43 protein-coding genes and 1 tRNA gene are annotated in these 49,612 nt (G+C 66.7%); 15 read left to right on the top strand and 29 right to left on the bottom strand.

What is annotated here, in order from left to right:
- Positions 1-187: 187 nt before the first annotated feature.
- Complete coding sequence (locus tag ACWFRF_RS33310) at positions 188-1,828, top strand: peptide chain release factor 3 (RefSeq protein WP_378636033.1); 1,641 nt, start codon at positions 188-190, stop codon at positions 1,826-1,828.
- A 19-nt stretch (positions 1,829-1,847) separates the two neighbouring features.
- Here the strand turns inward: ACWFRF_RS33310 and ACWFRF_RS33305 are convergent, their stop codons facing one another.
- Positions 1,848-2,414 carry a nuclear transport factor 2 family protein gene (locus ACWFRF_RS33305; protein WP_452454083.1) on the bottom strand — a complete coding sequence of 189 codons (567 nt, stop codon included), beginning with the start codon at positions 2,412-2,414 and terminating at the stop codon, positions 1,848-1,850.
- 240 nt (positions 2,415-2,654) lie between these two features.
- Positions 2,655-3,527, bottom strand: a complete 873-nt coding sequence (locus ACWFRF_RS33300; protein ID WP_378993200.1) for an Abi-alpha family protein — start codon at positions 3,525-3,527, stop codon at positions 2,655-2,657.
- A gap of 405 nt (positions 3,528-3,932) precedes the next feature.
- Between ACWFRF_RS33300 and ACWFRF_RS33295 the strand changes: the two genes are divergently transcribed.
- Positions 3,933-5,147: a hypothetical protein gene (locus ACWFRF_RS33295; RefSeq protein WP_379312872.1), complete on the top strand. Its 1,215-nt coding sequence runs from the start codon at positions 3,933-3,935 to the stop codon at positions 5,145-5,147.
- Positions 5,138-6,040: an Abi-alpha family protein gene (locus ACWFRF_RS33290; RefSeq protein WP_379312871.1), complete on the top strand. Its 903-nt coding sequence runs from the start codon at positions 5,138-5,140 to the stop codon at positions 6,038-6,040. Before ACWFRF_RS33295 ends, ACWFRF_RS33290 begins: the two co-directional genes overlap by 10 nt.
- Positions 6,041-6,098: 58 nt before the next feature.
- Here the strand turns inward: ACWFRF_RS33290 and ACWFRF_RS33285 are convergent, their stop codons facing one another.
- The gene (locus ACWFRF_RS33285; protein WP_379312869.1) at positions 6,099-7,889 is read right to left on the bottom strand and encodes an ABC-F family ATP-binding cassette domain-containing protein; all 1,791 of its coding nucleotides are present in this window, start codon (positions 7,887-7,889) and stop codon (positions 6,099-6,101) included.
- A gap of 198 nt (positions 7,890-8,087) precedes the next feature.
- Entirely contained in the window at positions 8,088-9,023 is a 936-nt protein-coding gene (locus ACWFRF_RS33280) for a 4-(cytidine 5'-diphospho)-2-C-methyl-D-erythritol kinase (protein WP_378993204.1), read from the bottom strand.
- Positions 9,024-9,176: 153 nt separating this feature from the next.
- On the opposite strand from ACWFRF_RS33280, the gene ACWFRF_RS33275 reads away from it, so the two are divergent.
- The gene (locus ACWFRF_RS33275; protein ID WP_378993206.1) at positions 9,177-9,383 is read left to right on the top strand and encodes a heavy-metal-associated domain-containing protein; all 207 of its coding nucleotides are present in this window, start codon (positions 9,177-9,179) and stop codon (positions 9,381-9,383) included.
- A gap of 346 nt (positions 9,384-9,729) precedes the next feature.
- On the opposite strand, the gene rsmA is transcribed toward ACWFRF_RS33275, so the two are convergent.
- The 6 genes from rsmA to ACWFRF_RS33245 all read right to left on the bottom strand — a co-directional run bounded on the left by rsmA (position 9,730) and on the right by ACWFRF_RS33245 (position 17,528).
- Positions 9,730-10,614, bottom strand: coding sequence for a 16S rRNA (adenine(1518)-N(6)/adenine(1519)-N(6))-dimethyltransferase RsmA (rsmA, locus tag ACWFRF_RS33270; protein ID WP_378993208.1), 885 nt, complete (start codon positions 10,612-10,614; stop codon positions 9,730-9,732).
- Between the two features lie 34 nt (positions 10,615-10,648).
- Positions 10,649-11,806 (bottom strand): alpha/beta fold hydrolase, encoded by a 1,158-nt coding sequence (locus ACWFRF_RS33265; protein ID WP_452454078.1) that lies wholly within the window; start codon positions 11,804-11,806, stop codon positions 10,649-10,651.
- Between the two features lie 1,117 nt (positions 11,807-12,923).
- On the bottom strand, positions 12,924-13,409 hold the full coding sequence (locus tag ACWFRF_RS33260) for a hypothetical protein (RefSeq protein ID WP_452454076.1): 486 nt from the start codon (positions 13,407-13,409) through the stop codon (positions 12,924-12,926).
- Positions 13,406-14,638 (bottom strand): type VII secretion target, encoded by a 1,233-nt coding sequence (locus ACWFRF_RS33255; protein ID WP_452454074.1) that lies wholly within the window; start codon positions 14,636-14,638, stop codon positions 13,406-13,408. Before ACWFRF_RS33255 ends, ACWFRF_RS33260 begins: the two co-directional genes overlap by 4 nt.
- 735 nt (positions 14,639-15,373) lie before the next feature.
- Positions 15,374-16,501, bottom strand: coding sequence for a transglycosylase family protein (locus ACWFRF_RS33250; RefSeq protein WP_378993213.1), 1,128 nt, complete (start codon positions 16,499-16,501; stop codon positions 15,374-15,376).
- A 172-nt stretch (positions 16,502-16,673) separates the two neighbouring features.
- Positions 16,674-17,528, bottom strand: coding sequence for a TatD family hydrolase (locus tag ACWFRF_RS33245; protein WP_452454081.1), 855 nt, complete (start codon positions 17,526-17,528; stop codon positions 16,674-16,676).
- A gap of 1 nt (position 17,529) precedes the next feature.
- On the opposite strand from ACWFRF_RS33245, the gene metG reads away from it, so the two are divergent.
- Positions 17,530-19,098: a methionine--tRNA ligase gene (gene metG, locus ACWFRF_RS33240; RefSeq protein ID WP_452454072.1), complete on the top strand. Its 1,569-nt coding sequence runs from the start codon at positions 17,530-17,532 to the stop codon at positions 19,096-19,098.
- A gap of 62 nt (positions 19,099-19,160) precedes the next feature.
- Here the strand turns inward: metG and ACWFRF_RS33235 are convergent, their stop codons facing one another.
- A complete protein-coding gene (locus ACWFRF_RS33235) occupies positions 19,161-20,351 on the bottom strand; it encodes a DUF418 domain-containing protein (protein WP_452454070.1) in 1,191 nt (396 codons plus the stop codon).
- Positions 20,352-20,432: 81 nt separating this feature from the next.
- Between ACWFRF_RS33235 and ACWFRF_RS33230 the strand changes: the two genes are divergently transcribed.
- Positions 20,433-21,230 (top strand): TetR/AcrR family transcriptional regulator, encoded by a 798-nt coding sequence (locus ACWFRF_RS33230; RefSeq protein ID WP_387445895.1) that lies wholly within the window; start codon positions 20,433-20,435, stop codon positions 21,228-21,230.
- Positions 21,231-21,233: 3 nt separating this feature from the next.
- On the opposite strand, the gene ACWFRF_RS33225 is transcribed toward ACWFRF_RS33230, so the two are convergent.
- Positions 21,234-21,986: an isocitrate lyase/PEP mutase family protein gene (locus ACWFRF_RS33225; RefSeq protein ID WP_452454068.1), complete on the bottom strand. Its 753-nt coding sequence runs from the start codon at positions 21,984-21,986 to the stop codon at positions 21,234-21,236.
- A 33-nt stretch (positions 21,987-22,019) separates the two neighbouring features.
- On the bottom strand, positions 22,020-22,505 hold the full coding sequence (soxR, locus tag ACWFRF_RS33220; protein ID WP_101465780.1) for a redox-sensitive transcriptional activator SoxR: 486 nt from the start codon (positions 22,503-22,505) through the stop codon (positions 22,020-22,022).
- A 164-nt stretch (positions 22,506-22,669) separates the two neighbouring features.
- Between soxR and arcA the strand changes: the two genes are divergently transcribed.
- Positions 22,670-23,911, top strand: coding sequence for an arginine deiminase (gene arcA / locus ACWFRF_RS33215; protein ID WP_378663679.1), 1,242 nt, complete (start codon positions 22,670-22,672; stop codon positions 23,909-23,911).
- A 5-nt stretch (positions 23,912-23,916) separates the two neighbouring features.
- The gene (locus tag ACWFRF_RS33210; RefSeq protein ID WP_379312063.1) at positions 23,917-24,276 is read left to right on the top strand and encodes a GntR family transcriptional regulator; all 360 of its coding nucleotides are present in this window, start codon (positions 23,917-23,919) and stop codon (positions 24,274-24,276) included.
- Positions 24,277-24,347: 71 nt separating this feature from the next.
- On the opposite strand, the gene ACWFRF_RS33205 is transcribed toward ACWFRF_RS33210, so the two are convergent.
- Together ACWFRF_RS33205 and ACWFRF_RS33200 are read right to left on the bottom strand one after the other, a co-directional pair.
- Positions 24,348-24,578 carry a hypothetical protein gene (locus ACWFRF_RS33205; protein WP_379312057.1) on the bottom strand — a complete coding sequence of 77 codons (231 nt, stop codon included), beginning with the start codon at positions 24,576-24,578 and terminating at the stop codon, positions 24,348-24,350.
- 174 nt (positions 24,579-24,752) lie between these two features.
- On the bottom strand, positions 24,753-26,360 hold the full coding sequence (locus tag ACWFRF_RS33200; RefSeq protein WP_379312058.1) for a dolichyl-phosphate-mannose--protein mannosyltransferase: 1,608 nt from the start codon (positions 26,358-26,360) through the stop codon (positions 24,753-24,755).
- Between the two features lie 177 nt (positions 26,361-26,537).
- On the opposite strand from ACWFRF_RS33200, the gene rsmI reads away from it, so the two are divergent.
- Positions 26,538-27,407, top strand: a complete 870-nt coding sequence (gene rsmI, locus ACWFRF_RS33195; RefSeq protein ID WP_378993328.1) for a 16S rRNA (cytidine(1402)-2'-O)-methyltransferase — start codon at positions 26,538-26,540, stop codon at positions 27,405-27,407.
- Between the two features lie 23 nt (positions 27,408-27,430).
- On the opposite strand, the gene ACWFRF_RS33190 is transcribed toward rsmI, so the two are convergent.
- The 7 genes from ACWFRF_RS33190 to ACWFRF_RS33160 form a co-directional block, all read right to left on the bottom strand.
- Complete coding sequence (locus ACWFRF_RS33190) at positions 27,431-28,558, bottom strand: glycosyltransferase (RefSeq protein ID WP_378993229.1); 1,128 nt, start codon at positions 28,556-28,558, stop codon at positions 27,431-27,433.
- Positions 28,559-28,637: 79 nt separating this feature from the next.
- Positions 28,638-29,627 (bottom strand): GAF domain-containing protein, encoded by a 990-nt coding sequence (locus tag ACWFRF_RS33185; protein ID WP_452454065.1) that lies wholly within the window; start codon positions 29,625-29,627, stop codon positions 28,638-28,640.
- A 9-nt stretch (positions 29,628-29,636) separates the two neighbouring features.
- Positions 29,637-31,505, bottom strand: a complete 1,869-nt coding sequence (locus ACWFRF_RS33180) for a putative bifunctional diguanylate cyclase/phosphodiesterase (protein WP_452454064.1) — start codon at positions 31,503-31,505, stop codon at positions 29,637-29,639.
- Positions 31,506-31,528: 23 nt separating this feature from the next.
- On the bottom strand, positions 31,529-33,661 hold the full coding sequence (locus ACWFRF_RS33175; protein WP_452454062.1) for an Rv1355c family protein: 2,133 nt from the start codon (positions 33,659-33,661) through the stop codon (positions 31,529-31,531).
- Positions 33,658-34,374 carry a hypothetical protein gene (locus ACWFRF_RS33170; RefSeq protein WP_452454060.1) on the bottom strand — a complete coding sequence of 239 codons (717 nt, stop codon included), beginning with the start codon at positions 34,372-34,374 and terminating at the stop codon, positions 33,658-33,660. The genes ACWFRF_RS33175 and ACWFRF_RS33170 overlap by 4 nt, the downstream gene beginning before the upstream one ends.
- A gap of 205 nt (positions 34,375-34,579) precedes the next feature.
- A complete protein-coding gene (locus ACWFRF_RS33165) occupies positions 34,580-35,020 on the bottom strand; it encodes an AraC family transcriptional regulator (protein ID WP_378635974.1) in 441 nt (146 codons plus the stop codon).
- Entirely contained in the window at positions 35,017-35,460 is a 444-nt protein-coding gene (locus ACWFRF_RS33160) for a GyrI-like domain-containing protein (RefSeq protein ID WP_378993237.1), read from the bottom strand. The genes ACWFRF_RS33165 and ACWFRF_RS33160 overlap by 4 nt, the downstream gene beginning before the upstream one ends.
- Before the next feature lie 190 nt (positions 35,461-35,650).
- Between ACWFRF_RS33160 and ACWFRF_RS33155 the strand changes: the two genes are divergently transcribed.
- A complete protein-coding gene (locus ACWFRF_RS33155; RefSeq protein ID WP_452454058.1) occupies positions 35,651-37,900 on the top strand; it encodes a hypothetical protein in 2,250 nt (749 codons plus the stop codon).
- Positions 37,901-37,954: 54 nt separating this feature from the next.
- Here the strand turns inward: ACWFRF_RS33155 and ACWFRF_RS33150 are convergent, their stop codons facing one another.
- Positions 37,955-38,881, bottom strand: coding sequence for an alpha/beta hydrolase (locus ACWFRF_RS33150; RefSeq protein ID WP_449970366.1), 927 nt, complete (start codon positions 38,879-38,881; stop codon positions 37,955-37,957).
- A gap of 327 nt (positions 38,882-39,208) precedes the next feature.
- Between ACWFRF_RS33150 and ACWFRF_RS33145 the strand changes: the two genes are divergently transcribed.
- Positions 39,209-40,693, top strand: coding sequence for an MDR family MFS transporter (locus ACWFRF_RS33145; RefSeq protein WP_452454056.1), 1,485 nt, complete (start codon positions 39,209-39,211; stop codon positions 40,691-40,693).
- 69 nt (positions 40,694-40,762) lie between these two features.
- Here ACWFRF_RS33145 and ACWFRF_RS33140 read toward each other — a convergent pair whose 3' ends face one another.
- The 6 genes from ACWFRF_RS33140 to ACWFRF_RS33115 all read right to left on the bottom strand — a co-directional run bounded on the left by ACWFRF_RS33140 (position 40,763) and on the right by ACWFRF_RS33115 (position 47,059).
- On the bottom strand, positions 40,763-42,532 hold the full coding sequence (locus tag ACWFRF_RS33140) for a glycosyltransferase family 39 protein (RefSeq protein ID WP_452454054.1): 1,770 nt from the start codon (positions 42,530-42,532) through the stop codon (positions 40,763-40,765).
- Positions 42,533-42,852: 320 nt separating this feature from the next.
- Positions 42,853-42,925 (bottom strand) — tRNA-Ala (locus ACWFRF_RS33135).
- A 98-nt stretch (positions 42,926-43,023) separates the two neighbouring features.
- The gene (sepX, locus tag ACWFRF_RS33130; RefSeq protein WP_452454052.1) at positions 43,024-44,034 is read right to left on the bottom strand and encodes a divisome protein SepX/GlpR; all 1,011 of its coding nucleotides are present in this window, start codon (positions 44,032-44,034) and stop codon (positions 43,024-43,026) included.
- Positions 44,035-44,170: 136 nt separating this feature from the next.
- The gene (locus ACWFRF_RS33125) at positions 44,171-44,821 is read right to left on the bottom strand and encodes a GNAT family N-acetyltransferase (protein WP_358109313.1); all 651 of its coding nucleotides are present in this window, start codon (positions 44,819-44,821) and stop codon (positions 44,171-44,173) included.
- Between the two features lie 12 nt (positions 44,822-44,833).
- The gene (gene glp, locus ACWFRF_RS33120; protein ID WP_378993248.1) at positions 44,834-46,093 is read right to left on the bottom strand and encodes a molybdotransferase-like divisome protein Glp; all 1,260 of its coding nucleotides are present in this window, start codon (positions 46,091-46,093) and stop codon (positions 44,834-44,836) included.
- A 39-nt stretch (positions 46,094-46,132) separates the two neighbouring features.
- Complete coding sequence (locus ACWFRF_RS33115) at positions 46,133-47,059, bottom strand: UTP--glucose-1-phosphate uridylyltransferase (protein ID WP_378993251.1); 927 nt, start codon at positions 47,057-47,059, stop codon at positions 46,133-46,135.
- Between the two features lie 132 nt (positions 47,060-47,191).
- Between ACWFRF_RS33115 and ACWFRF_RS33110 the strand changes: the two genes are divergently transcribed.
- From ACWFRF_RS33110 to mscL, 4 genes are all read left to right on the top strand, one after another.
- Positions 47,192-47,809, top strand: a complete 618-nt coding sequence (locus tag ACWFRF_RS33110) for a 5-formyltetrahydrofolate cyclo-ligase (RefSeq protein WP_452454049.1) — start codon at positions 47,192-47,194, stop codon at positions 47,807-47,809.
- Between the two features lie 71 nt (positions 47,810-47,880).
- Positions 47,881-48,198 carry an FmdB family zinc ribbon protein gene (locus tag ACWFRF_RS33105; protein ID WP_378993253.1) on the top strand — a complete coding sequence of 106 codons (318 nt, stop codon included), beginning with the start codon at positions 47,881-47,883 and terminating at the stop codon, positions 48,196-48,198.
- A 90-nt stretch (positions 48,199-48,288) separates the two neighbouring features.
- Positions 48,289-48,957: an SAF domain-containing protein gene (locus ACWFRF_RS33100; protein ID WP_452454047.1), complete on the top strand. Its 669-nt coding sequence runs from the start codon at positions 48,289-48,291 to the stop codon at positions 48,955-48,957.
- A 148-nt stretch (positions 48,958-49,105) separates the two neighbouring features.
- Complete coding sequence (gene mscL / locus ACWFRF_RS33095; RefSeq protein ID WP_378993257.1) at positions 49,106-49,552, top strand: large conductance mechanosensitive channel protein MscL; 447 nt, start codon at positions 49,106-49,108, stop codon at positions 49,550-49,552.
- The last annotated feature ends 60 nt before the right edge of the window (positions 49,553-49,612 follow it).

Genomic DNA, 49,612 nt, shown 5'->3' with positions numbered 1-49,612 from the left:
GTACGCGACGAAGGAGCAAGCCCCGGTGGCTAACCGGCGACCCCCAGGGGCCGCGACTCGAGCGCGCCAGCGCTCCAAAAAACACAGCGTCAAACCTCCTGGGACTACCGAACAATTGATCCCCCCTGTGACCACCCCTTCAGCCCCTCGTACCCTGGAAAGGCTGCCCCCACCGAAAGGCTCCCCTTTGTCCGAGTCCGGAGAGAACGTCGCCCCCACCCCCCGCGGGTTACCCGCCGAGGTGGCCCGTCGGCGCACGTTCGCCGTGATCTCGCACCCCGACGCGGGTAAGTCGACGCTCACCGAAGCGCTGGCCCTGCACGCCAGGATGATCTCCGAGGCGGGCGCCATCCACGGCAAGGCCGGTCGCAAGTCGACGGTGTCGGACTGGATGGAAATGGAGAAGGCGCGCGGTATCTCGGTCAGTTCGACCGCGCTGCAGTTCAACTACCGCGCCGCCGGGTCCGATATCGACAATGTGATCAACCTCGTCGACACCCCCGGCCACTCCGATTTCTCCGAGGACACCTACCGGGTGCTCACCGCCGTCGACGCGGCGGTGATGCTGATCGACGCGGCCAAGGGCCTCGAGCCACAGACGCTCAAACTGTTCCAGGTGTGTCGCCACCGCGGCATCCCGGTGATCACCGTGATCAACAAGTGGGACCGGCCGGGTCAGGCCCCGCTCGAACTGCTCGACGAGATCAGCGAGCGGATCGGCCTCACCCCCACACCGCTGTTCCTGCCGGTCGGCATCGCGGGCGATTTCCGCGGCCTGCTGCGTCGCGGACCGGAAGGCGAGGCCGCCGAGTACATCCACTTCACCCGCACCGCCGGTGGCGCGACCATCGCACCCGAGGAGTACCTGACCGCCGACGAAGCCGAAGCCCGCGAGGGTGAGGCGTGGACGACCGCGGCCGAGGAGAGCGAACTGCTCTCGGCGACCGGGCAGGACCACGATCAGGAGATGTTCCTGGCGGGCCAGACCTCGCCGGTGATCTACGCCTCGGCCATGCTGAACTTCGGTGTGCGTCAACTGCTCGAGACGCTGGTGCAGCTCGCGCCCGCGCCCGGCTCACGCGAGGACGTGACGGGCAAGGAACGCACGACCGGTGACCCGTTCAGCGCGGTGGTGTTCAAGGTGCAAGCGGGCATGGACACCGCCCACCGCGACCGGTTGGCGTTCATGCGGATCGTCTCCGGCGAATTCGAGCGCGGCATGGTGGTGACCCACGCGCAGACCGGTCGCCCGTTCGCCACCAAATACGCGCTGACGGTCTTCGGCCGCGAGCGCACCACGGTCGACACGGCCTACCCCGGCGATGTGGTCGGCCTGGTCAACGCCACCGCGCTCGCGCCGGGTCACACGTTGTTCGTCGAGAAGAAGGTGGAGTACCCACCGATCCCGAGCTTCGCCCCCGAGCATTTCGCGACGCTGCGCGCGCAGAGCGCGGGCAAGTACAAGCAGTTCCGCAAGGCCATCGACCAGCTCGATTCCGAGGGCGTGGTGCAGGTGCTGCGCAACGACGCGCGCGGTGACGCCACCCCGGTGCTGGCCGCGGTCGGTCCGATGCAGTTCGAGGTGGTCACCGCACGGATGCAGGGCGAGTTCAACGTCGAGACCCAGCTGGATTTCCTGCCCTTCACGCTGGCACGGCGCACCGACGCGGAGTCGGCGCCCGAACTGGATCGCCAGCGCGGGGTCGAGGTGTTCACCCGCACCGACGGCGTGATCCTGGCGCTGTTCAGCGACAAGTGGCGGCTGCAGTACATCGAGAAGGAACACCCGAAACTCACGCTGGAACCGCTGGTCGCGACCGCGGACTGACGCTGTCTGGGCCGGAGGTTCAGGCAGCAGGCCCGGGATTGCGTTCCACCGAGGAGATGTGGTTCTCCTGGGCGATCATTCCCCAGCGGCTCGCGGTGAGCCGCAGGCTGGGCAGATCGCTGAGCGAGAGCACTACTTCGTAGGTGCGCTCGTACCCGGTGTGCGAGATGCGCCAGTGCCCGTCCTCGCAGCGCACATAGCTGTCGGTATAGAAGGCCGCGCCGCGCAGACACATGTTGTGTTCGGGAATGATCACCGTGTCGGCCAGGTACCAGGTGCCGGAGGCGGTGTCGCCGTCGACATCGATCTCGGGGTGGTCGCAGCGATGCTCGGTGATCACGTGCGGTCCGAGGGTGTTGCGCAGGAAGGCCAGGAAGGCCTCGCGCGACTCGAACTGCAGATACTCGCTATAGGTGGCCGTCGCCTCGGGGACCAGGGTATCGGCGAACTCGTCCCACGACTTGGTGTCCAGGCTGCGCAGATAGCGGTATTTCAGCCTGCCGATCGCGATGCGATCGTCAGGGTCGTCCGGCGGGCGCTCGATGGGTGTGGGCTGTTCGTCGTCGTCCGACGGCGCTGTCACCATCCATGCCTCCCCCGAGTCCGACCCGGCGACCAACGGCTCGTCCTCGCCGGGCAGCACCGGCGCAGGCCCTGCCCATGCGGCCGCGACAGGTTCGTCGACGTGCACGTTCGGTGATTCCGGGCCCTGCTCCATTTCTCCACGATCCCACCAGAAACGGCTCGCCGCCCGTTCTGTATCAGATCGCTATCACTGCCGAAACCGGAGTGTGACCTCCGGCGCCGGCCGGCCCGGCTGTCTGAGCTACCCGATGGTGAAGCAGGTGCGGCAGAAATCCTCGCCGAATTCCGACAGACGCAGGCTCTTGCGCACGATCTTGGGCGCGCGGCCCGCCTTCTTGAGCGCGTGTTCCACGACGGGCTGCACTTCCAGCACCATGTACCGGCTCAGCACCACCGGATCGTCGGAGGTGAGCGTGAGGCCGAGGCGGTTGAGATTGATCAGGTAGGACCGAGCGCGGTCCGGGTAGCGCACGCCCGCCTGTTCGGGGACCGAGGTGAGGTCGCCCTGCACCAGCTCCGAGCCGATGCCGAGCGGGCGGTTGGTGCGCACGTCGACCGAGGGTTGCGGACCGTTGAGGGCCATGAATCGCAGGATGCGGGCCTCGTCGGGAGCGACCTCGTCGAGGATGCGGTCGTAGGCCGGGTGCACGTCCTCGGTGAAGTACACGTCGGCCGAGCGGGCCAACAGCGCGTCGCCACGTCGCCGCAGGTCATCGGTAGTGGCCGAGCGCAGGTACGGGCCGACGGTGATGGCCTGCTGCGACGAACCGTTCGGCGTCGGCACATAGCTGACGATCTCGCGCACCGACCCCTCGGTGACGCCGAGTGCGCTGCGCGCGATGGAGCGCAGGGCATTGCCGGTGCGCTCGGCGATATCGGCGGAGGATTCGCCGTCCAGCGCCGCCTGCGCCAGCTCCTTGGTGACCTCGTAGGTGGTGCCGACAGCCCATTGGCTGCCGCGCACCGCGGTACCGGCGGCCAATCCGGCGGCGCGGAAGACGCCACGGATCAGCCGTGCTTCATTACTGATCTGTCGCTGCTCGACGTCCGAGCTGCGCTCGACGGCGCGGGTACCGGCACGGGCCAGGTCCTGTCCGGTCCTGTCGTCTGTCACGTCCTACTCCGAAGTCTCGCCATGTGAACAGTGCCACCACCTACCGCGCGTCCCCTCTGCACGGTATTTGTGGCCTGTCACGAAAGGTGGTGGTGGTCATTGTGTCCGACTCGCCAAGACGAGTACGTCATTCGGGACAGGTTCTGTGACTGATGTCTCAGACACTACCCTGTGGCCTGACACACGACGAATGGACCCAGTTCCTCATCTCACAGTAGGGTCACCTCGCCGCGGGGGTGATAAATTTTTGGTTCTCGGTGAGGCGGTGGTCACCGGGTATCGGCAGGAGGGCGTGTCGTGTTGGAGAGTGTGTTCGGGTTACACCCGACACTCCTGCTAGAAATTCTGACCATTCCTCTTTTCACAGGAATTATCGGTTACATAACCAACTGGTCCGGCATTCTCATGCTGTTCCAGCCGATCAAATTCCACGGATTCCGACTGCCCGGTCTGCGCGCGGTCTTCCCTTATCTACCCAAGCGGATCCAGGTATTGCCGCTGCTCAGCTATGACGGCCGGATCGGCTGGCAGGGCATCGTGCCCTCGCGTGCCGACAAGATGGCCAGCATCGCGGTCGACAAGGGCCTGTCCAAGCTGGGCAGCGTCGCCGACTTCTATCGCGAGCTCGACCCGGAGAAGCTGGCCGAACATCTGGCCGAGGTGGCCGACGCGCAGATCCGCGACATCGTCGAGGTGATCCTGCGTCGCGAACACCCGCAGCTCTGGTACAACCTGCCTGTTCAAGTCAGGGAGATGATCCATCAGCGGGTGCGTTCGCAACTGCCGGAGATCCTGCGCGACCTCACCATGGAACTCGGCGCCAATATCGATCAACTGCTCGATGTGAAGCAGATGGTGATCCGCTACTTCCAGGCCCGACCCCAATTGCTCAACCAGCTGTTCCAGGTACTCGGCGCCAAAGAGCTTCGGTTCATGCAGAACTTCGGCTTCTACTTCGGCGCACCCTGCGGCCTGCTGCTGGTGCTGGCACTGCACACCACCGGGCTCTCGGCGCTGGTCGTGCTGCCGGTCGGCGGGATCGTCATCGGCTGGGTGGTGAACTGGATCGGGATCAACATGATCTTCGCGCCCGCCACACCGAAGTGGTGGTGCCCGTGGCGGCAGGGTTTGCTGATCAAGCGCCAGCCCGAAATCACCGCGGGTTACGCGGCATTGGTGTCCACCGAGGTCGTCACGGTGGCCAACATCGGCGACGAACTGCTCAACGGACCGCGCTCGGACCGGACCCTGCAGATGCTCGAGGACACCCTGCGCCCGGCCGCCGACCGTGCGCTCGGGCCCGCGCGGCCCGCGGTGAAGTTCATGCTCGGCAGCCGCGAATACGACTCGCTGCAAACAACTCTCACCACGCAAGCCATGACGATCGCGCCCATGGCGTTCGCCGACCCCGCGTTCAATGCTCAGCAGAGCAGGCAGGTCAACGATTACATCGCCCGGCAAATGTCCGCACTTTCTCCCCATGACTTCGTGGACATGCTGCGCTCGGCGATCAAACAGGACGAATGGTTGCTTTTTGTCCATGGCGGCGCGCTGGGACTGCTCGCCGGATACGCTCACATCCTGGTCTTCGGAACAGGAGTAGCGACGACATGGATGTAGACGACGGGACCCCGTCCACCGACATGGTGCGACGATCGGTACCGCCGCTCGAGGTATCCCACGACAGGCGTGGCCTGCTGCCCGTCTCACCGGTGCGCACGGTTCGGGCTGCGACCGGGGTGGCGCGCGTCGCGCTGACCGCCGCCTCGGGAATGACGCTGTGGACCCTGGACACCGCGCTCGGGGTGACCGTCACGGTGTTGCGCGGCAGCATGGCGGGCAACCCGCCCAACGAGGTGCTCGCCGAAGCGGAAACCGAAGTGCGCGACCGGCTCCGGCACGCCCTCGGCCTGCCGACGGGCGCCGAACACCACCGCGAGGACGGCACGCCGACTCTGCGTGAGCAGGGCGCCGAACTGCTGCGGCTGTCCGCCAGCACCACCGCCGCACAGCCCGACACCCATCCGGCCTATCCCGGGATTCTCGCCGAGATCACGCCGGACGAGGCACGGATCCTGCGCTTCCTGCACGTCGACGGGCCGCAGCCCGCCATCGATGTGCGCACCGGGCGGCAGCGGGCGTTCGGTGGCGAGCGGTTGATCAGTGGACTGACGATGCTGGGCGACCACGCCGGCCTGCGGTTTCCGAACCGGGTGCCGCAGTACCTGCCCAACCTGCGCAGGCTCGGGCTCATCGAGTCCACCCGCGAACCCGTCGGCAACCCGCACCGCTACCAGGTCATCGAAGCCCAGGAGCAGGTGCGGGAGGCGTTGAAGCGCCCCGGTTTCGGTACGAAGGTGAGCTACCGCAGCATCCTGCTCACCGAATTCGGCGCCGACTTCGTTCAGACGTGTTTACCGGTCGTCATCAACGACGGTCGCGAAACCACTGGTCCGCCTCCCCGCGACTTCGGGCCGGACTCGAGTGCGCGGTCACGGAGCGTCGGCGGCTGACAGCAGGACTCCCGCCGAGTCAGCCCGTACCCCGGGAGTTACCCATGTGCGTGCGAGATCACTGGTCGGCGGCTTCTGCCAATTCCATCCAGCGCTCTTCTGCCGCTTCTTTTTCGGCGACGACTTCCTTCAGCTCGGCTCCCAGCTTGACCAGCTTGTCCGGGTCTGTCGCGGCGTCGGCGAGGGCGGCATGGAGTTTCTGTTCGCGCTCGTCGAGTTTGGCGATGCTGCGTTCGACCTTCGACAGTTCCTTGCGGGCGGCGCGGCGGTCGGACGAATCCGTCGAGGTGCCACCGGTCTTCGCGGTGAGCGGCTTGGCGTTGCCTGCCATGGTGGCGCGCTTGGCGAGGTAGGAATCGATGCCGCCGGGCAGGTTGGTGAGTTTGCCGTCGCCGAACAGGGCCCAGGTGGAGTCACAGATGCGCTCGACCAGGTAGCGGTCGTGACTGATCACCACCAGCGTGCCCGCCCAGTTGTCGAGCAGATCCTCGAGCTGCTGCAGGGTGTCGATGTCGAGGTCGTTGGTCGGCTCGTCGAGCAGCAGGACGTTCGGCTCGGCCATCAGGATGCGGGTGAGCTGCAGGCGACGGCGTTCACCACCGGAGAGGTCACCGACCGGGGTGCGCTGGCGGGCCGGGGTGAAACCGAGCCGTTCGGCGAGCTGACCGGCCGAGATCTCCTTGTCGCCGAGCATGATTCGCTGTGCGACCTGCTGCACGGCCTCCAGCACTCGCATATCGGTGGGCAGGTCGTCGAGTTCCTGCCGCAGCCAGCCGATCTGCACGGTCTGGCCCTGGATCCGCTTGCCCTTGGCGGGTTCGGTCTCCCCGGCCAGCGCGCGCAGCAGCGTGGTCTTGCCCGACCCGTTCACACCGACCAGGCCGACCCGCTCGCCCGGCGCGAGCCGCCAGGTGAGGTCGTCGACCAGCACCCGGCCGTCAGGGGTGGTGAGGGCGGCATCCTCGAGTTCGATCACCACGCGGCCCAGGCGCTTGCGGGCGAACGCGGCCAGCGAGACCGAGTCGCGCGGCGCGGGCACATCGGCGATCAGTGCCTCGGCGGCCTCGACGCGATAGCGCGGTTTGGAGGTGCGAGCCTTGGCGCCGCGCCGCAGCCAGGCCAGCTCCTTGCGGGCCAGGTTCTGTCTGCGCGACTCCGAGGCGTCGGCCTGACGTGCGCGTTCGGCGCGGGCGAAGATCCAGTCGCCGTAGCCGCCCTCGTAGACCTCCACCTTGCCGCCGACGACCTCCCAGGTGCGGTTGGCGACGGTGTCGAGGAACCAGCGATCGTGGGTCACGACGACGAGCGCGGTGCGCCGGGCGACCAGGTGTTCGGCCAGCCACTGCACACCCTCGATGTCGAGGTGGTTGGTCGGCTCGTCGAGGACCAGCAGGTCCAGGTCGCGCACCAGCGCCGCCGCCAGGGCGACGCGGCGGCGTTCGCCACCGGAGAGGTTCGTGACGAGGGTGTCCAGGCCCAGATCGGCGATGCCGATGCCTTCGAGGATCGAGCGCACGCGCGAGTCGGCGGCCCACTGGTGATCGGCGATGTCGGCGGTCGACAGGTCGTCGGACAGCCCGGCGAACACGATCGAACCGATGCTGGCGCCCTCGGGCAGCACGCCGCGCTGGGTGACCACGGCCATCCGCAGCCCGCCCACTCGGCTCACCCGGCCCTTGTCGGGCGGCTCCAGTCCGGTCAGGACCTCGAGTAGCGTGGTTTTACCGCCACCGTTGAGGCCCACCACCCCGATCCGTTCCCCCGCGTGAATTCCGAGGGAGACGTCATCCAGCAACGGCTTGACGCCGAAGCTCTTGGAGACCTGTTCCAGGTTGATCAGGTTGGGCATTGCCGCCTCTCCGCGACTTCAGGCCAGACATAGGTGCGGGGTTGCGGTGCGTCGGCGTCCGACGGGGGGATTGCTGGACCAGTTGGCCCGTTCCCGGTGAATTACCCATGTTCGTGCGAGATCTGTTGATTGCGATCATAGTGGACGCCGCCGGTCGCTCTGACCGGCACCGCGGCGGCCGGACTGAGCTGGTGGTCGTCAGCGTTTGGAGTGTGCCTCGGTGTCGAGCACGCGGGCGCCCTGAACAGGACCGGTGGCCGTGCGCACGCTGCGGCACACGCCCGCGCCTGCCAGCTCCGCGGCGACACCGATCGCGGCCTCCTCCGATTCGCAGAGGAACGCGCACGTGGGCCCCGACCCCGAGACCAGCCCGGCCAGGGCGCCCGCGCCGACGCCCGCGCGCAGCGTGCGGCGCAGTTCCGGTTTCAGGGAGAGTGCCGCGGCTTGGAGGTCGTTGCCGAGTAGCGGCGCGAGGGTGTGCGGGTCGCCGGCGGCCAGTGCCTGCATGAGTTGCTGGGGATCACCGAGGCGCGGCGGCTCCCCTTCGGCGCGTAGCCGGTCGAGTTCGCGAAAGACCGAGGGGGTGGACAGACCGTCCTTGGCCAGCGCGAGGACCCAGTGAAAGGTGTTGCGCGACAGCACCGGAAGCAGGCGTTCGCCGCGGCCGGTGCCCAGTGCGGTGCCGCCGTGCAGGGAGAACGGGACGTCGCTGCCGAGTTCGGCGGCGATCGTGGACAGTTCCTCACGGGTCAGGCCGAGGTCCCACAGCTCGTTCAGCCCGACCAGGGTCGCGGCCGCGTCGGCGCTGCCGCCCGCCATACCACCGGCCACCGGGATGCCTTTGGTGATCGCGATCTCGACCAGCGGGGCACGGCCCGCCAGATGCGCCAGGCGGACCGCGGCCTTCCAGACCAGGTTGGTGCGATCGGTGGGCACCTCGGCGGCGCCTTCGCCGCTCACCCGCACGGAGAGCGAGGCAGAGGGGGCCAGACGGAGGTCGTCGGCGAGGGACAATGCTTGGAACACGGTGGTCAGGTCGTGGTATCCGTCCGGGCGCAGATCAGCGACTCCGAGATGCAGGTTCACCTTCGACGGAGCTCGCACGACGACCGGGCTGGGCACAACTGACAGCACGATTCCCCAGCGTAATAGGTTCCACCGACTAGTACGCACGCCGAATGCCCGGCACTCGGCCGAGGGGTTGCGCCAGGTACCCTTGGGGGGTATGTTCGTTCGTGTCGGGGACATACCCCTGGACCGTATGTTGGAAGAGCGAAGGAGCCGGCCATGGCCACCACCACCTACACCGTCACGGGGATGACCTGCGGACACTGCGTGAGCTCGGTCAAGCAGGAGATCGGCAAGATCGATGGCGTCACCGGCGTGGAGGTCGACCTCGCCAGCGGCCTCGTTCGCGTCGACAGCTCGGGCGAACTGGCCGACGCCGATGTTGCCGCCGCGGTCGACGAAGCGGGCTACGCGCTGAGCGCCTGACTCCACCTGTGCTGGGCGAGCAGGCGCCGCGCGCGTCCAGCTCGCCCAGCATCGACCCGGTTCGCGACAACGCCCCCGTTCACCGTGGGTTCACCCACGTCAGGACGCGTCACGAATCATCCACAACGTCATCCACATCTTTCCCCCGACGTGGTGCGACACAAATTTCCGGGTTCCACCGGGAGCGCCACCCGCCGATCATGATCAACTCCGAGTGCCGCGAAAACCGGTTGTCCACAATTGCTTTCACAGGGGCACCACAACCCGCGCCGGTGAACGGCCGGTGTACTGCGGGTTCTCCTGCGGGAGCCCACGATTCGCCGCGCGGGCGTACCGCTCGCGCCGATCAGGTCGTCGCAGCCAACCGGACGAACGCCGACGTCTCCAGGGTCTCGCCCCGTGCCGTCGGATCGATCCCGGCGGCGACGAGCCGGCGCTCGGCCTCGGCAGGCGAGCCCGCCCACCCGGACAGCGCCGCCCGCAACGTCTTTCGCCGCTGCGCGAACGCCGCGTCGATCACCTCGAACACCCGCCTGCGATGCGCGTCGTCCATCGGCCACGGCGCTTCGGCGTATCGGTCGATCCGCACCAGACCCGATTCGACGCGCGGCACCGGCCAGAAGACCTGCGTCCCCACGTGACCGGCCCGCCGGACCTTTCCGAAGAAACCCGCCTTGACACTCGGCACCCCGTACACCCGGTTCCCCGGCTCGGCGGCAAGCCGGTCGGCCACTTCCGCCTGGACCATCACCAGCGACACCATGATGCTGGGCAACGTCGCGAGCAGGTGCAACAGCACCGGCACGGCCACGTTGTACGGCAGGTTCGCCACCAGCGCGGTCGGTACGGCGGGCAACTGCTCCGGACGCACCCGCAGCGCGTCTGCCTCGACCACGCGCAGACGCTCGACCAGGCCCGGCGCGCGATCGGCGACGGTTTCGGGCAGATAGTTCGCGAGCACGGGGTCGATTTCGACGGCGACCACCTGGTCGACCACGTCGAGCAGCGCCAAGGTCAGCGAGCCGAGACCCGGGCCGACCTCGAGCACGGTGTCACCCGCGCCGACACCCGCCGCGGACACGATGCGCCGCACGGTATTGCCGTCGTGCACGAAATTCTGTCCGAGCTGCTTGGTGGGTCGGACACCGAAACGCTCGGCCAGGGTCCGCACCTCGGCGGGACCGAGCAAGGCGGCACGGCTACCTCGAGCGGAATTCTCTGGTTCGGACACTGCTAGAACCTACCAACCTCGTTGATCGGGCAGCTCAGCGCTGTGTCGGGGCGGCGTTGGCGCGCGCGAGGAAACCGTCGATGGCGGCGAGCTGCTCGGGCGAGACCGAGCCGTGCTGGCCGTTGCCGAGGACCACCTGCTGGTCGACGCCGTTGGCCGCGAACTGGGCGACCAGCGCCGCGTGCAGCGGCGACGGCACGACCATGTCGGCGACGTTCATGGACAACAGGATCGGGGCATCGTAACCACTGGTCGGCAGCATCATGTAGGCCGCGAGCGGATCGCGCAGCGGAGCGAGCGGGCGGGCCAGCAGGTCGGCGGAGGTGACGCCCTTGGTCGACGCAAGGATCTCGTCCAGGCACTGGCTGCCCGCGGCGTCGACAATTTCCTTGCCGCGCGGAGTCAGGTAGGAGTCGATGTCGAGCGCGGGGTCAGTGGCGCGCAGACCGGCCAGGATGCTGACGATGAACGAGGTGGTGGCGCTGGAAAGCCCCGGCACCATCGGCGTCGTCGGGCTGACGAACGGCAGGATCTTCTCCACGTCCGAGGCTGGGTCGATCGCGGCGACACCACGGAAGTCGAGCTCAGGGGCGTACTCAGCCTGCACGTGCGCCGCGCTCAGCGCCGCGTGACCACCCTGTGAAACGCCGAGCACGCTCCAGGTGCGCGAGAGGTCGTGGTTGGCGGCGCGGGCAGCACGGACCAGATCGATCGTCGCAGTTGCCTCGCTGCGCACCTCGAGGTACGGGTGCGGGCCGGTGTCGAATCGGCCGAGGCCGAGGTAATCGGGCGCGACGACGGCGAAGCCCTGGTCGACGAACCGCTTCAGCAGCCGGTCCTCCCCCCCGCGCTGCTGTTGGAAGGGCGCGGTCTCCGGATCGGCCTGACCACCGCAACCCGGGCCGGAGCCCGAGGTGCCGTGGTCGTATGCCAGGATCGGCCAGCCGCCGACCGGTGCGTCACCTTCGGGCAGGAACATCGCGCCGCTGGCCGGGCGCTGGACGCCGGCCGAGTCGGTCATCCAGTACTCGACCGACGAGCCACGGTCGAGCCCGTGCCAGCCCGCGGGTTCGGCCTGCACCGAGATGAGCGAACCGGGGGGCGCTGCCATCGCCGGGGTGTACGCGGCTGAGGCGAAAGCGCTCGCGACCAGCGCGGCGACAACAGTGACCCGGATCGGGTTCTTCAGCACGGGTCGGCCTCTCTACCAGGCGATCAAGATCTTGGACGAGTGTACAGATCGAGTGGATATCCGAAGTCGACATCGCCCACCGCGAGCTGCGCCACCAGATCGGCGTGCAGCGGCGAGCACCGTACGGTCGGTGACATCGATAGGCAGCAGGATGGGCGCGTCGTAACGGAATTCCAGTTCCGGCGCGTAGCTCGCCTGCCCGTGCGGGTCCCGAGCGCGATTTGCTCCGGCCGACAGCACCACCACAGCAACCGCACGCCACCAGCCCGAAACCGAAGACGCCCCAACCGCCCGTCGAATTGTCAACAAGCCGAGACCACCGCACGAGCACAGCGAACTCGGGGAAACGAGAGCACGTTACCCCAGAACCCGAGGGCCCGCACAGTACGCCGCAACCACAAAACGGCCCGGCCAGGATATGACGCCCCGCCGCAGATCACTCTCGTCACGCTGCACTGACCGGTCGATGCCGACTCGCGACGGGTCGCGGGGTCGTCCTGCCAGCAACAGGGCGCACCAGACGCTTGACTACCCGTAGGATTTCGCCAATTTACCAATTATTCCGACAATCAATTCAATATTCCTCGCACAAACGTCGTCACCCGGTTTCGGGGGGGTTGCCTGGAGAGAAGAATCCGATGGGATAATCGTTACTCCTACCGATTTTGACACGGAAACGGCGGCCGCTACGGTGCACGAACTACCATTCCAGGGGTTGAGATCGGCGGGATAACCAAGTGTCGCGGCGAGCTCGTCGTCCCGTTGATTCGAATTTGGATTCAGCGGCTGCCCGATCCACCATCCAGCATCAAGAAAGCCGATACCGTCGGCACCCCATGTGCACGAACTGGCTACCACCGATCCGCCGTCTTCCTTCGAAATAACCTTCGAGGTCAGCTGATCACCGCCCGTCGCCTGAGACACTTCGGCTGCCGTAACGAAACCGCAGATACCCTCATTGTTGCCCGAGGTCGATTGCGACGAGGTGATGACTGGGTGCCCGTTGGAAGCTTCTGGGGCGGCGCTTCGACCGCCTGAACATCCGCTAGTCAGCAGTAGACAGGGGACGATAGACATCATCAATCCAACTCGCATAGACACTCGCATAGACATGCGGCTACTCAAACCAACTCACCTCTTCGGGGTACTCATCCTCGTCGTCTGGCCAGTCACTTGGTCCAACCACCCCGGGCGAGGGGCGAAATGATTCGGATCGGGCAGTAGAAGGGTCTGACGCCGAGTAGCCGTGACCTGGCGAATCTGGCACGTGCACTGGCTCCTCGGCGCACGGCGGAAATGTCCATTCGAAGGAAGCAGATCCTCTAATCGCAACCAGTTCGGGCGGCATCGGCCGCGCCCACTGCTCGATCTCTTCCCAATGTCGCCCATTCGATACTTGACGAGCACAGTCCTGCATCTCGCGCGATGCGTCCTGCGCATTTGCCAGTTGCTGCAAAAATGCAGCATCTACGACAAGCGGCGTGAGGATGTCATCCAATTCCAGATTGTCCAATTGAATGCGTGCAGTTGCGAGGTCCGCAGCAGCGGATAACGCCGAAGCCACGGCTTCCTCAATCTCAGGGTCCAGGTTGTGCTCTATCAATTTCCCTCCCAGGGATTCGCGCCGGTGCCTACATTGAACTTGCGGGTCTGATCCCCATCTTGGCTATCCGAATTTTCCCAAACCTGATTCAATTCGGTACTAATTACCGCAACCTTATGCGCGTCAACCAGGTCGTCGGTGAACGATGAGATCGTTTCATTCACCTGCCCCATCTCACTTTTCGGCTTATCCTTTGAAGATATCTTCTCAAGGAGATTCTTCGCCGATTTAATCAGGTCTCTAATTTTATCCAGAATTGGCTTAATCGTGTTCCATACTTGGAGGCAAATATTACCCAGAGAAACCAGCTGCCAGGTTGTACCCAAGACAGGAACCTTCTTCAATGCAATCTTCACTACGTTCTTGCCATCTGTGACATCGACCTCCTTCTCGAGCATGTCCTTGAGCTTCATGGCGATAGCTAAGCAGCCCTTGGTGACTTCCTCTGCAATAATCGTAAATACATGATCAACAGATCTACCGACTGGACCCCACCACTGAATCGAGCGAGATAGATCCTGTGCATAGTTTTCGAAAGCGATCGCCGCTTTACCATCCCAGAAATTTCCGAGCTGGAGTGCGCTCCATGAGACGTTCTTAGAAGATGCTTCCATAGCATTCCCATACGCTCGATACGCACCGCCGAGGCGACGAAATTCATTCCAATTGCCCTCAAGGGGTTCGAATAGCTGACCAAGTGGACTCCACTTGTCGTCAGTCGCAAGTCGGATTCCTTCATTGAAGTCACCCAGCCAGCCCGTCTTGTCCTCGATAGCCTTGACCAGGTTCTCTTCCAGTCCATCCGGAGGCGGCAATGTAATGCCTTCCGGCCCAGTGTAGCTGACCGGATTTGGATAATTTTCGGTGATCCCTTGTCCGGCGATCGACGAATCACTTTCACGGCCTGCGATGCTCATCGTATGACTGTTTAGTGCGGCATAATTTCGCTGATCCGTGTCGTGGTACATCCATGCAGCCCGGTTCAGGTTGATTGCCGTTCCCTCAGCTGCAGAAGAATAGTTCTTTGTCGACTGATTCGCCGAGTCACGCAGGTTGGTCACCGCCGGAACAATGGCGGCAATGATCTCCCCCATCATCTTGTTCGATGGAGTGCCGTGGTTGTTGATGTAGCCAGCGATGCTTGTCAGGTCAGTACCGATGTCGCGGTACACCCCCGAAATGCCAGCGATCTCGTCTGGATGTGCCCTCAACGCGTCGTTATCGCCCATAATAGGTACCTGTCAGTCGTTCGGCCGTTTGACCATTGTGGAGGTTGCGTAGTTCGGTACCGATCCATCGGGTGAATTCGGTTGCCAGTACCCCGGCGTCACCCGGTGCAATGCGAACGCGGTCGCTGGTTCGGTGTAGGAGGTGGCGAGCGTCGTCAGCGATGTCAAGCCACTCGATGAATCGGATCGGGCCGGAGCGACAGTGAAGGTTGCCGCGGAATATTGCGGCCGACCCCGATCCAATGCGAGGGTGGTCGAGCAGTCGCCTGTAACGCTCGCTTGGCGTGTTGCGGGCGACATCGACGAAGTAGCTGCTGCGGTCAGGTTCGAGATCGCGGGGGTGAATCTCTTCTCCCCGACGAAGTACACCCGATCACGGCGATCCCTAGCCCAAGTACGCCGAGACCGCAACCAAGTTTGCTCACTAACCGACCCATGCCATTCCTCCCCTCGGCCGGTGCAGTGTATCAGCAATGACAACCGCGATCAGCGTGCACGAGATGACCGCAAAGATCACCAAACCCGCAGCAACACATCACGAATGACCGATTACCGAGCATCAGGTCTCGCGTAACGTTGCTAGCGTCAGAGCAACAGTTCGAGGATCCAGCGGAGGACTCTGCCGATCGTTCGCAGGATCCTCACGCCGAGCGACGGCGTATCAGCAGGGCCCTTCTTCGAAAAATCTATCTTGGCCATCTCATTGGTTTCCGCTCAGAGTGTGGTCAACGTCGGTCAGCTGATTCCCAATCGCCCGGTGCACGCGGGCCAGGCGCCCCAGCCCTGACGTGCCCGCGTCACCTCGGCGATCGCGATCTGCTCTTCGCGGCTGGCCAGGTCGGCGCGCGGTGCGTACTTCAAGCCACCCTGGCGTTCCCAGGTGCTCTGATCGAACTGGATACCGCCGTAGTACCCGTTGCCGGTGTTGATCGCCCAGTTCCCCGTCGACTCACACTTGGCCAGCGCATCCCACACCGCACCGTCACGCACCGGCGGAACCTCGGTCCCCGGCTTGGCGCCCTTGCGGATCGTCTTGTTCTGCGCGGGCGTGATCACATTCGAATGCACCTGCACGCGTGAGGCTTCGACGCCGTTCACCATCTTCACCGCGAACGTCGCCTCGTGCAGACCGGGCATCCCCGGGTTCTCCACCACGGTGCGGCTCATGTTCATGGTCACGTCCTCGATCACCGTTTCGGTGGGATCGAGCGGCAGGGTCTCGGTGCGCTGTTCGGTGCGCTGCCGGGTGACGACGACCTGCATGCCCTCGGCGAGGGGGGTCGTGGCGGCGGGCTCGGTGAAGTCCTCGTCCTTCAACGGAACGCCCGCGGCCGTGAGGAATTCACCGATGGTCGCGGCGGCGAGGCGCACATCGACCGGGGCTGCGCCACCGTCGACCAGCGCGATGGTGCGCGGGGTATACACACTCAGCGCCGCACCCGCGAGGGGCAGTTTCTCGGTGCGCGAGGGCAACACGTGGGTGTCGGACGGGATCTGCATCGATGCCAGCGCGTCGCCCGCGGTGGTGCCGGTGGTCCACACCTTGCGCTCGACACCGTCGACGGTGACGGTGATCTCGCGGCCCCGGTTGAAGGTGATGGTGGCGCCGTCGCCGACTTTGGCGCTCGCGGCGGGGATCACCTCGTCGTGTTCGGCGATCTCGTAGCCCGCGTCGGCCAGGATGGCGCGCACGTCGCGCGACATCGTCGAGAGCTCGGTCCGTTCGCCGTCGATGACGATCGCGACCGTCTTGTGGTTCACGATGGCCAGCGAGGCGCCGACGAGAAGAATCAGCAGCATGGCCGCCACCGCTGCGAACAGCAGCGGTGAACGTGACGAGTTGATCCGCGCAAAAGCTGACATGATTACAGGACGATAACGACGCGGTGCGCGGTAGACAACACCAGGCCGCCCGAACAGCGGGATCGTAGATCACAATTCGATATAGACCGCGCTGGTAGATAACGATGTCAGCAGAGGAATGTGAGCCGACTCACGTTTAATGTCCAGCCCCCTGTCGATCCGGCGAAACGGACTACCGAATCCGATACAGCCTGCGCGCGTTGGCGGTGGTGATCTCGGCCAGCGTCTGCGGGTCCTGTTCCCGCACTTCGGCGAGCGCGCGGACGGTGTACGGCAGGCAGTACGACTCGTTCGGCGCACCGCGATACGGGTGCGGTGTCAGATACGGCGCATCGGTTTCCACCAGGACCTGGTCGTCGGGCACCAGCTTGGCGGCCTCGCGCAATTCGTGCGCGTTCTTGAAACTCACCGTGCCCGAGAAGCTCAGCACGTACCCCTCCGCCACGCACGCCTCGGCCATCGTGGCGTCCGAGGAGAAGCAGTGGAAGATCACCGTGTCCGGCGCACCCTCGTCGAGCAGCACCGTGAGCAGGTCGTGGTCGGCTTCGCGGTTGTGGATCATCAGCGGTTTGCGCACGCGTTTGGCCAGGTCGATGTGCCAGCGGAAACCCTCTATCTGGGTTTCGATGTCGGCGCAGCCGTCGAGCTTGCCCGGCCAGTAGTAGTCGAGGCCGGTCTCACCGACCGCGACCACGCGCGGGTCGGTGGCGAGGTGCTCGAGCTCGGCCTTCGCCGTGTCGTCGAGGGCGTTGGCCCGGGTGGGATGCAACGCGACAGCGGCGTACACCCGCGGATCCCAGTTCGCGGCCCGCACGGCCCACTGCGCGGCGGCGAGATCGTCGGCGACGGTCACCACGTGCCCGACACCGGCCGAGGCGGCCCGGTCGACGATGGCCGCGGTCGACGCGGCATCGGTTGCGCCACAGGCATCGAGGTGGGTATGCGCGTCGATCAGGGGCGCGAGCGGCGGCGGAACAGGCGGAGCCGGACGATTCGTGTTTGCCACCCGGATTAGAGTAGTGCCCATCATGAGTGCAGCCGAAGGCGCCGAGGCGCCCGCCTTCTACGTCACGACGGCCATCGCGTACCCCAACGGTGTGCCGCATATGGGCCACGCGTACGAGTACATCTCCACCGACGCGATCGCCCGCTTCAAGCGACTCGACGGTTACGACGTGTTCTTCATGACCGGCACCGACGAGCACGGTCAGAAGATGCAGCAGACCGCCGCCACCGAAGGCATCCCGGTGCAGGAGCTCGCGGCCCGCAATTCCGACGTCTTCGAGGCGATGGACAAGGCGCTCGACATCTCGTTCGACCGCTTCATCCGCACCACCGATGACGACCACATGGCCGCGAGCGTCGCCATCTGGGAACGGATGCTCGCCAATGGCGACATCTACCTCGACAACTACTCGGGTTGGTACTCGGTGCGCGACGAGGCCTTCTACAACGAGGACGAGACCACCCTCCTCGCCGACGGCACCCGCGAGTCCACCGAGACCAAGACCCCGGTCACCTGGTCCGAGGAGTCGAACTACTTCTTCAAGCTCTCGGAGTATCAGGACAAGCTCCTCGCCCTCTACGAGGAGCGGCCCGAATTCATCGCACCCTCGACGCGGCGCAACGAGATCGTCAGCTACGTCAAGTCCGGGCTGAAGGACCTGTCGATCTCCCGCACCACCTTCGACTGGGGTGTTCCGGTCCCCGGCGCGCCCGACCACGTGATGTACGTGTGGGTCGACGCGCTCACCAATTACTTGACCGGCGTGGGCTTTCCGAACACCGACTCCGCCGCGTTCGAGAAGTTCTGGCCCGCCAACCTGCACATCATCGGCAAGGACATCACCAAGTTCCACACGGTGTACTGGCCCGCGTTCCTGATGTCGGCCGGGATCGCACTCCCCGACCGGGTGTTCGTACACGGGTTCTTGTACAACAAGGGCGAGAAGATGTCGAAGTCGACGGGCAATGTCGTCGACCCGCTCTCGCTGGTGTCCACCTACGGCCTGGACCAGGTGCGGTTCTTCCTGCTGCGCGAGATCTCCTACGGCCAGGACGGCAGCTACAGCAACGACGCCATCGCGGGCCGCATCAACGCCGACCTGGCCAACGAGTTCGGCAACCTGGTCCAGCGCAGCCTGACCATGGTCAACAAGAACTGCGACGCCAAGTCCCCCACCCCCGGCGAGTTCACCGACGAAGACCGTGCGCTGCTCGACCGCGCGAACGGGCTGCTCGCCAAATGCCGCGCCGAGTTCGACGTCCAGCAGATGCACCTCGCCCTGGAAGCCATCTGGCTCACCCTCGGCGAAACCAATCGCTACTTCTCCGCCAATGCCCCCTGGGCACTGCGCAAGTCGGGCACCGAAGAAGACCTCGCCCGCATGGCGACGGTCCTCTACGTCACCCTCGAGGTGGTCCGCATCGTCGCCATCCTGGTCCAGCCGGTGATGCCCGGCTCCGCGGCCAAGATCCTGGACCTGCTCGCCCAGGAAGGCCGCACCTTCGCCGACATCGCCACTCCCCTGGTTCCCGGTCTCGACCTGCCCGCGCCGGAACCGATCTTTCCGCGCTACGTCGAGCCGAAGGAATAGTCGAACGAGCTGTGGCGCACGGCCTTTCGCCGTGCGCCACTTGTTCGCAACCGCCGGGTATCTCAACTCACCGTGGTCGGCAGCGTTCGCCAAGCCGGTCTGCGACCGATGGTCACCCATCGCAGGATCCATTCGGCGGGGCCGTAGCGGTGCCGGCGCAACCACAGCGCGCTCACCCAGAGTTGCGCCACGAAAACGAGTAGTGCCAGTCCCATCGTCGCCAACGGCGACAAGCTGCCGGCCGCACCGAATCCGACGCCGGTGAAGATCACCAGGCCGATCGCGGATTGCCCCAGGTAGTTGGTCAACGCGATCTGTCCCGCCGGCGCGAGCGCCGAGCGGATCCACGCGGTACGCGGACTGTGCATCAAGCGCAGCAACGTCGCGACGTAGGCGGCAGCGAGCAACGGTGCGGTGGCGACGCTGACGGCGACCGCGAGCGTGTGCCCGGTACCCCCGCCGAGCGTGTACACCGTGCTGCCCGCCAGTCCCACCGGAAAGCCGACCCACTGGATTCGCCGCAGGATCGGTTCGTCGCCGCGGACCCGCGCGAACAGTTGCCGGCGACCCGCGACCATGCCGAGCAGGAACATCGCCAGCGCGGTGGGGCCCTGCAGACTGACCGCCTGCAGGATCAGCAACACCAATCCGTCGAGGTGCTGGCCGATGATGTCGCCCCAGCCGCCCAGCATCGCCGAGGTGGCCTGTTCGGCGTTCGCGTGCGCCACCTCCGGCGCGGGCAAGAAGCTCGCGGTGTCGAGGAAAAGCCCGCTCAGCAGCAGGCTCGCCAGCACGACGCCGTACAACGCGACGGCCACCCGCAGCGCCGTTCGATCCCGGCATCGCCGCATCCAGAACAGCACCAGGCAGGCCAGTGCGTAGGTGGTCAGTACGTCGCCGCCGTACAGGAAGACGATGTGCAGCACGCCGAGCACGAACAGCCCCGCGATCCGGCGCAGCATGCGCGGTTCGAAGGCCACTGCGGCGGCGGCCGCCGATTCCATCTGCAACGTGAAGCTGTAGCCGAACAGGAACGAGAACAGCACGTAGAACTTCATGTCGACGAACACCGACGACAGGCCGCGCACAGCGTCGTCGAGGGGCGAGGTGAAGGCGGGATCGATGACCAGATTGCCGGGATATCCCGAGGCCATGAAGGTGATGTTGACGACGAAGATGCCGAAGAGCGCGAAGCCGCGCAGCGCGTCGACGTCGCGTACTCGCGGTCTGGGGGCGACCAGTTGATCGGTCATGCGGGTTGCCAACCTCTCGGATAGCGGCAGCACTAATTATCCCTGGGATACTATCTCAAGGAGAGTAATCACGTGGATAGTATGTGCCCGCAGCCGACCGACGCTGCCCGAACCCAGGAGGAAGTCTCCGCGATGACCGACGAGCCGGTGCCCGCCGACCTGAGCAGACTCTGGCGACTACCGGATCGAGCGCGGCTCGGCCGACCGGCGGAGCTCGACGTCGAGCGCGTCGTGCGCGCCGCGGTGGAGCTGGCCGACCGGCGCGGCATCGGGGCGGTGACCCTGGCCGAAGTCGCCTCGACCCTCGGCTTCACGAAGATGGCGCTCTATCGCCACGTCGGCTCGAAGAACGAACTGTTCGAATTGATGTCCGATCTCGCACTGGGCCCCGCACCGGACATCAGTTCCGACCCCGGACAGTGGCGCACCGGACTGCGCCGATGGGCGCACGCCCTTCGCGGGGTCCTACTCGCGCACCCGTGGCACGCGCAACTGCCGATCAGCGGACCACCCCGTGGACCCCACGCGATCGGTTGGCTGGACGCCGCGCTGCGCGCCCTCGCCGCGACCGAGCTCGATTGGGCGACCAAAGTGGGCATCGTGATGCTGGTGGACATGCATGTGCGGCAATCGAGTCTGCTCACCCAGCAATTGACGGACGCCAGGCAGGGCACCGGCCTGGACGAGGCCGACGTCAACCAGCACTACGGCGCGGCGCTGGCCCGGCTGGTCGATCCCCACACGCTCCCGCAGGCGGCCGCGCTGTTCGCCTCACCGCTGTTCCAGTCGCCGCCCGACGATCCGGCGGACGGCGACTTCGTCTTCGGCCTGGAACTGATCCTCAACGGCGTCGCCGCGGAGGTCGAAGGTAAGGCCTAGCGGCTATTTCCAGGCAGCCAGCAGGTTGGTCGCCTCGGCGCCCAATGCGGCCTGAAGGAACGGGCCGAAGGAGATGCGGGCGACGCCGAGGCCGGCGAAGTAGTCCTTGGCCGGGCTACCCGGTTGGCCGATCGCGTTGATCGGCAGCGGCAGCTCGGTGGTGAGCCGGCGCAGGTCGGCGTCGGCGTGCTTGCCCACCGGGTAGAGAACGTCGGCACCCGCTTCGGCAGCCAGGGTCAGGCGGGCGATGGCACGGTCGAGGCGGTCGGCCTCGTCGCCGTCCTGACGCACGAACAGGTCGGTGCGGGCGTTGACCACAACGTGCACGCCCGCCGCGTCGGCGGCTTCGCGCAGGCCGCGGACCAGGTCGGCGTGTTCGGCGGGCGAACGCAGACGCTTGCCCTCGCTGTGCACCGTGTCCTCGATATTGAGGCCGACGGCGCCCGCGGCGAGCAGGCCGTCGATCAGTTGCAGCGGTTCGAGGCCGTAGCCGGATTCGATGTCGACCGAGACCGGGACCTCGACCGAGGCGGTGACCTGGGTGACGCGGGCCAGGAGTTCGTCGAAACTCATCCCCTCACCGTCGGCGCGGCCGATCGAGTCGGCGACCGGGTGGCTGCCCATGGTCAGGCCCGAAAAACCGGCCGCCACAGCGACATTCGCCGACCAGGCGTCCCAGACGGTCGGCAGCACCACCGGATTTCCCGGACGGTGCAGTTCGAGCAGAGTCTTCGCCTTGGCATCCAGAGAAGTCATACCCGCGATGATGCCCGAGGCATCCGACAAGAGCTATACGCAGCCGGATTTCGGCGGGCAGTTCACCTGGACATCGAGCACGCGCGCACCAGGACCCTCCGCACCGAGCCGGTCGTGCTCGTTGACGAGTTTGCACGAGCCGAGCGACAGGCAGCCGCAGCCGATGCAGCCGGTCAGGTTGTCGCGCAGGCGCACGAGCTGGGTGATGCGGTCGTCGAGATCCTCGCGCCAGGTGGTCGACAGGTTCTCCCAGTCGCGACGAGTCGGGGTGCGCCCCTCGGGGAGCCGGTCCAAGGCCGAGCGAATCTCACTGAGTGGGATACCGACCCGCTGCGAGATACGGATGAAGGCGACCCGGCGCAAGGTCTCGCGAGAATATCGACGTTGATTGCCACTGGTTCGACGGCTCGATATGAGACCTTCGCGTTCGTAGAAGTGCAACGCGGACACTGCAACTCCACTACGATCGGATAGCTGCCCGGGGGTCAGCTCCTTCGTTTGCCAATCGGCCATCGTCATCTATAGCTCCTCCCACTACCACCTAAACAATACTTCAGGTATTCGTGTCGTGTACGAAAAATGGGCGGAACACGCGCCCGAGCGGCGGTCACCGACGAGCAGCCGCGGCCGAACCCAGCGCGTTGCAGCTCGCAGACACGCGGTCCTCGCATTACGGTTTGCAGATGGGAACCGCCCCCGACTCGCGCCTGACCGTCACCTCCGAGGTCGGCCAGCTACGGACGGTGCTGCTGCACCGCCCCGGCGCAGAACTACGCCGACTCACCCCGAGCAACAACGACCAGCTGCTGTTCGACGGCATCCCCTGGGTCGAGCGCGCACAAGCCGAACACGACGCCTTCGCCACCGTACTGCGCGAGCGCGGCGTAGAGGTGCTGTTACTGGCAGACCTGCTGACCGAAACCCTCAGCGCCAGTGGGGCAGCCAGGATCCAGGGCATCTCGGCGGCAGTCGACGCGCGCAGGCTCGGCCACGGCCTGGCCGACCAGCTCGCCGCCGAACTGCGCAAATTCGACGCCCCCGCGCTCGCCGACATCCTGATGGCCGGAATGACCTTCGACGAGCTGCCGTTCGGCCCCGACGCCACCTCGCTGGTGCGGCGCATGCACCACGGCGGCGATTTCGTCGTCGATCCGCTCCCGAATCTGCTGTTCACCCGCGATTCCTCGTTCTGGGTCGGCCCGAAGGTCGCGATCACCTCGCTGGCCCTGCCCGCCCGCAGCCGCGAGACCTCCATCACCGACCTCGTCTACGCGTTCCATCCACGTTTCCTCGGCGTGCGCCGGGCCTACGAGTCACACACCGCGCCGATCGAAGGCGGCGATGTGCTGCTGCTCGCCAAAGGTGTTGTCGCCGTGGGTGTCGGCGAGCGAACGACCCCCGCGGGCGCGGAAGCGCTGGCGCGCAGCCTGTTCGACGACGAGCTCGCGCACACCGTACTGGTGGTGCCGATCGCGCAGAACCGGGCCACCATGCACCTCGACACGGTCTGCACCATGGTCGACACCGACGCGGTGGTGATGTATCCGGGCGTGCGGAAATCGTTGGAGGCGTTCACCATCCGCCGCGAGGACGGCTTCTCCGGACGCGGTGACCTCGAGCGCATCAGCATCACCGGACCCGAACCGTTCCTGCCCGCCGCCGCCGCGGCGATGGGCATTCCGAAGCTGCGCGTGATCGACACCGGCCGCGAGGGGCCCGACGCCGAACGCGAACAGTGGGACGACGGCAACAACACCCTCGCCCTCGCGCCCGGCGTGGTCGTGGCCTACGAACGCAACGAGATGACCAACTCGCGCCTGACCGAGGCGGGTATCGAGGTGGTCACCATCAGCGGCTCGGAGCTGGGCTCCGGCCGCGGCGGTCCGCGCTGTATGTCCTGCCCGCTGTCCCGAGACGAGGTGTGAGCATCGTGTTCCACGTCGAGCTGTCCACCGATTCCTCGCAGCCGCCCTACGAGCAGCTGCGCATGGCCGTGATCGAACAGGTCCGCGCGGGCACCCTCCCCGCGGGCACCAAGATCCCCACGGTCCGCGCGCTGGCCGCCGATCTCGGCATCGCCCCCAACACCGTCGCCCGCGCCTACCGCGAACTGGAGTCCGACGGCGTGCTCGAAACCCGTGGCCGCCAAGGCTCTTTCATCGCCTCCTCCGGCGACCCCACCCGCGATATCGCCAGCCGCGCCGCCGTCGACTACGTGACCACGGTCCGGCGGCTCGGACTCGACGACACAGCCGCCGTCGAACTTGTCCATCGCGCGTTGGGTAACTAGCGCCGATCGGTGCCGCTCACACCGAGGGAAGTAGCTCCGAGCTCCCTCGGCGTGAGCAGAGCGATGACCGATCAGGCAGGGTAGTTGAGGAAGAGCGTGATCATGCCGTCCGGGTGAGTCAGGTGGCAACTCGCATTCGCACCAGGATTCTCCCGCAGGTAGTCGGATTTCGCCTGGCTGCAACCATCGGTCGTGGTGTGCTTACTGATCTCGATCGGCCGATCATCGGCGATGGCGGGTGCGGCAGCGATACCCGCCGCGCCGATCGCGATGGCGATGGCAGCAATAGTCTTTGCGATCAATGGATTTCCCCTCCAGAGTGTTTCACATCAGCGTTGGTCCTCGACAAACTTGATCGAGCGACAGTTCTTTCACCGCGAAGAAATCGCGAAAGCCCCCAGCTTTCAAGGGCTTTCACCGCGAGGCAAAAGTCCCGTCGTCGAGCATAGCGCGGTCTTAGCCGTTCGTCGACGGGTCTAGCGCCAACTGGGTAGCCACAGGTGGTCCTGCCAGTTGGCCGGGGTGATCGGTTGGCCGGTGAGGATCGGCCACAGCCAGACGAAGTTCGCGATCACCACGCCGAGATAGATGCTGACGATCAGCAGGCCGAGCGCGTAACGCTCGTTCACGGGGGCGGGGAGGTAGGTGCCTGTCGGACTTCGCGGTATCCCGGCGGGTCTGGCCGAGCCGAGTATGTCGCCAAGGGCCAACGCTGTCCCCATCACCAAAAACGGTGCGAGCACCACCGCGTAGAAGAAGTACATCTGCCGATCCAGCGTCAGGAACCACGGCAGCAGCCCCGCGCCGTAGCCCACCAGCACCGCCGCGTAACGCCAGTCGCGACGCACGACCGAACGCCACACCATCCAGCAGATCAGGGGCAGCGCCAGCCACCACAGTGCGGGCGTGCCGACCGCCATCACTGCCTTGACACATTGCGGCTCACCACAGCCGGTCGCATTCTCGGGCGGCACGTAGTAATAGAGCATCGGGCGCAGGCCCATCGGCCAGGTCCACGGCTTGGACTCCCACGGATGGTGGTTGCCCGCCGAATTGGTGAGACTGGAATGGAAGTCGAGGGTCTCGCCCTGGTAGTACCAGAGCGAGCGCAGCGCGTCGGGCAGGAACGCGAACGCGCCACCGCTGCCGACCTGATTGCCCACCGCGTACCGGAACACCCCGTTCTCGCTGGCGAACCACGCCCAATACGAGGACAGGTACACCACCAGCGGAATCACCACCAGCGCGTACAGCGCGGGCCCCACGTCGCGCACCATCGCGCCCAGCCACGGTTTGCGCACCCCGTACGCGCGGCGCGCGCTCACGTCGAAGGCCACGCTGAGCAGGCCGAAGAACATGATGTAGTAGATGCCCGACCACTTGGTGCCGCACGCGAGCCCGAGCAGCACGCCCGCGCCGAACCGCCACCAGCGCACGCCCAGCCGCGGACCCCAGTCCGAGACGCCGACCCGCCCGGCCAGATCCGCGCGAGCCATCCGCTCGCGCATTTCGTCGCGGTCGACTATCAGACAGCCGAACGCCGCGGTGACCAGCAGCGACATGAAGATGTCGAGCATGCCGATGCGCGAGGAGACGAAGGTCAGGCTCTCGGCGATGAGCAGCACACCCGCGAACGCGCCGATCAGCGTCGAGCGGGCCATCCGGCGCACGATCCGCACCACGAGCAGCACCAGGATCGTGCCCGCCAGCGCCGCCGTGCCACGCCAGCCCCACGCGTTGTAGCCGAAGATCGCCTCACTGAGGGCGATGAACTGCTTGCCGACGGGTGGGTGCACGACCAGGCCGTAGGCGGGGTTGTCCTCCACACCGCCGCCGGTGACCATCTGCCAGGCCTGTGGGGCGTAATGCTTTTCGTCGAAGACGGGAGTGCGCGCGTCGGTCGGATAGTTCAGGTTGATGAACCTGGTCAGCGCGGCGATAACGGTGAGCACCGCGGTGACGAGCCAGCCGCGCGCGGTGTCGAGTGGACCGAAATCGGGGGCCGGGCGCAGCGGCGCGGGACTGACCGACGCCGACACGGGACGCGACGGAGGCATCGCGCGCTCATCGGTCACCGGGATCACGCCCCGATCGTAGGCGGTGCCACCCACGAAGTCCGACCCGACACTTGTGCCCCCTCGTTTCCCCACCTACGCGCCCTCGGGCGCGGCTCCCCCGCCTGACAGAATGAACACGCGCCATCTACGCACGCGGCTTACGGGCGACCGGATACCGCTTGGCCGCACTGCTCGCCGCACTCGATCGCCTGCGGGGAGAACTTACCGGAGAGGTCGGACAACACTGTGTTGGTCTTAGCGGCAACCCCCATGGGCGACATCGGCGACGCCTCGCAGCGACTGCGCGACGCGCTCGGTTCGGCCGACGTGGTCGCGGCCGAGGACACCCGCCGCACGAAATCGCTCGCGAAGGCGCTCGGCGTCGAGATCACCGGCCGCATCGTCAGCTTCTACGACCATGTGGAAGCCGCCCGTATCCCCGCCCTGCTCGACGACATCGCGAGCGGTCTGACAGTCCTGCTGGTCACCGATGCCGGCATGCCGTCGGTGAGCGACCCCGGCTATCGGCTGGTCGCCGCCGCCGTCGACCGTGATCTGCCGGTCACCTGCCTGCCCGGCCCCTCGGCGGTCACCACCGCGCTGGCCCTGTCCGGTCTCCCGGTGGAACGCTTCTGTTTCGACGGCTTCGCCCCGCGTAAGGGCGGCCAGCGCCGAGAGTGGTTGCGTACCTTGGCCTCCGAACAGCGCGCCATCGTCTTCTTCGAAGCACCCCACCGCCTGGCCGACTGTATGGCCGACGCGGTCGCGGTCCTCGGCCCCGACCGTCGCGCCGCCATCTGCCGCGAACTCACCAAAACCTACGAGGAGGTCGTCCGCGGCACGCTCGGCGAACTGGCCGCCTGGTCCGCCGATGGCGCCCGCGGCGAGATCACCGTGGTTCTCGAAGGCTCCCAACCGGTTTCGGCCGAGCCCGCCGAACTGGTCGACGAGGTCGAGACACTGGTGGCAGGCGGCATGCGGCTCAAGGACGCCTGCGCCGAGGTCTCCGCAGGCCGGGGCGCCTCCCGCCGCGAGCTCTACGACGCCGTCCTGGCGGCCCGCTCGGAGAGCTGAGCCCGAACGCCGAGCCTGCCCGATCAGCGACCCAGCACCGCGAGCATTCCCGCGACCGCGCGCGGCCAGCCGAATTGCTCGGCGCGCGAGCGGGCAGCTCGACGGCGGCCGGAGGTGGGCATGGCCAAGACATCGGTGACAGCCTGCGCGAAGGCACGGGGCCGATCAGCGGCGATGGCCCCGCATTCGGCGGTGACGATATCGGCGAGGGCGGACGAGCGGCTCGCCACGACCGGAGTGCCCGCGGCCAAGGCCTCCAGAGCAGCGAGGCCGAAGGTCTCGTGCGGGCCCGGCGCCAGTGAAACGTCCGCGGTGGCGAGGAGTTTCGCCACCATCGCGCGTTCGTTGATGAAGCCGGTGAAGTGGACCGCGGGCTCGCCACCGGGCAGGGCGGGCAGGGTGCGGGCGCGGCGTTCGAGCGATTCGCGCCGCGGCCCGTCGCCTGCGACGACCAGCCGGGCGGGTACGCCGGCGCGATGCAGGGCGCCGACCGCCTCGATACTGCGGTCGACACGCTTCTCCACCGACAGCCGACCGCAATGCACCAGCATCGGATGCCCGGCGACGCCGAGATCGGCGCGCAAGCCGGAGTCACGGCGTCGTGGACTGAACAGATCGAGGTCGACCCCGAGCGGGACCAGTTCCACGTTCGGCGCACCGATCCGCAGGAATTCCTCCCGCGCGAAGTCGGTGGTGCACACGACCATGTCGTAGTCGGCTGCCGTGCGCCGGTTGGCCACGTCGGCGCAGCGGCGCGCGGCGGGTCCGGGCAGGAACTGGCCGAGCAGCCGGTCGAGGCGCTCGTGCGAGATCATCACGCTCGCCACCCCGCGCCGCCCCGCCCACCGGCCGAAACCGCGCAGCGTGAGCCGGTCCGACACCTCGAGCACGTCCGGCGACAACCCGGACAACACGTCGGCCACCCGCCGCGGATCCGCCGCGCGATACCCACCTGTCCACGGAATTCCCAACGCGGGCAGAGTAATTCGCAACGCACCGGTGGGCAGAACCTCTTCCGAACGCCGCGACCCCGGCACGATCAGCACCACTTCGTGCCCCGCTGCCACATAGCCCTCACCGAGGTGGTGCAGGGCAGTGCGCAACCCACCCGATCGCGGGCCATAGAAATTGGCAAGCTGCACGATGCGCACACGCCGATCGTCGCGCCGCGCGGGTTACCTCCGGGTCCTGCCCGAGGAACGGGAGGTGAACAGCGTCGAAAGATGCGGCTCAGTGCGCGACGAGCGAGCCGTCACCGGCCGACCACACCCGCAGCAGCCCGTGCCCCGTACCCATGGCCACCAGTTCGGCCTGCGCGGTGATCCACTCCCCGACCGCGAACCGCACCCGCAGCGCCAGTCGCCTGCCGGTACCCGGAGTGCGGGCCAGGTCGCGGCAGGCGCCCCGCAACGTGGCGAGATCATCAGGATCGATGACGGGTCGCTCCACCAGCCAGCGATCCAGCGGGGGCAGCGGTGGTCCGGCCCATTCGTAGATCAGGGCGCTGGTCAGCTCGATGATGCCGACACCCACACCGCTGCTCTGCGAAACGGCGCGCAACATGGCCGTATCGGGATCGGCGGCGGGCTGGGCGGTGTCGAGCTCGGGAATCGCGTGCATCAGCGCGCTGATCCGGCGTTGCGCGGGTACCGCCCTGGTGATCATCTGGAAGTGGCGGACCTCGTCGTCGTCGCCCGCCATGTCGACCTCGCCCTGCCACAGGCCACCGTCGTCGATGCGCGCGACCATCGCGAAGTACTCGATGCGCCCGTCGAAGCGCGCCATCCGGCCGAATGCCTCGGGCGGCGTGCGGATCACCCGGACCTGTTCGGGGTCCCTGGCGAAGACGAGTTCCTCCAGGCCGGGTCCGTGATGGGCGAGCTCGGTGTCGGCATCCCAGTCCCAGGCGGCGACTCGGCGCGGTGGCGGGATCGGGGTATCGACGGCTCCGGCCCACAGCCGCACCCCGTGGACGCCGCCGTAAGCGCACGGCACCGGCTCGGTCACCACCAGCGTGTCCGCCTCGACCAGGCGCTGCGCGTGCCCGTCCGCGTGGCAGCGCCGCACCGCCTCTGTCGCGATCCGCGCGCGGGACGGGCCGAGAACCCGACGCAGCGAGCCGAGCCCGGACCAGTGCCTCGGGTGCGCGCCCGCGGCGACCACCGTCGGCTCACCACCGGGGAGAAGGGTCTCCACCAGGAGCCAATCGTCGGACGGCATCGCCGCGATTCAGCTCGACGCCACGCCACGACCCGCGCGCGGCAGGTCGAGGTCGAGCGGGATACGTCCTTCGCGCAGGTGCGCCTCGACTTCCTCACCCGGCATCGGCCTGGCGATGAGGAACCCCTGCGCGCGGTAGCAGCCGAGACCGACCAGCGTCCTGGCCGCCATCGGCGTCTCCACTCCCTCGCCCACCACGCCGAGGCCGAACGACCCGGCCAGCCCGATGATCGACTTCACGATCGCCAGGTCGTCGTCGCTGTCGCCGAGCCGCTGCACGAAACCGCGGTCGATCTTCACGGCGTCGACGGGCAGCGCCTTGAGATGGGAGAGCGAGCTGTAGCCGGTACCGAAATCGTCGATGGCGATCTGCACGCCCATCCGTTTCAGGCCGCGCAGGGTGAGTCTGGTTCGCACGAGGTCCTGCACGACGACGTGCTCGGTGATCTCCAGGCAGACGGAACTGCCGTCGATGCCGTACAGGCGGAGAATGTCCTCGATGCGCTCGACGAAATCGGCGCTCACCAGCTGGACCGGGGACACATTGATCCGGATCACCACATTGGCGGCCAGGCCGCGGCGGCGCCAGTCGGCGAATTGCGAACACGCCGACCGGATCACCCACCGGCCGAGTTCGCCCGCCAGGTTGGTGGCCTCGGCGACGGCGACGAACGCGCCGGGCGGCAGGAGTCCGCGCGTGGGGTGCTGCCAGCGCACCAGCGCTTCCAGCGCCACGATGCGTCCGGTGCGCAGGTCGACCTCGGGCTGATAGTGCAGCACCATCGACCCGTCGGACACCGCGCTGCGCAGGTTGACCTCGACGTCGTCCTGTAACTCGAACTGGACCCGCATGGCGTCGGTGAACACCGCGATCCCGTTGCCACCACCGGATTTCGCCGAGAGCAACGCGTGGTCGGCACGGCGCAGCACGTCCGACACCGTCGTCTCGCCGGGCACACCGAGCGCCACGCCGACGCTGACCCCGCGGCTCACCGATTCCTGCCCGACCGAGACCCGGCGCCCGACCAGCTCCTGGATCCGGTTCGCCTCCAGTTCGGCGGCCACCGCGTCCATCGTCTTGGCGGGCACGATGACGAACTCGTCGCCGCCCAGGCGCGCGATCATGTCCTCGGGGGCGAAGTTCTTGCGCAACCTGGCCGCGAGCGTGCGGATGAAATTGTCGCCCGCGTTGTGCCCGAGGAAGTCGTTGAGCGCTTTGAGCCGATCGAGGTCGAGGAAGAAGGTCGCGACCGGACCCTCGTTCCCCGGCGCGAGCCTTTCCTCCATGTGCTCGAGCAGCGCGCGCCGGTTGGCCAGGCCGGTGAGATCGTCGTGCGAGGCGATGTAGCGCAGCCGGTCCTCGGCCTCCACTCTGGCCTGTAGCTGGGCGAACAGGGCCGCAATCGCCTTGAGTACATTGACCTCGCGGGTGGTCCACGCCCGGTCACCGCGCCGGACGAAGCCGAGCGCGCCGATGGACACCCCGCGCGAGACCAGGGGAACACAGGCGGTCACCATCGAGGGCATGCCGGTGGTCTGCCTGATCATCTCCTGGTAGTCGGGGTATTCGTCGCCTCGGCTGACGATGATCGGCTCGACGGCGTTCTCGCTGGCCAGGAACAACGAGTCGGCCTCGGCGAAGTCGATGACGTGTAAGGGGTCGGGGTCGGGCACGTAGGGCCGGCGCGGCCATTCGGCGATCAGCACGGTCTGGCGCTGCTCACGCACGGTGTGGCGCAGATAGGCGAACTCGACGTCGAAGTAGTCCACCAGGCTCGCGAGCACGCGCTCGCTGGCCACGACCATGGTCGTGGCGTCGACGCCCATCAACTCCGAGGCGACCTGCGTCACCAACGAGTCGAGGTTTCGCCGAGGCACCGTTTCTCCGATCGTGCTATCTGTCAGTTCCCTGAACCGAGTACCGGGAGCCTGGCGCTCCGTACTGTCGGCGCGGGCGCATAGCTCAGTCGTAATACTGCCGTGACCGTCTCGTGCCCGGGAATTCCCATCAGTGCGGAGAACCGTTTGTGGATCGAGGCCAGTGTATCTGTGAATCCTGCGGATACGTTGCGCAAATCGTTGTCGTCACGGACGTAGAGGAAAACCGGGGACATCGGCTGGACCGCGAGGCCCAGCTTCTGCGCGGCAATCCACACGCGCTCGACGGCGGAACCGCCACGCACATAATCGGCCAGATCGGCGTCGGCACCGGCTGGGCAGGTGACCGCGATCAGCGCCGAGCCGGACGAAATCCGCTGGCGCGCGTAGTCGCCCAGCGCCGCGCCGCCGGACCAGTTCCGCAGGTAGGCCATCACATCGGCACGCCCGCCGATGGCCAGTTTGGCGTACTCGTCGGAGGCCAGCTCCATGGTTCGCAGGTCGAGCCCGGTTCGTAAATCGTCAGCGGGCCAGCGCAATTCACCGAACATCTCCGCGTGCAGCCGGGGCGTCAGGTAGCGGACGCGGTCGGATTCGGCGAGGAGTTCGGCGACCTCGCCGAGCCCGGCGCGATCGGTGACCCCGCGCACGAACGCGCCTTCCGCCGCAGCCGAAACAGCCAGTGCATCAAGCACTTCCGGTGCCATGGCGCGTCCGTCGCCGAGGTGCCGGTTGGTGGCACGGGTCAGCATTCCAGGGTAATCGGCGGCCAGTTCCGGGTCGGCCCGCGCACCGAGGTGCAGCACCGCCGACACGGGCGCCGTACCGCCGAGCACGATCTCGTGCGTCCCCAGCAAACCCTGAGCTGCGGCGGCGACGCGGGCGTTGTAGAGGGCCGCGCCGAGAGCCACCGCGCTGCCACGGAATCCGATATCCATCCCGGAGGTACGCGCCGGGTCGACCGCGAGATGCACGGCGGAACCGTCGACGCGCACCACCCACGGCTGCGCGTTGCCACCCGACGGCGCGCGTTCGATGCCGTGCAGGATGCGGGCGATCGATGTGCGCGGCTCGTCGAGCTCGTCGAGCGGCACGGCGTCGGCCGTGAATCCGCGGTCACCTCGATCGGGCTCGCCGAGGCTGTCGAGCTCGCGCTCGAGGTCGACGCGAATTCGCCCGGACGGCAGCGCCTGATCGAGGCCGATCCGGCGCACCGCCGTGGCGATGATGGCAGCGCCGAGCCCCACATCGCTGCCGAGCTGGGGCCACGTGGTGACCGTCTCGTCGATTTCGGTGAGGCTGGCGGCGAGCCGGGCCGAGAGCTGATCCGGGTCGAGGATCCGCATCACGTGCGGAGCCTTGTCGCGGTTCGACAAGCCGCGCAGATCAGCTCTCGTCGTCTCACCGAGCAGGCCGTGGAACGGCGGCCGATCGGGTTCGAGATCGAATCGCTCGACATCGAACAGACCTCGATCATTGGTCTCCATCAGCACCGGGATGCGGTGCCGCCTGGCCGCCTCGCGGGCGGCGAGTTTCACGTCGAGGGAATCGCAGACCTCGACCACCACCGACAGCCCGGTCAGGAATTCGTCCATCGACGACTCGTCGACGCCCGCCGGGAAGATCTCGACGGGCAGATACGGGTCGAGTTCGGCGATCCGCCGGCCGGTGACGACACACTTGTTGAGCCCGATGTCGAACAGCCCACCGGGAATCCGATTCAGATTCGACAGCTCGACGGTGTCGAAGTCGGCGATCCGCAGCAGCCCGCAGGCGCCTTCCAGCGCGGCGACGTAGGCGATCTCGTGCCCCGCGCTCTGCCCGATGACGCCGACCGCCTGGCCGCGCAGCTGCCGTTGCTCGGCGATGGTCAGCTTGTTCCGGTTGCGGTCCTGCCGAACAGCGCGAAACGCGGTGGCGCCGACGATGGCGACCAGCGCGCGGCGCCACGGGTAGTACACCCAGCGATCGTCGGCCGGGTCCGCGTCGGGCGCGGCTTTGAGCCGGGCCAGTTCCGATCGCATCGCGGGACGCAGATCGCTCACCGAGATACCGGGGAGCTCCCGCAGGCGCGCCAGCTCGGCCGCGTCGGCGGGGACCGCGTCATCGAGCACCGACGCTCGGAAGACGTCGGTGGGCGCGAGGTCTCGGATCATGGGCGTCGCACTTCGAGCAGTTGCGCGCGCTCGACGTCGATCAGATCGCGCTGGGTCGGCGTCGCCGCCGACAGATCGGACAGATCCCACCAGACCGGCACGGTGGTGTACCGCTCGTCCGGGTAGGACACGGCGGGAATGCCGGGATCCTGGCGTGCCCCACTCGATCGGTAGGACTCGAGCTGATGCAGGGGGCTGACGCCGAACCCGTACCGCACGTCGAGCAGCCAGGTGACGTGGACGACGCCGCGGGCCACCAACGCGCCGAGTTCCGGCCTGCGCGGGACCGACCGTATCGACCACCCGCCCTTGGATTCGACGACTCCGTGCGGCGCCTTGGCGTCGACGGAGGCGCGCAACGCGGCCTCGCCTGGAGTGCCGAGCCATGGGTGGAATCCGGGGATGTCGTCAGCGGTCGCATGCGGCCCGTGCGCGCGCAGGCCGGCCACCACCGACCCGTCAGGATCGATCGCGACGAGGAACAGCGACGTCGAACGGCCGTCGGCGAGGGTCTCGACATCGAGCGCGTCCTGAACTCCGTAGTGCCGGTAACCATTCAGCGCACCCTCGAGATACCGATCCCACAGTGCCGGATCTTCCGCTGGTGAACAGATGCGGACATGGCATCCAGAGCTGCTGTCGAGGTACCGCAACCCGCCCGCATTCGCACCGACCACCCGGTTATCCGAGCCGGTGTGAGCCGACACCCTCATACAACTCCGTACCTACACCCACGTCGGCTTTGTCCGACCAGCCAAAGATTTCCTACGCAGTATCCGTCATTCGGCAGGAATGCACCATACGAGTGGCTAATTTTCCGGTAACCTTCTGAGCCAGTTGAAATAATCCCAGGTCAGAACGGGTGAATGCGCGAGAGGCGGTCGAGTCAAGACCGATCGGTTCGAATTCGGCTAACTTTCAGCTATCAACCGTGATCGACACGAACAATTCCACCGTGTCGGGACCGTGCCACACTTCGATCTCCTCGCGGTAGGCGCGGGAGATCTCGGCCGACGCCGTCGCGTCGTCGACCTGGGCCCAGACGTCTTCCACCGGGTCGTGATAGTCGCCGTTGGGCGCGAAACGGGCGTAGATACCCTTGGGAACTCGCAGCATGAGATCGCCGACCGGTACGTCGTCCGGAGTCGCGTATTCGCGTGCCACCAGCGCGTTCCAGTTGCCCGCCGGGTCGGGCACGTAGACCGTGTGCAGCGGTTCGCCGCCGCCGGGGCGGTCGCGCAGCCGGTCCTTGAGGAACTCGATCAGGTCGCTGTTGCTCACTTTGAAGCTCGGGTGCACCTTCGGCACCGCCAGGCCGCCGTACAGCGCCGCGCCACGGACCACGATCGAATAGGTCATCGTGGGTCGACCGCCAGGTACAGGTCGATCTTGTAGGCGTGCGGGTAGCACTCGAAATCGCCGGTGAAGGTGCGCTTGATCTGGTTGTGCTCCTCGGCGTAGGCGATCTGGGTCCACAGATCCGTCATCACCTGCGGGAAATTACCGACCGAGGAGAAGCGCGCGTAGGTGCCGCGCGGCAACCGGGCCGCCAGATGTCCGCGAGTGACCTGATCGAGCGACTCGCACCGGTAGCCCACGATCTGGGTGTTGTACGTACTCAGCTCACCGGTGTAGTCGGTATAGGCGCTGGCCAGAGGCCCGCCGAGATCCTGATGCAGAACCGCCGACCATGCCGTCTCGAGGTCACGGTCGCGGAGCTCACCGAGTGCGCGTTTGGGACTGCGAACCGGAAGACCGGCCACCCAGGTCTCGTCCCGCTCGACGATTTCGAACTGCAATTGACGACTCTCTCGAAGGGTCCTGCTCAGGTTGCGCCATGCTATCAAACCCCACCCTAACCATATCTGAGCTGGACAAACGTCCACCACTTCCGTACGGATACCCGGCGCTATTGTTCGATTCATCTCCATGCTCTAAGCTCCCGCGCTCGTGTGGGTACGCGCGGAGCTCGAACCGCGAAAACAAGTCGTGCGGTGGGCCGGGGTCGTCATCGCCGCGGTCCTCCTCGGGTATCTCGCTGTGCTGCTGGGGGATTCGCGGCACTTCTATACCGACGACACCGAGGCGCAATACGTGCCGATGTGGCAGTTGCTCGGTACCGAATTGCGGGCGGGGCGGTTCCCGGCGATGGTGCCGTGGGAATGGATGGCGGGCAACTACAGCCTCGAGGAAGCCGGGCTCTACAACCCCGCGCAGCTGCTGGTGTACCTGCTGGCGCCCTCGTTCGACAATCTCGCGCTGTACGCGACCGCCGTGAAGTTCGTGTTCTCCGCGATCGCCGCACTCGGCGTCTTCCGCATCTGCCTGGCCTACGGCGCCCGCGCGCCATGGGCCGCGGTCGCGGGCGTGGCGTTTCCGTTCAGCGGATGGTTCCTGTTCTTCGACGAGGCCAGCTGGTTCACCTCGCAGACCGGCACCGCCTGGCTGGTGCACGCCTGGGCCTCCGCGGTCCTCTACGCGCGAGGCCGCACCGGGCCGATCCCGCTGTTCGTGTTCCTGTATCTGGCGCTGACCATCCAATACGCTTTTCCCGCAGTCGAATCCGGCTTGATGATCGCCACCGTCGCCGCGGGCGAATACCTGTACCAGCGCAGGTGGGCCCCGGTCGTGCGACTGCTCACCGCGTCCGGGCTCGCGGTGCTCGCGTCCATGATCGCCAACCTGCCGATCCTGCTGTCCTCGCAGGCCACCTGGCGCGGCGACGTCTCCACCATCCACAACGACCCGTTCCTGACCGTCCCGTGGTCGGAATCGCTCAACGCGAGCCTGCCGAGCACCGTCCCCGCGTTCACCGCGTGGTGGGGGCATGTGCAGCCGCTACCGATGGTCTACATCGCGTGGTTCGTGATTCCCGCGCTCGCCTTCATCGATTGGAAGTCCGCGGCACGCCATGCCGCCTCGTGGAGTGGCATCGCACTGTTCGCGGTGGCGACCCTGATGTGGACGGCGGGGCCGGGAGCGATCGGTCCGCTCCGGTGGCCGGCGCGCGTGTTGCCGATGCTCGCGATCGCGCTGCTGGTGCTGGTGTGCGTGCTGATCAGTCGCTACGGCGATTTCACCGCGTCGCGGCGACGGTACGCCGCGGCGGGTGCGCTGATCGCGTTGCTGTTCATCCGATCGTTCTCCGCCGCACCGAAACTCGTCGAACGCCACGCCCTCGCCGTGTTCGTGGTGGTCGGGCTCGGGGCCGGGGTGGTGTGGCTGGCGCGCACGCGCGGGATCGCCGCCGCGGCCGCGCTGACCATCGCCACGACCTTCCCGATCGCGTTCGTCCAGGTGGCGTCGGCGCCCCGGACTCCGATGTCGTACGGATTCGCCGAACAGCGCTCGGACATGACCGCCGCGTTCCCCGATTTCGGCGGTCGCACACTGCAATTGGCGGACCGGATCATGGTGCGCGACGAAGAGCGCACGCTCGCAGGCACTTACGGCTCCATCGCGCTGGGCAGCTACGCCAAGAACCTCGGATTGCAATACGTGAACGGGTACACGCCGGTCGGGCACGCCGCCTTCGCGGGCTTGCTGTGCATGGCCTGGGACGGCGGCACCTGCCCTGACGCGTACCGGAGGGTCTTCGCCGTCGAGCCGTCGACCGACACACCGATCGTCGATCTGATGCGTCTGGATCGCATTGTCCTGCAACGCAGTCAGTATCCCCATGCCGGAACCGAGCCCGCCCCCGCGGGCTGGAAGTTCGTCCACTACCCCGGTCACGAACACCAGATCTGGGTCCTCGAGCGAGTCAACCCCCTACCCTCCCCCGGCGACCTGATCGCCCACGAATCCGGCGTACACGCCACCGTCATGCCCGAGGCAGGCCTCACCAACCGCGCCACCGTCTCCTCCGGCACCGGCGGCCGAATCGTGCTGTCCCGCCTGGCCTGGCCCGGCTACACAGCCACCCTCGGCAACAGCGAAATCCCCATCCGCGCAGTAGCAGGCACCTTCGTAGCGGTCGACATCCCACCCGGCACCCACAACGCGACCCTCACCGTCACCTGGCGCCCACCCGGCCTACCCATCAGCCTCACCACAGCCCTACTGGCCCTGATCGGCATCGCGTTGCTGCAGTGGTGGTTCCGCAGAACCCGCCAGAACACCCTGCCCGAAACCCTCGAACCCGAAGCCTCGACCCCCCAACTGGTCACCGTGATACCCACCCCACCGAACTCAACCCCCACACTCCCGACCACACCGCCCAGTCCCCGCGTTCAATAACCACGCGGCGCTACCTCTCACCCGTCCCGGTGCCACTCCTCGTGCTGGAACCCCTCACCCGATAGCCCTGGCCAAATGCGGCCAAGCCTCATGCAGGTCAGCCTGGAACTGCCCCCACGTATGAGACCCGGTCGCCCGATGCACATGCACAGCCGGTATCCCCAACTGCCCCAACCGCCCGGCGAACGCAGCCGTACACGCCCCCGCGAGAGCTTCGATCGGCGGCATCGGCAACCCCCGATCCTGCGCACCGGGAAACCCCGTAGCCGCAGACAGGAAAATGGTCTTCCCCGCGAGCCGCCCCGCGTTGGCGAAGACGTCATGCTCCCGCCACCCCGGCCCACCGGGAATCCCCCACATATTCCCCGGATTCCCCCCACCACGCACCGCCTGCGCGCTGGCCATCGCGATCCCCATCGGATCCGAAGCCCACGGGCAACCGCTCAGCGCCGCCACCGCGGCAAACCGTGATCCACTCTGAATCGCCAGATCCAGCGCCGACGACGCACTCATCGACACCCCGGCGATGGCATTGCGCCCACTCGTCTCCAGCGCACCATCGATAACCCCGGGCAGCTCCTGCGTCAGATACGTCTCCCACCGCACCCGGCCGACCCCCGGATCATCGGAAATCCAGTCGGTGTACAACGTGAACGCCCCACCGACCGGCATCACCACGTTCACGAACTTGTCGGCGAAGAAGCTGCGCACGTCGGTGTCGTCCCACCACGAGATCCCGTCTACCCCACCACCGGCCCCGGTCAGCAGATACAGCGTGGGAGCCCCGGCCCCCGCCGCCTTGATCACGTTGTTCTGGATCACCCGCCCCATCGCGGGCGAGTACACATCGATCTGAGCGGACCTGCCACCCAGCGGCGCCTCCCCCGCCACATACGCCCCCGGATCGGCCGATGCCTTCGCACCCCCGAGAGCGGCAACAATCGCGCACACCACAGCAAGCCAGGTTCTCGACGCAGTCACCTAACCGGTATACCCCGCATCCCGGGGTCCACTCCGCCGAACACACCGGCGCGCCGTCGGCCGAGATCGGGCAGTGACCAGGCTCACGATCCAGCGTGAGACCAGCTTCGATATCCCCGGGACCTGCACCTTTCGATACGTCCCTGTCAGCGCGAATCCGAAAAACCAGGTGATTTGTGTCGTACCCGCCCGGAATACTGACCGGCGCCCGATGAGTTGGACCGACCGAATCCGTCTCTTCTCTTGTGGTGCCGGGACGTCGTCGACTCGGCATCGGGCCACAGCTCACGCCCCGCCGTTTCCCCATGTTTTCCGGAGGTTACCCCGATGCCAGCCGATCTATCCACGCCGACGACGAAGGGCAAGACACCGACCGTCATCCGCGTGCTGGTGCTCGCGACCTTCGTCGTCATCCTCAACGAAACCATCATGATCAACGCGATCCCGCGGTTGATGAGCGATCTCCATGTCACCGAGGTCGCCGCGCAGTGGGTCTCCACCGCGTTCATGCTCACGATGGCCGCCATCATTCCCACCACGGGCTGGTTCCTGCAGCGGGTCACCACCCGTCAGGCCTATGCGGCCGCGATGGGCGTGTTCATCGCAGGCACCGTGATCTCGGCACTCGCGCCGACGTTCGCGGTGCTGCTGATCGGCCGCGTCATCCAGGCCGGTGGCACCGCGGTGATGATGCCGCTGCTGATGACCACCCTGATGACCGTGGTGGCGGAGCAGGACCGTGGCCGTGTGATGGGCAACGTCACCCTGGCCATCTCGGTCGCGCCTGCCATGGGCCCGGTGATCTCGGGCCTTATCCTGCAGATCGCCATCCCGGGAATCGACTCCTGGCGACTGCTGTTCGTGGTGATGCTGCCGATCGCCGGTCTGGTCACCTGGCTGGGTCTGCGTCAGCTGGAGAACGTCGGCGAGCCGCAGCCGGGCACGCTCGATCTCCCCAGTGTGGCGCTGGCGGCCCTCGGCTTCGGTGGGCTGGTGTTCGGGCTGAGCAAGTTCCACGGTGACAGCTACTCCACCGCGGTACTGATCACCGCCGGTGGCGTCGCGCTGATCGCGGCGTTCGCGCTGCGCCAGGTCAGCTTGCAGCGCAACGGGACCCCGCTGCTGGATCTGCGGGTCCTGCTGCAGGGCACCTACACCAAGGCGCTGGTCCTGATGTCGGTCGCGTTCCTGGCGATGATGGGCTCGATGATCCTGCTGCCGCTGTACCTGCAGAACCTGCGCGGTCTGAGCCCGCTGGAGACCGGCCTGCTGGTGATGCCGGGTGGTCTGGCGATGGGTCTGCTCGGTCCTACCGTGGGCAAGCTGTTCGACAAGTTCGGTGGTCGGGCGCTGGTGATCCCCGGCTCGATCGGTATCGCCGCCTCGCTGGCCGGTTTCACCCAGATCTCGATGGACATGCCGTACTGGCAGCTGCTCGGTCTGCATATTCTGCTGATGGTGTCGCTGGCCGCGACGTTCACTCCTGTGTTCACCCTCGGCCTCGGCGCACTGCCGATGCATCTGTACTCGCACGGTAGCTCGATGCTGGGCACCATCCAGCAGGTGGCGGCGGCCTTCGGCACCGCGCTGGTGGTCACGGTCATGTCGGCCCGCAGCACCTCGCTCATCGAGGAGGGCACCCCGCCTGCCGTGGCCACCCTCGACGGCATGCGCCTGGCCTTCTTGATCTCGGCCGTCCTGGCGCTGGTCGTGATCGCGATGGCGGTCCTGCTGCCCAACCGCGCGGCGACCGACCCGCACGCCGCGCCCGTGCAGGACGACGTGGATGCACCGGAGCTGGTCAAGAACTGACCCGCTCCCGCTCGAACGACGAACCCCCGGCCGCATTCGCGGCCGGGGGTTCGTTCGTATCGTCCTCGCTCAGTGCGTGGGTCGGGTGGTGGTCCGATCGTCTCGCCAGAGGCCGAGATCGAAATACAGCGTGGTCATGGAATCCCACATGGTCGACCACTGCTGCCTCGGGCCCTTGCAGACCCAGACGGCGGTCATCCGGTCGATGCCGGGGGTACCGAGGGGGTCGTCGAGGTGGACGACGCGCTCCACCTCGGTGAAACGGGTACGCAGGTCGTGTTCGGCGGTGTCGAGTCCGACGTAGACCACCGACGTCGCCGAGTCCGGCGGCGGGCCGAAGAAGCCGAAGCCACGGCTCGGGCTGTACGTGGCAGGCAAGCCGTACTGTCTGCCGAACTGCTCGACCGCGCCCGCCTGCGGATAGCCCTGCGCGACGATGACGGCACCGGCCTTTTCCGCCGGCGTCAGCGTGCGGTAGCCGTCATTGACGGCGGAGACCATCGACGACCAATTGGTGTTTCCGAAGAATGCCGTCTTGAGTCCGAGGTCGATCGCATCCTCGGCCTGCGTACGCCAACTGGGCGCGAGGGGTATCACCGTGAGTGTGACAATGGTTGTCAGCACCGAGATTGCGGCGATCGGAACCAGCGCCACATTCATCCACCGTTTCCGGTCGTACTGCCAGAGACCGACGGCCCCGAAGGCGAACATGGCGGGAAAAAGGCCCCCGGGGTAATACGGCCGCCCATGCGTGATCATGACAAATGCGGTCATGATCACAAGTGCCACCGCGATAAATCGATACGGGCGTAGCGACTCCTGTTTGAAGGCCGCCCAGAATCCGACAGCGAGCAACAATGTGCCCATGATGCCCGCCAAAATGGGAAACTGCGGAAGGAATCCCACCGGGCCGTAGCCGGTGGCGTCCTGCTCGGCGCCGATGACCGCACCCATGGCCAGCTGTGGCCAATTGTGTTGTGACTGCCAGTAAAGAATCGGAATCAGGGACGAGGCGAGGATGCCGGTCGCCACCCACAGCGCGGGACGGCGCAGGACGTCGCGGGGGCCGCACAGGATGACCGCGGTGCCGAGGCACGCCCAGACGATGGGGATCATCCACTTCACCTGCATATCCAGGGCGGCAACCAATCCGGCCGCGACGATCAGCCAGTCCTGGCGAGTACGAACCCAGCGTATGAACAGCCAGGTGATCACGGCTGTGAGGGTGGCGTCGAAGGAGAACGTGCTCAGCACGACCTGGTTGGCCGCCAGTCCCGACAACGCGTACGCGGCCGCGGCGAGCATCTGGACACGGTGGTTGCCGCGCAGTTCGTAGGCGATCAGTGCCGCCACCACGACCGCGCACACGCACATCACGACGGCCGGGAAGCGCAGTGCCGTCACCGATCCCGGTGCGAGCTGGTCCGCGAGCCAAGCGAACACGGGCACCACCACGCCCTGATCGGCATAGGTGTAGTCGAGTCGCCTTCCGGCGGACAGGAAATAGAGTTCGTCACCGAAGTAGTCGTAACGGCCTGCCGTCGCGGTCAGCGCGATCGCGGCGATCGAAGCGATCAGCGCGACGCCACGAAAAGCGAACGACGGATGGGTATTCGGTACTTCTTCGGGCTCGGTGCGAGCCTCGATGACCGCTGTCATGAACTGCCTCTGATGCTTTCCAACAGACGCGTTCGACGCCCCCTCCCGTGGTGGCGCCACATCTGTTCGCTGGTGAAACGATTCCTCCCCGGCAGCGAACTTGGTGAGCGCGGGCGCTCGCGGTCCTGCGCGGATCATGTGATTTACCGAAACGTTACTGCTATTCAGCAGGGTCCGCAAATGCGCTGACGTGCACAGTAATAGCCATTTTCGGTGTATCGGCTACTACCTGGGCAGCGTTACCGATGTGACCGAGCTAACGGTTTAAGCAGTTTGCGAATAAGTGAATTCTGCTGCACAGCAAAGTGAAGCTTTCATAATGAAGGAAATTGAAAAGACTATTACTCGCCAGTATTTATTCAATCGACGAATCATGCCAAAACAATTGGGGGCATGCATTCGATCACTGTCGAGTCTAAGGTGCGTGCCGCAAGGGCACGACGGCCGACATCGGCCCGACACAGAGAAAGGGCCCGGTCAGTGACCGGGCCCTTCTGGGGTGGAGCTAAGGGGAATCGAACCCCTGACCTTCTCGATGCGAACGAGACGCGCTACCAACTGCGCTATAGCCCCGTGCGGCTCTGGTGAACCGCGCTGTGACACTGTATCAGGGGTTGCGCCCCGATACCGAATCGGTACTCTGACCTGCTGTTTTGCGTGGTTACTACCAGCTACTCGCCGACGGCTTGACCGAGGTCTTCGACCCGGTTGCGGAGCGCGCGAGACGTGGCCGGATCGAAGATCTCGAGGAACTCGAACCTCGGATCCTCGTCGTCGGTGTCGAGCAGGGTGGAGCGGCGGCGCAGGGCGCGTGCGGTGTCACGGTCCATCGTGCGACGGGTGGTGGCCGCCTCCGGGGTGACTTCAGCGGCCTCGTGGCGCTTGCCACGGACGAGGCGGGCAGCGCGCCTGCGGCGGATCTCCTCCTCCACGTGGACCTGCTTGCGCAGGTACGCGAGGTAACCCGTGAGCACGGCAGCCGACAGCCCGAACGCCCACCAGAACATCGAGTTGAGCAGCAGCCCGAACGCGGCGAACAGGATCAGGCCGATGACCAGACCCATGACCGCGCGCTGACGGAAGCTGTAGCGGGCGGCGCGGGCGATGGCATCAGCCTCGGGGTCGTAGCCACCGCGACCACGGCGCGACGGGGTGAAGTCGTCGTCATCTTCGAATTCGGCGTCGTCCTCGGCCACGAGGTCGTCCAGCCGGGCCGGCGGCGCGGGTGGGATGCGCGCGGCGACGGGTGGTTCCTCGGCGGCTTCCGCCGAGAGCGGTTGCGCCGCAACGTCTGCCGTCTCGTCGTCGTCGAGATCGGCTGTCGCGGTGGACTCACCGATATCGTCGGTGTCCACCTCGGCAACCGCTGCCTCGAGTTCGGCTGCGGGGGTCAGTTTTTCGTCGTCGTCTTCGGTGACGGGCTCTTCGGTCGTCATCCGATCCTCCGAATCAGTTCGGTGGGAGCGCTTACGCAGCACACGGGGTCGATAATCGGGGTCACTCTCGTGACCGCCTGCCGCGCCGATGCGGATCCGTCGTTCGGCCCCGCCACGGTGCAGCACGCGTGTGGCGAGCGCGGCATCGGTGGTGCGGCGGATCCGGGGATGCCGGTCCGCCAGGATCGGGAACAGGACGAAGACCCACAGCACAACCAGTCCGATCCACAGGATCGAATTCGGCATCGCGGTCATCACCTCCCGTCCCCACCTACGTGTTGTCCATCTGTGGACGCACCACTGACGTCCGTAGGTTAATTCGGGCAGACGCGCCCGTGTGGCAGGCGCGCCGTGCACACCTGCCACATGAGTAACAGAAATTTCACGGCAGCGCCGCCCGACCCTCCCTGACCAGGCGATCCACCACAGTGCCCATAACCTCTTCGACGGTCAGCCCGACCAGAAGATGATCGCGCCACGCACCGTCGACATCGAGGTAGCGGCGCAGCAGGCCCTCTTCCCGGAAACCGACATTGCGCAGAACCGCCTGGCTGGCATGGTTTTCCGGTCGCACGGTCGCCTCGACGCGATGCAGACCGACCGGCCCGAAGCAGTGGTCGAGCCCGAGCGCGAGCGCGGCCGTCGCCACACCCTGGCCGCCGAGATCCTTGGCCACCCAGTACCCGATCCAGCCCGACCGCAGCGCCCCGCGCACGATATTGCCGATGGTCAGCTGACCGCTGAACTGCCCGTCGACCTCGATGACCAGCGGGATCATCGCCCCGCGCCGGGCCTCGGCCTTCAAACTCGTCCACAGCGACGGCCAGTTGGACGCGTGATTGCGCGCCTCCCAGCTGCCGCGCCCGGTCGGCTCCCAGCGCTCCAGATGGTCACGGTCGCGCAGCCGGATCCGGCTCCACGCGGCGGCATCGCGAAAGCGCACCGGCCGCAGCGTCACCCTGCCGCCTGCCACCATCACCGGACCGAGCCGGGCGGGCCAGCCGGGATGCTGTCCGGCCCGGAATACGTTCATGGAGTCCACTGGTCAGCCGCGCTGCGCCAAGAACGCGACCTGCACTTCGTCACCGGTACGGAAATCGGTGTCGTCGGGCTCCACCACGATCAGGCTGTTGGCCTCGGCGAGGGTCGCCAGCAGGTGCGAGGAGCCCGCGTTGCTGTTGCCGAGCGGCTGCACCAGATAGTCACCGGTTGCCTCGTCGCGCAGCAGTTGCGCGCGCAGATACCCCTTGCGGCCCGGCATCGAGGTGATGGGAGTGATGGTGCGCGCGCTCACGATCCGCCGCATCGGCTGACGACGGCCGAGCGCGATCCGGATCAGCGGACGGACCATCACCTCGAACACCACCAGCGCGCTCACCGGATTCGCGGGCAACAGGAAGGTGGGCACCTCGTCGCGCCCGAGCCGTCCGAAACCCTGCACCGAGCCCGGGTGCATCGCCACCCGGTCGACCTCCAGCTCGCCGAGCCCGTCGAGGGCCTCGCGTACCTGATCCGAGGCCCAGCCGCCGACCGCACCCGCGATCACCACGACCTCCGAGCGCACCAGCTGGCCTTCGACCACATCGCGGAGCCGGCGCGGATCGGCGCTCACGATGCCGACCCGGTTCACATCGGCGCCCGCGTCGCGCGCGGCCGCGGCCAGCGCATAGGAGTTCACGTCGTAGACCTGCCCGGGGCCCGGGGTGCGGTCGATGTCGATCAGCTCGCCGCCGATCGAGATCACCGACAGCCGGGGGCGCGGGTGCACGAGCACCTTGTCCTGGCCGACCGCGGCGAGCAGCCCCACCTGGGCCGCGCCGATGATCGTGCCCGCGCGCACGGCCACGTCACCGGGCTGCACGTCGTCGCCGACGCGACGCACGTAGTCGCCCGAGCGAACCGGCTCGAAAACCTTGATCCTGGCCCGCCCACCATCGGTGAAGTCGACCGGCAGCACCGCGTCGGCCAGGGTCGGCATCGGTGCGCCGGTATCGACCCGCACGGTCTGGCGCGGCTGCAACCGGATGGGCTGACGCGAACCGGCCACCACTTCACCGACCACCGGCAGGGTGAGGTCGATCAGCTCGCCCTCCTCGTCGCGCACATCGACGCCCGCGGCGGTGACATCGACGCTGCGCACCGCGTATCCGTCGATGGCGGCCTGATCGAAGCCGGGCAGCGGCCGTTCGGTGACGATGTCTTCCGCGCAGAGCAAACCCTGGGCTTCGGATATCGCCACCCGGACCGGCCGGGGTGCGACCGCAGCCGCGGTGACCTTGATCAGCTGATCCTCAACCGAGCGCATCGAGCTCCTGAATCTATGGCGGCGGCGTATCTACCGCGTTTAGGCGACGGGCGACTGTGGATCCCACTCCGGGCTGAGCCGGAACTTCAGCCACTCGCGCAACTGCGGGCCGTATTCGTCCCGCTCGAGGGCGAAATCCACAGCAGCTCGAAGATAACCGCCCGGGTTGCCCAAGTCGTGGCGCGACCCACGGTGGACCACCACATGCACCGGATGACCCTCGGCGATCAACAGCGCGATGGCGTCGGTGAGCTGCAGTTCCCCACCCGCGCCCGGCGTGATCCGGCGCAGTGCGTCGAAGATCACCCGGTCGAGCAGATAGCGACCGGCGGCGGCCAGGGTCGACGGCGCGTCGGCGAGATCGGGCTTCTCGACCATGCCCTTCACGCGCAGCACGTCGGTCTCGGCATTGTCGGCGCATTCCTCGACGTCGAAGACGCCGTAGGCGCTGACCTGGGACTTCGGTACATCGATGGCACACAGCACCGAACCGCCACGCTCACGACGCACCCGGCTCATCGTCTCGAGCACGCCACACGGCAGCACCAGATCGTCGGGCAGCAGGACGGCGACGGCCAGTTCGTCGTCGTCGAGCACGGCTTCGGCCTGGGCGACCGCGTGGCCGAGGCCGAGCGGTTCCTCCTGCACGACCGAGGTCACGTCGAGCAAGCCCGGCGCCTTGCGCACCTTTTCGAGCAGCGCGAACTTTCCGCGCTCGGCCAGGGTGCTCTCCAGCACCAGGTCTTCGACGAAGTGGGCGACCACGCCGTCCTTGCCCGGCGAGGTCACGATCACCAGGCGGTCGGCGCCGGAATCGGCGGCTTCCGCGGCGACCAGCTCGATGCCGGGGGTATCGACTACCGGCAGCAATTCCTTGGGCACCGTCTTGGTGGCAGGCAGAAATCGCGTCCCGAGTCCGGCCGCGGGTACCACCGCAGTGCGGAAACCGGAAGTCTTGTCTGTCATGCGCATACCCTATCCATTCAGTGCCGTCCGATCGCCTCTCCGCGACGATCCGGCGTCGGCAAGAGCTTAGGCGTCCGCCGTCGGCTCGGCCGTGCGCGCAAGACATCGGATCGACGCGCGCCTGTGCAGACTATGGTGGTCGCTGTGGATATGCCCGGTGAGCGCACCAAATATGCGTGGCGCGGCGAGATCCTGGCCACTCGCGCACAGGCGGGCTCCGCCGAACACGCCGTCGACGCGGCGGCGCTCGCCGCCTCGGCAGCGGGGCTGGCCACCGACGATGACATCGTGTGCGCCTACGTTCCGGTCCGCGGCGAACCCGGAGATCTACGCATGCTCGACGCGCTGCGCGAGCGTGGCGCCACGGTGTTGCTGCCGGTGACCGGCGAGCCGGGTCCACTGAGCTGGGCGCGCTACGAGGGCGCGGATGCACTGCGCAAGGCCCGCTACGGCCTGCTCGAACCGGTCGGCGAGACCTTGCCCCCCTCGGTGGTGGCCGACGCCGCGACGATCCTGGTTCCGGCCCTCGCCGTCGATCGGCGCGGGGTACGGCTCGGACGCGGTGCCGGGTACTACGACCGCACGCTGGGCGCCGCGCGGGCGGACGTCCGCCTCATCGCTGTTGTCCGGGATAATGAACTGGTCGACCGGCTTCCCGAGGAACCGCACGATCGGCGAATGGGCTGGGTGCTCACCCCGGGCGGTGGACTGGAACGGCTGGGCCGCGACCTCCCCGTTTCGCCGGAATGAAACGGCGATTCGCGACGTTGGCAGTGTCGGCGGTAGAGTGCTAGATCGACGAGAGACTTGCGGAGGATCCTGTGCCAACTTATTCGTACGCGTGCACCGAGTGTGACAACCGCTTCGACATCGTTCAGTCCTTCTCCGACGACACACTGACGGTATGCCCGCAGTGCTCCGGGAAGCTGCGCAAGCTGTTCAACTCGGTCGGCATCGTGTTCAAGGGCAGCGGTTTCTACCGCACCGACAGCCGTGGCGGCGCGTCCACCGCGAGCGAACCGGCGAAGACCTCGTCCGAGAGCACCAGCAGCAACGGGTCGAGCGGCAGCGGATCCGGCGGCAACGGAGATTCGTCGTCGAGTGCGTCGACCAGCTCCACTCCGGCCGCCGCCAGCTGACTTTTCGGCAGTTGTCCACAGCCCCGCGGTTATCCACAGGCGGGGCTTTCAGCGACTTTTCCGCAGGCCCGCGGCTCTACGCTTTCGCCCATGACTCGCAGTCTCGCCGATCTGGGACGTGGCAGCTCCTGGCGTTTCGCCCTCGGTAATCGTCCGGCCTGGGCCGACGCGTTGCTCGTCCGCCGTATCGCCGCCGCCGTTCTCGCCGTAGCCGCCGTCGTACTGTTCGTGCGTGGCGACCTCGGTGGAGCCAGGGTCGCGGTGGTGGTCGCCGCCCGCGATCTCGCGCCCGGCCGGTTACTCACCGCCGACGATCTGCGTGTGGACCATCACGAATCGCGTTCGCTGCCAAGAGGTTCCGTCAGCGAAACCGCTCCCCTGCTCGGCGCGACGCTGACCGGCGCCATGCATGCCGGGGAGACCTTCACCGATCTGCGCGTCGTCGGCCCCCGGTTGGCCGCCGCGGCCGCGGGCAGCACCGATGCGCGGATCGTACCGATCCGGCTGGCCGATGCCGCGGTGGCTGATGTGTTGCGGGCGGGCGACCGGGTCGATGTCGTCGGTGTGGAGGATGCCGGCGCGCCAGGTGCCACCAAGCCCGCGCGGACGCTGGCCACCGACGCCGCGGTGGTACTCGTCACCGCGACGGGTGATCGGCGCGGCGCGGAACGGGTGGTCCTGCTCGCGCTGGATACCGCATACGCCGCCGCCGTGGCCGGTGCGTCGCTGCGGACGGCACTGACTGTCGTCTTCCACTGACGCCTCGCCGGTCGCCCCACGGTGTAGTTCGCGAGAAATTTGCCCGAACTCTCGTTAGCATCACACAGGAACCAAGCACACCGTTTCGCAGCATTCGATATGGAGCGCAGCGCCCCGGGCCGGCTCCTGTACGAAGGAGACATCGGCAATGCTCAAAGGTTTCAGAGACTTCCTACTCCGCGGCAACGTGGTCGACCTGGCGGTCGCCGTCGTCATCGGCACAGCGTTCGTCGCGATCGTCACCGCGTTCAGCGAGGGAATCATCAATCCTTTGCTCGCGCTGTTCGGCGGATCGAACGAGATGGGGCTGGGCTTCCAGCTCGTCGCGGATAAGCCGGCCACCTTCATCGAGATCGGGCCGATCATCACCGCGGCGATCAACTTCCTGCTGGTCGCCTTGATCCTGTACTTCATCCTGGTGGTGCCGGCGACCAGGATGAAGAAGCGGTTCTCCCAGGCCGACGAGGAACTCACCGAGAACGAGCTCCTCATCCAGATCAGGGATCTGCTGGCCGAGCAACGCGGTCGCTCGAACGGCAAACACGGCCTCCGGGCCGAGCCGGCGCAACACACCGACGGCGACAACGCCTACTGATTCCTCACTGCCACAACGAGTTCGGGTCCTGCACACCGCGGTGTCTGTCTCTTATACACA

The sequence above is a fragment of the Nocardia sp. NPDC055165 genome (assembly GCF_053606985.1).
The sequence above is the reverse complement of the archived record's forward strand: the minus strand, read 5'-3'. Positions and strand labels throughout refer to the sequence as shown.

Excerpts from the sequence above, each read along its gene's own strand:
- ACWFRF_RS33275 (WP_378993206.1), top strand. The coding sequence starts at position 9,177 with ATGGCCACCACCACCTACACCGTCACGGGGATGACCTGCGGACACTGC.
- ACWFRF_RS33250 (WP_378993213.1), bottom strand. The coding sequence starts at position 16,501 with ATGTCAGCTTTTGCGCGGATCAACTCGTCACGTTCACCGCTGCTGTTC.
- ACWFRF_RS33230 (WP_387445895.1), top strand. The coding sequence starts at position 20,433 with ATGTGCCCGCAGCCGACCGACGCTGCCCGAACCCAGGAGGAAGTCTCC.
- arcA (WP_378663679.1), top strand. The coding sequence starts at position 22,670 with ATGGGAACCGCCCCCGACTCGCGCCTGACCGTCACCTCCGAGGTCGGC.
- ACWFRF_RS33235 (WP_452454070.1), bottom strand. The coding sequence starts at position 20,351 with ATGACCGATCAACTGGTCGCCCCCAGACCGCGAGTACGCGACGTCGAC.
- ACWFRF_RS33305 (WP_452454083.1), bottom strand. The coding sequence starts at position 2,414 with ATGGTGACAGCGCCGTCGGACGACGACGAACAGCCCACACCCATCGAG.
- soxR (WP_101465780.1), bottom strand. The coding sequence starts at position 22,505 with ATGACGATGGCCGATTGGCAAACGAAGGAGCTGACCCCCGGGCAGCTA.
- ACWFRF_RS33285 (WP_379312869.1), bottom strand. The coding sequence starts at position 7,889 with ATGCCCAACCTGATCAACCTGGAACAGGTCTCCAAGAGCTTCGGCGTC.
- mscL (WP_378993257.1), top strand. The coding sequence starts at position 49,106 with ATGCTCAAAGGTTTCAGAGACTTCCTACTCCGCGGCAACGTGGTCGAC.
- metG (WP_452454072.1), top strand. The coding sequence starts at position 17,530 with ATGAGTGCAGCCGAAGGCGCCGAGGCGCCCGCCTTCTACGTCACGACG.
- ACWFRF_RS33290 (WP_379312871.1), top strand. The coding sequence starts at position 5,138 with ATGGATGTAGACGACGGGACCCCGTCCACCGACATGGTGCGACGATCG.
- ACWFRF_RS33115 (WP_378993251.1), bottom strand. The coding sequence starts at position 47,059 with ATGACAGACAAGACTTCCGGTTTCCGCACTGCGGTGGTACCCGCGGCC.
- ACWFRF_RS33145 (WP_452454056.1), top strand. The coding sequence starts at position 39,209 with ATGCCAGCCGATCTATCCACGCCGACGACGAAGGGCAAGACACCGACC.
- ACWFRF_RS33185 (WP_452454065.1), bottom strand. The coding sequence starts at position 29,627 with ATGCCGTCCGACGATTGGCTCCTGGTGGAGACCCTTCTCCCCGGTGGT.
- ACWFRF_RS33165 (WP_378635974.1), bottom strand. The coding sequence starts at position 35,020 with ATGACCTATTCGATCGTGGTCCGTGGCGCGGCGCTGTACGGCGGCCTG.
- ACWFRF_RS33170 (WP_452454060.1), bottom strand. The coding sequence starts at position 34,374 with ATGAGGGTGTCGGCTCACACCGGCTCGGATAACCGGGTGGTCGGTGCG.
- ACWFRF_RS33255 (WP_452454074.1), bottom strand. The coding sequence starts at position 14,638 with ATGGGCGATAACGACGCGTTGAGGGCACATCCAGACGAGATCGCTGGC.
- ACWFRF_RS33110 (WP_452454049.1), top strand. The coding sequence starts at position 47,192 with ATGGTGGTCGCTGTGGATATGCCCGGTGAGCGCACCAAATATGCGTGG.
- ACWFRF_RS33295 (WP_379312872.1), top strand. The coding sequence starts at position 3,933 with ATGCTGTTCCAGCCGATCAAATTCCACGGATTCCGACTGCCCGGTCTG.
- ACWFRF_RS33175 (WP_452454062.1), bottom strand. The coding sequence starts at position 33,661 with ATGATCCGAGACCTCGCGCCCACCGACGTCTTCCGAGCGTCGGTGCTC.
- ACWFRF_RS33100 (WP_452454047.1), top strand. The coding sequence starts at position 48,289 with ATGACTCGCAGTCTCGCCGATCTGGGACGTGGCAGCTCCTGGCGTTTC.
- sepX (WP_452454052.1), bottom strand. The coding sequence starts at position 44,034 with ATGCCGAATTCGATCCTGTGGATCGGACTGGTTGTGCTGTGGGTCTTC.
- ACWFRF_RS33125 (WP_358109313.1), bottom strand. The coding sequence starts at position 44,821 with ATGAACGTATTCCGGGCCGGACAGCATCCCGGCTGGCCCGCCCGGCTC.
- ACWFRF_RS33225 (WP_452454068.1), bottom strand. The coding sequence starts at position 21,986 with ATGACTTCTCTGGATGCCAAGGCGAAGACTCTGCTCGAACTGCACCGT.
- ACWFRF_RS33245 (WP_452454081.1), bottom strand. The coding sequence starts at position 17,528 with ATGGGCACTACTCTAATCCGGGTGGCAAACACGAATCGTCCGGCTCCG.
- glp (WP_378993248.1), bottom strand. The coding sequence starts at position 46,093 with ATGCGCTCGGTTGAGGATCAGCTGATCAAGGTCACCGCGGCTGCGGTC.